A 55864-nucleotide genomic window follows, 5' to 3' on the forward strand; every position below is an offset into this window, starting at 1 on the left:
TCCCCTCTAACCCGTGCCCGAGTATCTAAGGGGCCCGCCCCGCACTTGGCTCGGCTGGAGTACTCCAGCCGAGCGTCTGCGTGATCTACTCACCACCTAGAACCAGGCGGTGTTGCGACGACCCCTTGAACCCAAGAAACCGGCCGGGGCCTTCTGCGTTCACCATGGCTGAGTCTCGGCCCTGGCTCCGCATCAGCTGTCCTCACTCGGCACACGGCCGAGTTCACAGACCGGGCAGCCCAGCGCAGCGGAGGCAGCGGCGCGCTCGATCGGAGTGATCAGCAGAGGGCTCTTGGCCCGCTGCGCCGGCATCCAGGCCGGAGTGAAGCCTCCGGTCGGCTGTCCGAGGTCGCGGATGTCTCGCACGCTGCCCTGGCCCTCGCGCTCCCAGCGCCAGCGGCCCCACTCCTGACCTCGGCGGGGTTCAGCGGCACAAGGCGGTGTCCACGGCGCGCTCGAGATTCCTCCGGCCCGCCTCGTCGGTGAGCTGCATGGTGAGCGCGACGCTGGTGGCGCGGCCGTCGTCGGTGGCGCCGCCCCGGGACTCGTACCCCGGGAAGCTGCCGCCGTGGCCCCAGGAGAGGCCGCCGCACGGCAGCGGTCTGCTGACGAGTCCAAGTCCGTAGCGGGCGCCGGGGCCGAAGGTCGCTTCGGCGGGGACGGTGGAGCGCATCTGGGCGAGCTGGGCCGAGGGCAGGAGGCGGCCGGCCAGGAGTGCGCTGAAGAAGCGGTTGAGGTCGGAGGCGGTGGAGACCATCTGGCCTGCCGCCCAGCCCCAGGAGGGGTCGATCTCCGTGATGTCGCGCAGCGGCGCGTCCGCCGATTCCCGGTAGTAGCCGTGGGGGTGAGGCTCCCGGATGCTCGCGTCACCGGGGGCGGGGAAGTAGGTGTGGCGCAACCCGGCGCGTCGGACGACGCGCCGGTCGATCTCGTCGGCCAAGGGGCGGCCGGTGACCCTCTGGATGAGCAGGCCGACGAGCACGTAGTTGGTGTTGCTGTACTTCCAGCTCGTCCCGGGGGCGAAGTCGGCCGGGTGCCGGAGGGCTGTGGCGAGCAGTTCACGGGGGGCGTAGTACCGGACGTCGTCCCCGAGGTGGTTGCTGTAGTTGGGGAGTCCGCTGGTCTGCTGGAGGAGCTGGCGGACGGTGATGCGCCGTCCGTCGATCCCCTCCCCGCGGACGAGGCCGGGCAGGTAGGTGTCGACGGAGGCGTCCAGGTGCACCCTCCGCTCCGCGACGAGCTGGAGGACGACGACCGCGACGAAGGTCTTGGTGTTGCTGCCGATCCGCACCTGCCCGTCGACGGGTACCGGTGCACCGGTGGCCAGGTCGCCAATCCCTGCGGTGTAGGTCCGGATGCGGCCGTCACGGTCCTTGACACTCGCCAGCGCGGCGGGCATCCCGCCGTCGCGCACCAGCGCGTTCAGGCTCTGCTGGACGGCGTCCGGACTGGCGGCTGAGGTGGCGGGCGGGGCCAGGGCTCCCAGCGCCATGACACCGATGGCCACCGCGGCCGCGGCGGGCAGGGCCCGTCGCCGCGTGCCCTGCTGCCGGCTCGGCGAGCGAAACACTTGGCGTGTCAGTCCACGCATGAGTCAACTCCTGAGGAATCGTTGGATCGTCGTTCGGGTTGCCGGGCTGCCGGGTGCGTGATTCAGCCGCACAGGGCCCTGGCCACGGCGTTCTTCACGTGCTGCGTGGCCGCCTCGTCCGTCGGGATGCTGGTGACCGCGACGTTGGCGGCGCGGCCGTCGTCGGTGACACCGCCCCGGGTCTCGTACCCCGCGATGTCGCCGCCGTGGCCCCAGTAGACGCCGCCGCACGACAGCGGCCTGCTCGTGAGCCCCAGCCCGTAGCGGAGGCCGGAGGTCCCGGCGGGGACGGTCGTGCGCATCTCGGCGAGCTGGGCCGCCGGGAGGAGGCGGACGGCGAGGAGCGCGGTGAAGAAGCGGTTGACGTCGGAGTTGGTGGAGATCAACTGGCCTGCGGCCCAGCCTGCGGAGGGGTCCATCTCCGTGAAGTCGCGCAGCGGTCCGTCCGCCGGGTTGCGGTGGTAGCCCCGGGGGTGCGGCTCTCGGATGGTCATCTCGCCGGGGGCGGGGAAGTAGGTGTGGCGCAGCCCGATGCGCTTGATGATGCGCCGGTCCATCTCCTCGGCGAGGGGGCGGCCGGTGACCTTCTGGACGATCAGGCCGGCCAGGACGTAGTTGGTGTTGCTGTACCCCCACGTCGTCCCCGGAGCCGCGTCGGCCTTGTACCGGAGGGCGATGTCGAGCAGCTCGCGGGGCTCGAAGTACCGGTTCCTGATCTCGTCGTCGTCGACGTGGATGCCGTACTCGGGGAGTCCGCTGGTGTGCTGGAGGAGCTGGCGGACGGTGATGCGGCGCCCGTCGATCCCCTCTCCGCGGACGAGGCCGGGCAGGTAGGTGTCGACGGTGGCGTCGAGGCCGATCTTCCCTTCGCCGACCAGCTGCAGGACCACGACCGCCGTGAACGCCTTGGTGTTGCTGCCAATCCGTACCTGGCCGTCCCTGGGCACCTTCGAGCCGGTGGTCAGGTCGCCGACTCCTGCGGTGTAGGTGCGGGTGCGGCCGTTCCGGTCCTGGACGCTCGCCAGCGCGGCGGGCATGCCATCGTCGCGCACCAGCGTGTTCAGGGCCTGCTGGACGGCGTCCGGCCTGGCGGCGGCAGCAGCGGAGGCGGCGGAATCGGAGGCGGCGGGCGGGGCGAGGGCGCCCAGCGTCATGACACCGATGGCCACCGCGGCCGCGGCCGACACGGCTCGTCGCCGCCTGCCGCCCTGCTGCCGGGTCGAGGAACGAAGGCCCTGCCGGGTCTGAGCACGCATAAGTCAACTCCTGGGAATCGTTTGGTCGGGGCACGATCCTTGTTTCCAGGGCCCTCTGACCGCATCGCGGGAAGGCGGGAGAAATCGCTCCCCCGATCGGGGGAGGCTGCCGGTGGGCTGCCCGGCGATACTGGCGACCATGATCAGGGGAATTCGGCTGCTGCTGCTGCGCGGCTCCACGTACTCAGGTGTGCTGTTCGCCTATTGCGGCGCGTTGGCGAGCCTTCCGCTGCTGCCTTTCGCCCTGTTGCCGGCGCTGTCGTGGCGATCCGCACCTGAGAGCGTGCAGATCGTCCTGGTCCTGCTGGTCTGGGCGGTACTGGTCGGCGTGGTCGGACTGGCGCGCCCCGTACGGCGAGCGCTGGTCGTGTCCGCCCGCCGGCTGCTGCGGGTGCCGCTGCCGAATCCGGTGGCCGGTCGCCGGACCTCCGGTTCACTCGGCCTCGACCGCTGGCGGACCCCGCTCTGGCTGGTGCTGCACGTGGCCGTCGGGTGGACGGGGGCACTGGCGAGCGGGGTGCTGTTCATCATGGGCCTCTCCCTGCCGGTGAACTGGCTCGGCGGCGAGGTGCGGGCGAGCCTGTTCGGCACGTCGGTCCGGGTGTCGGGCGGGTGGAGCTGGGTGGTGGCGGCCGTGTGCATCCTGCTGGCGGTCGCCGTCTGCGTACTGGCGACGAAGGCCCTGCAGTGGTCGGCGCCACGGCTGCTGGGGCCGTCGGCGGCCGAACGGCTCGCGCTGGCTGCCGAGCGGGAACTGCTGCTGGCCGAACGTAACCGGATTGCCCACGAGTTGCACGACTCGATCGGGCACACGCTGACGGCGGCCACCATCCAGGCGGCGGTGGCGGGCGAGGTGCTCTCCGCCGACCCGGCGGCGGCGCGGGCCGCCATGCGCAGCATCGAGGAGTCGACGCGGGCCGCGCTGGAGGACCTGGACTACGTGCTCGGAGTGCTGCGCGAGGAACAGTCGGGGACGGCACCGACCCGGACCCTGGCCGACCTCCCCGAGCTGCTGGACCGCCTGCGGCACGCGGGGACGGTGGTGGAACCGGAGCTGTCGGGCGAGCTGGCGCAGGTACAGGGGACGCTCTCCCGGGCGGCGTACCGGATCCTCCAGGAGGGGCTGACGAACGCGCTGCGCCACGGGGCGGGCGGCCCGATCGAGGTCCGGGTGGCGGCCAGGCCGAACGGACTGGACCTCACGGTGGTCAACCGGACCGGGGCACGGACGGGGCCGGACACGGGAGCCTTCCCGACCTCCGGCCACGGTCTGCCCGGACTGGCCGAGCGCGTCCGGCTGCTGCACGGTGACTTCCAGTCCGGCCCGGACGGGACGCAGCACTGGCGGCTGGCCGTCCGGTTGCCGGTACGGGTGTCGGCGTGAGTGGATCCGACGCGGGCGAAGGCATGGCCCTCCCCGCAGTCGCCGGCCCCTCCGTCACCCTCCTGATCGCGGACGACGACGACGTGACCCGCAGCGGCCTGGGCATGCTGCTCACCGCACAGCCGGGGATCACGGTGGTCGGCGAGGCCGCCGACGGCGTCGAGGCGGTCGACCGGGCGCGGAGCCTGCGGCCGGACGTGGTCCTGATGGACGTCCGAATGCCGCGTCGCAACGGGATCGAGGCCACCCGCCAACTGCTGGCCGAAGCGGCCGACCCGCCGAAGATCGTGGTGATCACCACCTTCGAGAACGACGGCTACGTCACCGCCGCCCTCAGCGCGGGCGCCAGCGGCTTCGTCCTCAAACGCCTCCCGGTCCGCCAGATCGCCGAGGCGGTCCGGGTAGTGGCGGCGGGCGAAGCGGTCCTCTTCCCGGCCGCACTGGGCCGCATGGTCGCCGCCCGCCCGCTGGGCTCCGCCGAGGCCCTGCCGCAGGCTGCCCTGACTGGTCGGGAGGAGGAGGTACTGCGCCTGATGGCCACTGGGCTCTCCAATCCGGAGATCGCGGAGTCCCTCACGGTGAGCCTGGAGACGATCAAGACCCACGTCGGAAACGTGCTGACCAAGCTCGGCGCGCAGAACCGAACCCATGCTGTGGTGATCGCGTACGAGTCCGGCCTGGTGGTCCCGGGCTTCGCCGGCTGACCGGCTTCCGCTCCTCTTCACGGTCGCCCGCACGGATCTCCGGTCTCAGTCCTGGTCTCATTCAGCCCCGTCCGGAGCTGTTCGGACGAGGCCATCTCAGACCCTCCGCCGCAGGTCAGGACAAGTACGGCCCTCGCCGAACCCCCCAGCGAACACCAGTTCCCAGGCCGGGCAGCCCAGTGCCGCAGAGGCGGCAGCCCGCTCGACGGAAAGGATCAGCGTGGGGTGGCGTGACCGCTGTGCCGGCATACGAGGCAAGGTGAAGCCTCCGGTCGGCTGCCCCAGCGAGACCGTCGACCCGCCAACCTTCGCTGCCGCTGGCCTGGTCACTGGGAGTATGGGCGGGTGAGTGCTGACGTGTTGGGACGCTGGGTGCCGGATCGTCCCGAGGATGTGGCCGCGGTCTTCACCAAGGCGGACTTCCCGTGGTGGATCGCCGGTGGCTACGCGATCGAACTCGCGGTCGGCCGCGTGCTGCGCGCACACGGCGATCTCGACGTGCTCGTCCTCCGGCGTGACCAGGCTCTCGTACGTCAACTGTTGGCCGACTGGGACCTGTACGTGGCGGACCCGCCCGGCCAGGGGGAGCTTCGGCCGTGGCGTCCTGGAGAGGTCCTGCATCCGCCCCCCCATTACCTTTTTGGTGGCCCCGCAATGGGGCTCCCGGCCTCCGGGCCCGGCATGACTTCCCCCTTGTTAACCATGATCCGAGGGATGGTGTCACCGAGCCCGGAGGCACTGACTGACCGCTGATTAGGGGCATGACCACCGACTCTTTCGCAAGTCGGGAGGCTCTTCGTAATGTGGATGTGGCGATCGGTGCCGTGGACGAGGCCGGGCAGAAGCACGACCGGAGGATGCACGTGATCGACACCGGCGACATCGACGTCTTCCTCGGCCTGGACGTCTGCAGTTGTCCGGACCGCAGGTGCGCTCGAGGGTCTGGACCACCTTGCGCGGGTTGTCGTAGGGGCCGGAGAGGTAGAACGGCTTGCCGTCCCGGCCGAAGCCGATGACGGGCCGGTCGCCGGGCGGGGCACCCAGGTGCACTGCGACGTCGGCGAAGCCGCCCGCGGGCTCGAAGCCAAGACCGCGGGCGTAGGCGACCGCATCGTGCACGATCGTCTGCGCCTGCTCTACGCCGATCGGCACCGGCCGATGATCGAAGGCCGAGTAGAACATCGGTACGTAGGTGGTCAGGGATCCGGGCCCCATCACCTCGGGCTCGGTGACGTTCTTGACTCCCAGGCAGTAGACATCCACCAGGATCCCGGTGACGGTCACCCGGCTGGCACGTTCCTGGCGGGCCAGGAGAATCTGGGCGAAGCCGCCCGTGCCCGGGTCGGGCTCCTGGCCGAGAGGGCCGGCCGCCGCCCACTCCGGGGCCTTGGCCATGTGCAGTCCCGTGCTCCAGCCCGCGTTGACCCAGCAGCCCACCACCGGCCGCTCATCCGGCGCGATGTTCGCCAGTGCCACCTCGGCGGCCCGTCTGACCAGCGCGGTGGCCTGGGCCGGGCGCAGCCCCAGCGCCTTCGCAATCTGCTTCGGCGCGCCGCCGCGCTCCTTCATCTCCCGGACCCGGGCCAGCACTTCCTCGTCGCGCGTTGCCACCGTCACAGACTGCCACTTCCGTGTCGCCCCATGCGAAGCACAGGGTGCGTCGGCGGTGCTGCCATCCTGGGTTCGGGTGATACGGGACACGAACCGGAACGGGCAGGTCGGCATGGGTGAGACAGTGGGCAGGACCGTCGAGCAGGTGCGAGCGCTGGTCGGCTGGGTCGGCACGGGCCGCAAGTTGACCCAGACCGGCCGTGTGACGCTTGCCGACGCGCGAGCACTGGTGGAGGTTCTGGGCACCGGCGACCGGATGGACCCGGTGATCGGGGACCGTACATTCAGGACGAAGTCCAGCGAGGAGCTGTACCACCTCACCCTGCTGGTCGAGTGGGCGAAGGCGGCACGACTGCTGCGGACGGCGGGCGGGCGCCTGCTGCCGGTGAAGAAGAACGCCAAACTGCTGGACCACCCCGACGAACTGCGTGGCGCCCTGTTCTCCGCGCTGCCGCACATCGGCCCGGCCGTGACGGTCTCCGGTTGGCTGGAATCTCTGCTCTCGCACGAGTACGACCGGGGTCTGCGGGCGTTGCTGCACCGGCTGTACGCGGCCACAGCCCCGGTGCCGCTCAGTGACCTGTACGAAGTGGTGTGGCACGCGGTCAGCCCGCTGTACGTGCTCGACGACCTGTCCCCCGACCGTCTGGGGCATCTGTGCACCGCCAACGACCACGACGTCCAACGGGTCTTGAAGGCCCTCGCCTCCCTAGGCGCTGTCCACCTCACGGAGGACACCGCCGAGTTGACGGCGGACGGTCGCATCGAGACGGCCTGGATGCGCGGCGAGCCGGAGCCCGGCGACGCGGTGTTGCGGATTTTCGTCGAGCTCGCCGATGTGGACGACCCCCGGGTTTGGCGGCAGCTGCTGGTGCCCGCCTCGATCCGCCTGGACCGGCTTCACTCCGTGATCCAGGAGGCAATGGGCTGGCAGAACTGCCACATGCACGCGTTCACCATCGGCGGCGTCCGGTACGGCCGTCCCGACGGCGAACTCGGATTCCGCGACGAGCGCACCGCCACACTGGGCGCCCTGCTCAAGTCGGGTGCCCACTTCGTGTACACGTACGACTTCGGGGACTCCTGGGAGCACCTCGTCACCGTGGAGCAGTTCCAGACAGCCACAGCCGGGCTTCACTATCCGCACTGCGTGGACGGTGCCGGGGCGTGCCCGCCCGAGGACTGCGGCGGCGCCCCCGGCTACAGCGATCTCAAAGTGATCCTCGCCGACCCTGCGCATGAGGAACACCACGCCATGCTGGTGTGGCTCGGCCTGCGGTCCGCCAGGGAATTCACCCCTGACCGTTTCGCGCCGGACGAGGCCAACACGCGGCTGCCGCACCTCGCGGCACCGTGATAGACGAGGCGTCCGGCCACGCAGCCGTTCACGGCCCTGGTGCTGCCGACCGGTCCACCGGCCCCGCCGCGCTCGGACAAGGACGTACGGGCCGACCTTCCGTCCCCGGCGTTCGGGTCTTGGGCGTCGACTACACGGCGACGAGGCGCACTCTGTCGCCGCAGAGCTTCGTCATGTCGTCGATGTCCGAAGTGAGTATGACGACCGGGCGGCGCTGACGCAGCGCCGTCTCGGCCACGGCAGCGTCGATGGCGTATTTGTGACCATGCAGCCCAGCGTTGATCAGCATGGCTGAGGCGGCCTTGGCCTCCTCGTCGCCGATGTGCACGATCCGCACGCCGGACAGGACCCAGGCGAGCCGCGCCTTGTCGGTCCGGCGATGCACCGCTTCGATGATGGTGAGTGCGCTGATGACCACCTCCATGCCCCGCTTGCGGGCTTCGGCGATGAGGGCGACGACGGGCTCGTGATCACTGACGAACTTCGACAGGCCCTCGCAGCCGAGAACGAGGGTGCCTTCGTGGCTCAGCTTGCGGCGGGCCACTGCCCCTCCTCGGCGAACACCTCGTCGAAGACCCTGCGTGCCCGCTCCTGCTCATGCTCGGAGATCGGCCCCTGCCGGCGTTCGTAGTCGGCCAGGTACTCATCCAAGATCTGACCGCGCAGCTCGCGCTCCACCGCTTCGGTGATGAACGCGGAGAACTCACGCTTGCCGACCCGTCGGCGGATCGCCTCCGCCGTCCCCTCGGGGAGGGAGAGGCTGACCCTGGTGGCCGGCCCTTCGCCGACGCTGTACGGAATCTCGCCCATGGGACCGACATTATCAAACAAGTAGGAATTTGACCTGAGGGCTGCGGCACCCGCCGAACGACGCGAGCCGCGCACCCGTCACCTCGTGGTCTCAGTTCTGGTCCCGTCCACCTCTGCACGACGCCATCCGAGTGGGTGGTCCACACAGGTAGTCCGCTCGGTCATGCGCTTCACTCCGTAGCTCTAGCCGGCAAGTCAACCTGATCATTGCGGCCGTGCGAGACCTTGGGAGGGGAAAATCGGGAAAGGAGTCCTGGGCGCGGTCGGCCAACTTCCCGTAAAGGAGGATGCATTCAGGCAGTGTCGGACCCGTATCGACGAGCCCCACTACGATCGCCGACCATGGACTGGGTCGAGCGCACCGCACAGTTGAGGCAGTGGACGAGGAGCGGGGCGCGGGCTCCGCACAAGCCGTTGCTGTTCCTGTACGCGCTCAGCCGGTTCCAGCAGGACGCCGACGACGTGCTGCGGTACAGCGCGGTGGAGGAGGACCTGCAGCGACTGCTCGCCGAGTACGGTCCCGGCAACCGGACGACGCCCGCCTATCCCTTCCACCATCTGGTGAGTGACGGCGTGTGGGAGGTACGCACCGAGCGCGGGCCTGGCAGCCCCGGGACCGGGGTCAGGGAACTGCGTAGCTCCGGCGCCGCCGGGCGGCTGACGCCGGAGCTACGGGCGGCGCTCCGGCGGGAGCCGTCCCTGCTCGGCCGGATGACGCGGGTGCTGCTCGATCTGAACTTCCCGCCCTCCCTCCACGGAGAGCTGTGCGAAGCCGTCGGCCTGGAGCTGGAGGAGGCCGAGACCCGACCGCTCTCGGCCGCGCGCAGGCAACGGGACCGCCGGATGCGGGAGTTGGTCCTCACGGCGTACGAGTACCAGTGCGCCTTCTGCGGGTACGACGGCAGGATCGGCGCGGTGCCGGTCGGGCTCGAGGCCGCCCATGTGCGCTGGTGGGCGTTCGACGGACCGGACGACGTCGAGAACGGGCTGTGCCTGTGCTCGCTGCACCACAAGCTGTTCGACAAGGGCGTACTCGGTCTCGGCGAGGACCGTGGCGAGGGCCGTGGCAAGGGCCACCGCATCCTCGTCTCACAGAGTTTCGTCGGCCACAGCACCGCCGCCCGCGACGGCGTCATCACGCTCGCCGGCCGTCCGGTCATCGGCCCCCAGCCGGGCGTCCCGCCCATCGCCGCCGCCCACCGTTCCTGGCACACCGGCCAGGTCTTCCACGGCAACCCACGTCCCGCCGGCGCCCGAACGGGTGTGAACAGCTCCGGCCCTGACGCCGGGCCACAGCCTCCGGCTTCTCCACCCGGTCAGGGAACCGGTCCGCGAAGGTGACCCTGCGGGAGCCTGCCGAGGAGGGAGCGTCTCGCCGTCCCACGGGCACTCGTCCAGCCACACGCTGCCGCGGTCCGGTCCCTGGACGACGCGTCAGAGGCAGTAGCCGCGTCCCTCGTGGCTGACGCCGATCGCCCCGGACGTCCGCCAGATCGATGAGCTCGTCGTCCTGCTCCCACCGGGCACGGTGTGCCGTTCCGGCTCCGACGACGATGCGGCCTTCCTGGCGGCTGGGCCCCGCCTCCGGCTCAGTGCGGCCGGCGGAGCCCTTCGATGAGGAGCTCGACCAGTCGGCGTGGATCGTAGCGGGGGTCACGGTCGTCGCCGATACAGAGGTTCCCGACGCCGCGCATGAGCTCGTACGCCTTCAGGCCGGACCGGATCTCACCGGCCTCGGCCGCGGCGTCCAGCAGTTGGGTGCACACGGGCACGAGGCGGTCGAGGAAGTACGCGTGCAGTGTGTCGAAGCCCGCGTCGTCGGACTGCAGCACGGCGGCGAGTCCGTGCTTGGTGACCAGGAAATCGACGAAGAGGCCGATCCATCGCCCCAGTGCGGCGTGCGGAGTCGCGCTGGTCGCCAGCAGGGCGGGGCCTGCCTCGGCGCAGGCCTCGATCTGGTGGCGGTACACGGCGATGATGAGATCCGCCCGCGTCGGGAAGTGGCGGTAGATCGTGCCCATCCCGACACCGGCCTCGGCCGCGATGTCGCGTACCGGTGCTTCCACGCCCGATGCGACGAAGACCGCGGCGGCCGCGTCGAGCAGGGTCTCCTTGTTACGCCGGGCGTCCGCCCGTGTGGCACGGGTCGCGCGCCCTGCGCCCTCGTCGCTGTCGTTCACCGCGCCGCTTCCTCCACTACCGGGCCGCCCAGACGGAACAACGTCCCGAACCGTTGGCGGAGCAAGGTTCCGTTTGCTCATCATGCCGGAGCAGGGGACCCGCGACCAGTCCAGGTGTTGCTACCGCCTCCGCCCGGAACGGAGGAACACGGTCCTGCGTACCGCACCTCGGACCGCACCGGCGCGCAGGTCGGCTTCCTCGTGCTCGGCGCGTCGGACTTCGGCGCCGTCGGGCGCACCACCCGGGCCGTGGCCACGCTCCCGTCGACGCCGCCCTCGACGGCGGCACCCCCGTCGTCGTCGACCGATGCCGCACCCGGAGCGGCCCCGGGCAGGGGCCGCCCGGCCGCCCGCTCAGTCCTCGCCCTCCAGGTCGCCTTCCGTCTCCAGGAAGACCTGCCGCAGCGCGTCGAGCACCGCCGGGTCGGGCTTCGCCCACATGCCGCGGGACTCGGCCTCCAGGAGGCGCTCCGCGATGCCGTGGAGCGCCCAGGGGTTGGCCTGCTGGAGGAACTCGCGGTTCGTCGGGTCCAGGACGTACGTCTCGGTGAGCTTGTCGTACATCCAGTCCGCGACCACGCCGGTCGTCGCGTCGTACCCGAACAGGTAGTCGACGGTCGCGGCGAGCTCGAAGGCGCCCTTGTAGCCGTGGCGGCGCATCGCCTCGATCCACTTCGGGTTGACCACGCGGGCGCGGAAGACCCGGGACGTCTCCTCGACCAGGGTGCGGGTGCGGACGGTCTCGGGGCGGGTCGAGTCGCCGATGTACGCCTCCGGGGCGGTGCCCTTCAGCGCGCGTACGGTCGCGACCATGCCGCCGTGGTACTGGAAGTAGTCGTCCGAGTCCGCGATGTCGTGCTCACGGGTGTCGGTGTTCTTCGCCGCCACCGCGATCCGCTTGTACGCGGTCTCCATCTCGTCCCGGGCCGGGCGTCCGTCCAGCTCCCGGCCGTAGGCGTAGCCGCCCCACACCGTGTACACCTCGGCGAGGTCGGCGTCCGTACGCCAGTCGCGGGAGTCGATCAGCTGGAGCAGCCCGGCACCGTACGTCCCCGGCCGGGAGCCGAAGATGCGGGTGGTGGCGCGCCGCTCGTCGCCGTGTTCGGCGAGGTCCGCCTGCGTGTGGGCCCGTACGAAGTTGCGCTCGGCGGGCTCGTCGAGGGAGGCGGCCAGGCGCACGGCGTCGTCGAGGAGGCCGATGGTGTGCGGGAAGGCGTCCCGGAAGAACCCCGAGATGCGCAGCGTGACGTCGACGCGGGGGCGTCCGAGCTCCTCGTACGGGATCGCCTCCAGGCCCGTGACGCGGCGCGAGGCGTCGTCCCAGACGGGGCGTACGCCGAGCAGGGCGAACGCCTCGGCGATGTCGTCGCCGGCGGTACGCATCGCGCTCGTGCCCCACAGGGACAGGCCGACGGAGGTGGGCCAGTCACCGTTGTCGGCGCGGTAGCGCTCCAGGAGCGAGTCCGCGAGCGCCTGGCCGGTCTCCCAGGCGAGGCGGGACGGGACGGCCTTCGGGTCGACGGAGTAGAAGTTACGGCCGGTCGGCAGGACGTTCACCAGACCGCGGAGCGGGGAGCCGGACGGTCCCGCGGGGACGAAACCGCCGTTCAGCGCGTGGACCGCGTGGTCCAGCTCACCGGTCGTCGCGGCGAGGCGGGGCACGACCTCGCGGGCGGCGAAGCCGAGGACGTCGGCGACGGCCCGCGGGTGCCCGGCGGCCACGCCGGCGACGGCGGCCGGGTCCCAGCCGGCGTCCTCCATCGCCTGGACGAGCGCGCGGGCCCGCTCCTCGGTCTCGTCGGCGGCGGTGCGGGTGGCCGCGGACTCGTCCAGGCCGAGCGCCTCGCGCAGGCCCGGCAGCGACGCCGTCCCGCCCCAGATCTGGCGGGCGCGCAGGATGGCGAGGACCAGGTTGACCCGGTCCTTGCCGGCCGGTGCGCCGCCCAGGACGTGCAGCCCGTCGCGAATCTGGACGTCCTTGATCTCACAGAGCCAGCCGTCGAGATGCATGATGAACTCGTCGAAGCCCTCGTCCTCGGGCCGGTCTTCGAGACCGAGGTCGTGGTCGAGCTTCGCGGCCTGGATCAGCGTCCAGATCTGGGCGCGGATCGCGGGCAGTTTCGCGGGGTCCATCGCGGCGATCTGCGCGTGCTCGTCCAGGAGTTGTTCGAGGCGGGCGATGTCGCCGTAGCTGTCGGCGCGGGCCATGGGCGGCACGAGGTGGTCGACCAGGGTGGCGTGCACACGGCGCTTGGCCTGGGTGCCCTCGCCCGGGTCGTTGACCAGGAACGGGTAGACCAGCGGCAGGTCGCCCAGAGCGGCGTCGGGGCCGCAGGCGGCGGACAGGCCGGCGTTCTTGCCGGGCAGCCACTCCAGATTGCCGTGCTTGCCGAGGTGGATCATCGCGTCGGCGCCGAAGCCGTTGTCGTCGGCGGACGCGGCGATCCAGCGGTACGCGGCCAGGTAGTGGTGCGAGGGCGGCAGATCGGGGTCGTGGTAGATCGCGATCGGATTCTCACCGAAGCCGCGCGGCGGCTGGATCAGGATCAGCAGATTGCCCCGGCGCAGGGCCGCGAGCACGATGTCGCCCTCGGGGTTGCGCGACCGGTCGAGGAACATCTCACCGGGGGCCGGACCCCAGTGCCGCTCGACGGCCTCACGGAGGTCGGCGGGCAGCGTGGCGAACCAGCGGCGGTAGTCGGCGGCGGGAATCCGGACCGGATTGCGGGCCAGCTGCTCCTCGGTGAGCCACTCCTGGTCGTGGCCGCCGGCCTCGATCAGCGCGTAGATCAGCTCGTCGCCGTCGCCGGAGACCAGCCCCGGGATCTCTTCCTCGGGCCCGAAGTCGTAGCCCTCGGCCCGGAGCCTGCGCAGCAGGGCGACGGCACTGGCGGGGGTGTCGAGGCCGACCGCGTTGCCGATGCGCGAGTGCTTGGTCGGGTACGCGGACAGGACGAGCGCGATCCGCTTCTCGGCGGCCGGGATGTGGCGGAGCCGGGCGTGCCGTACGGCGATACCGGCGACCCGTGCCGCGCGCTCGGTGTCGGCGACGTAGGCGGGCAGGCCGTCCTCGTCGATCTCCTTGAAGGAGAACGGCACCGTGATCAGGCGGCCGTCGAACTCCGGCACAGCGATCTGGGTGGCGGCGTCCAGCGGGGAGACGCCCTCGTCGTTCTCCTCCCAGGCGGCTCGCGGGCTGGTGAGGCAGAGCGCCTGGAGGACCGGGACGTCGAGGCCGGTGAGGGCGCCCGCGTCCCAGGACTCGTCGTCGCCCCCCGCGGACGCGGTGGCGGGCTTGGTGCCGCCCGCGGCGAGGACGGTGGTCACGATGGCGTCGGCGGCCCGGAGTTCGTCGATGAGCTCGGGCTCGGGGGTACGGAGCGAGGCGACGTACAGCGGGAGGGGGCGGGCCCCCGCGTCCTCCACGGCGGTGCAGAGCGCTTCGATGAACGCGGTGTTCCCGCTCATGTGGTGGGCGCGGTAGTAGAGCACCGCGATGGTGGGCCCGGTGACGTCCGCACGGGCCGTCCGCTCCAGCGGGCCCCAGGCGGGGGCGGGGGCGGGCGGCTCGAAGCCGTGGCCGGTGAGCAGCACGGTGTCGGAGAGGAACCGGGCCAGCTGTCCGAGGTTGGCGGGGCCGCCGTGCGCGAGGTAGGCGTGCGCCTCGGCGGCGATGCCGATGGGGACGGTGGACGCGGCCATCAACTGGGCGTCGGGGGCTTGTTCACCGGTCAGCACGACGACGGGCCGGCCGGTCGCCAGCACCTGGTCGAGCCCGTCCTGCCAGGCGCGTACGCCACCGAGGAGGCGTACGACGACGAGGTCGGCGCCGTCCAGCAGCGCGGGAAGTTCCTGGAGCGGGAGCCGCGACGGATTGGCGTACCGGAAGCTGACCGGTCCGCCGGAGGCACGGGCGCTCAGCAGGTCGGTGTCGGACGTCGACAGGAGCAGGATCATGCGGCGTCAGGCCTTCCTCGGGGTGTCCACGCCCCGGGCAGTGTCGGAATGAGGTCTCCCCTGCTCGGGCGGAGCCGGGCGTTGGGGGAAAGGAGTTCCTGACTCGCCCGGTGGTGGACCGGGCTCACAGTGGCGGGACCGCGCCGGAATCTCACCGGGCTTCCTCCCATGTCGCCGTCTGGCGTCGGCGGGCCGTACGGACCGCCGCTAGGCATAGTAGGCGGCAGGTGGGGGGGCGTGACCAGACGGCCCCTCACGGAGCGCGGACCTCCGGCGCCGGGCGGCCGGGTGTCCTGCGGCTCACAGTGACCGCACGGGTGCGCCGTAGTCACGGTGGGTATGCTCGCCGCCATGTCCGCATCCCCCATTTCGCCCCGGTCCCCGGGCGATTCGTGTGCCCGGAGCAGTCCTGACGCCTGCCCCGGAACACTGCGTCTGCACCAGGCGGACGACGGTGCGCTGGCACGGGTCCGCATACCCGGCGGGGTGCTGACGGCGGCTCGGGCGGAGGCTCTCCTGGAGGCCGCCCTGCGGCTGGGCGACGGTGAGTTGCATCTCACCTCGCGCGGCAACGTGCAGCTGCGCGGCCTCGACCCGGACTGCGGTGCGGAGTTGGCCCGGCTGCTGGGCGGGGCCGGGCTGCTGCCCTCCGAACGCCATGAGCGGGTGCGCAACGTCGTCGCCTCCCCCCTCTCGGGTCTCGACGCCCTCGGGTCCGCGGACATCGGACCGTGGCTGGCCGAACTGGACCGCCTCGTCTGCGCCAGCGACCGCACCACCGCTCTCTCCGGCCGGTTCCTGTTCGCGCTCGACGACGGCCGCGGCGATGTCGACGCGCTCGGCGCCGACCTCGCCCTGCTGGCCCGTGCCGACGGCAGCGCGATGCTGCGCGTCGGGGACACGGACACCGTCCTCCGCGTCCCGGCCGCCGACGGGCCGCGCGCCGTCCTTCTCGCCGCCGGAGCCTTCCTGGACGCGGCCCGTGACTCCGGCGCCTGGCGGGTGAAGGACCTGCCCGCCGACGCGGCGGCCACCCTGGCCGGCGAGGTCTCCCGACGGCTGCGGAACGCCGGGATCACCGTCGCACCGGCCTCCCTCCCCCGCCCGCCCGAAGCCTGTCCCCCGGCCCCGGGGCCCGTGCGGGGCAACCGCCGTGAGGTCGCGCTGTCGGTCGGCGTACCGCTGGGACGCCTGGACCGGGAGCAGTGGCGGCTCCTGTCGGGCGCCGGCGAGCTGAGGCTCACCCCGTGGCGCGGCGCCGTCGTCACCGGCGCCGCACCCGACCGCGTGGACGGCCTCCTCCGCAGCCTCTCCGAGGCAGGTCTGATCGTCGGTCCCGGCTCGCCGTGGGCCGGAGTGGGAGCCTGCGTCGGACAGCCCGGCTGCGCGAAGTCGCTGGCCGATGTGCGGGCCCAGGCGGGGGCCGCCGTCGGACCGGCCGGACGCCTCCCTGTGTACTGGTCCGGGTGCGAACGCCGGTGCGGCCATCCGCACGGGGAGTGGATCGACGTGGTCGCCACCCCGGAAGGACACCGGATCTCCCACGTACGGGGGGACCGGACCACCGCCGCGGCGACGATCCGGGACAACCCGGCCGCGCTCGCCGCCGCGGTGGCGGCGGCGCGGAACGCCCGTACCGCCTGACCGTCCAGAACCCGTTGCAGCCCTGAAGAAAGAAAGCGACAGCACTGTGCATCAGTACGAGAAGGACGGACCGGCGATCTACCGCCAGTCCTTCGCCACCATCCGCGCGGAGGCGGATCTGGCCGGGCTGCCCGCCGACGTGAGCCAGGTCGCCGTCCGCATGATCCACGCCTGCGGCATGGTCGATCTCGTACGCGATCTCGCCTTCTCGCCGAGCGCCGTGGCCGACGCCCGCGCGGCACTGCGCTCCGGTGCGCCGATCCTGTGCGACGTGGCCATGGTCGCCAGCGGTGTCACCCGTAAGCGCCTGCCCGCGGACAACGACGTGATCTGCACCCTGTCCGACCCGGCCGTCCCCGGGCTGGCCGCGAAGCTCGGCACCACCCGCAGCGCCGCCGCCCTGGAGCTGTGGCGCGACCGGATGGAGGGAGCCGTCGTCGCCGTCGGCAACGCGCCCACCGCGCTCTTCCGGCTGCTGGAGATGATCGAGGAGGGCGCTCCCCGCCCGGCGGCCGTCATCGGCGTACCGGTCGGCTTCATCGGGGCCGCCGAGTCCAAGGAGGCCCTGGCCGTCCACCCGTCCGGTCTGGAGCACCTGATCGTGCGCGGCCGGCGCGGCGGCAGTGCCCTGGCGGCCGCCGCCCTCAACGCGATCGCCAGCGAGGAGGAGTGAGCGTGAGCGAGCAGCAGACCTCCGGCGGCACCGGGCGGCTGTACGGCGTCGGGCTCGGCCCCGGCGACCCGGCCCTGATGACCGTGCGGGCCGTCCAGATCATCGCCGAGGCCGATGTCGTGGCGTACCACTCCGCCCGCCACGGCCGCTCCATCGCCCGCTCGATCGCGGCGCAGCACATCCGCGCCGACCACATCGAGGAGGCGCTGGTCTACCCCCTCACGACGGAGACCACGGACCACCCCGGCGGCTACCGGGGCGCACTGGACGAGTTCTACGCCGAGGCAGCGGCCCGGCTCGCCGTGCACCTCGACGCCGGACGCACCGTCGCCGTGCTCGCCGAGGGCGACCCGCTCTTCTACGGCTCGTACCAGCACATGCACAAGCGGCTCGCACACCGTTACACCACCGAGGTCATCCCCGGTGTCACCTCGGTCAGCGCCGCCGCCGCCCGGCTCGGCACCCCGCTCGTCGAGGGCGAGGAGGTGCTGACGATCCTGCCCGGCACGCTGCCGGAGGAGGAGCTGACGGCACGTCTGGCGGCCACGGACTCCGCGGTGGTGATGAAGCTGGGCCGTACGTTCCCCGCCGTGCGCCGCGCGTTCGAGGCGTCCGGGCGGCTGCCCGAGGCGCGGTACGTCGAGCGGGCCACGATGGCCGGTGAGCGCACCGGGGACCTGGCGGACACGGACGCCGGCTCGGTGCCGTACTTCGCGGTCGCGGTGCTGCCCAGCAGGATCGACGCGCCCCGCCCCTCACCGGCAGCGGGCCCGGGCACCGGCGAGGTGGTCGTCGTGGGCACCGGCCCCGCCGGACCGCTGTGGCTGACGCCCGAGACGCGCGGGGCGCTCGCCGCCGCCGACGACCTCGTCGGCTACACAACGTACCTGGACCGGGTCCCGGTGCGCCCGGGGCAGCGGCGCCACGGCTCCGACAACAAGGTCGAGTCGGAGCGCGCCGAATTCGCCCTGGACCTGGCACGCCGGGGACGCCGCGTGGCCGTCGTGTCCGGTGGTGACCCGGGAGTCTTCGCCATGGCGACGGCCGTGCTGGAAGTGGCCTCGCAGGAGGCGTACACGGACATAGCGGTACGGGTGCTGCCCGGGGTGACCGCGGCCAACGCCGCGGCCGCCCGTGCGGGTGCTCCGCTGGGCCACGACTACGCCACCCTCTCGCTCTCGGACCGGCTCAAGCCCTGGGAGGTCGTCGCCGAACGGCTGCGCGCGGCGGCGGCGGCCGACCTGGTGATGGCGCTGTACAACCCCGGCTCCCGCAGCCGGACCTGGCAGGTCGGCAAGGCCCGCGACCTGCTGCTGGAGCACCGCTCCCCGGACACACCCGTGGTGCTCGGGCGCGATGTCGGCGGGCCTGCGGAGAGCGTGCGTACGGTGCGGCTCGCCGATCTCGACCCGGCGGAGGTCGACATGCGGACGATCCTGATCGTGGGTTCCTCACAGACCCGTTGGGTGCGGCGGGGCGACGGCCGGCAGATCGTCTGGACACCGCGCCGCTACCCGGAGGGCTGACCCGCAGCTCGGGCGCCCGGGGCCGCCCGAGCGGTAGCGGAGCGACGGGCACCGGTCGGGGACCCGGCCGGTGCCCGGACGGACGGTCCCCGCTCAGCGGTCGCGGACCCACTCGGCCAGCCTGCCGACGGACCCGGACGCTTCGGCCGGACTGCGGGCCGCCCGCTCCAGCTCCGCCGTGAGACGGGCCGTCCGCTCGCGCTCCGCGGAGTCGTCCGCGGTGACGACGGCCGTGCCCCGGTATCCGATGGGGCCCTCGTCGTACCGCTGGTAGTAACCGCTGAAATCGTCCGAGGCTACTCCGGCGAACCGCACGCCGGAGAGCTGTACCTCGCCCACGCCCCCGTTGGCGGTGATCTCGAGGCGGCCGGGGCGGCGCCGATCCGGAACGTCCTGCTCTCGAAGCGCTCGGGGAAGCTCTGCCCGGTCCGGGAGTCCAGCTCCGTCCACCGGCTGCCGTCCCGCGAGCCCGACAGGGTCCACTCCCGGGGGTCACGGTCCGGGAAGTCGTTGGCGGACGTCAGCGTGTAGCCGGTGAGGGCGGTGGGACGGTCGAACTCGAATTCCACGGTGGCCTCGCACTCGCCTGCCAGCCACTTCGCCCGGGAATCCCGCAGCAGATTCCCCGCGACCTCCCCCGCCGCCACGTACTCGTCGCTGACCTCGACTACGAGGAGGCACTGCCCGTGTGGCAGGCCGAGATCGACCGGGCCCGGGAGAACTGCGCGTCCCGCGCACTCGACGACACCAGTCCCTTCATGGGCGGCCAGGTCACCCTGCGCCGGCTCTCCACGCACATGATCGGCGAGTACGCCCGTCACTGCGGCCACGCCGACCTCGTCCGTGAACGGATCGACGGCCGCACAGGCGTCTAGGACCCGCCGCTGGAGGACCGGGCTGCCGGTCCTGCGAGGTCCCGCAGCCAGGCGAGGGCCTCCTCCGGGGTCCCGGCCACCGGTACGCCGCCGGGGACCGGCGGGCGGCGCACCACGACGACCGGGATCCCGGCCTCGCGGGCGGCGGTGAGTTTGGGGGCGGTCGCGTCGCCGCCGCTGTCCTTCGTCACGAGGACGTCGATGCCGTACCGCCGGATGAGCTCCCGCTCCCCGGCCAGGGCGAACGGTCCCCGGTCCAGCAGGACCTCCATCCGTGCCGGGTGCGGGGCTTCGGGGGCGTCCACCGAGCGCATCAGGAACCACAGCGAGTCCAGCCCCGCGAACGCGGCCAGGCCCATGCGCCCCGTCGTGAGGAAGACACGCCGCCCCAGCCCCGGCAGGAGCTCCGCCGCCCCCGCCAGGGAGCCGGCCATGTGCCACCGGTCGCCGTCCGAGGGCACCCAGCCGGGCCGGCGCAGCGCCAGCAGGGGAACATGGACCGAGGAGGCGGCCGAGGCCGCGTGGAAACTGATCGTCCCGGCGAAAGGATGGGTGGCGTCGATGACCGCATCCACTCGGTGTGCGCGGAGCCATTCCGCCATGCCGTCGGCTCCGCCGAAACCGCCGACGCGCGTCTCGCCCGGCGGGAGTTTCGGACGGGCCACCCGGCCCGCGAGCGAACTGGTCACCCGTGTCGCGGGCAGTCCGTCCGCGGCCACCAGGCACTCGGCGAGGCGGCGGGCCTCCGTCGTGCCACCGAGAACGAGTACGTGCAAGGGCATGGGACCGGTCCATCCATGAGCAGTGAGGCGCAGGGCGGGCGCAACGCCCAACTCAAGCACACCGGTCTGCGGCCGGGATGGACGACCGGTGCCTGTGCGACGGCCGCGACCACGGCCGCGTACACCGCGCTGCTGACCGGCGAGTTCCCCGACCCGGTGACGATCACGCTGCCCAGGGGCCAGACCCCTGCCTTCGCCCTCGCGGTGGAGGAGCTCGCCGAGGGGCGGGCCACGGCGGGCGTGGTCAAGGACGCCGGCGACGACCCGGACGTCACGCACGGCGCGCTCGTACGCTCCACCGTACGGCTGCTCCCGCCGGGGTCCGGGGTGGTGTTCCGGGCCGGGCCCGGCGTGGGCACGGTGACGCTCCCGGGCCTGCCGCTCGACGTCGGGGAGCCCGCGGTCAACCCCGTACCCCGCCAGATGATGCGGGACCACGTGGCACGGGTGGCGGCGGAACACGGGGACGCCGGAGACGTCGAGATCACGATCTCGGTGGACAACGGCGAGGAGATCGCACGTTTCACGTGGAACATTCGCCTGGGCATCCTGGGCGGGCTCTCGATCCTGGGCACGACGGGCGTCGTGGTGCCGTACTCCTGCTCTGCCTGGATCGACTCGATCCGCCGGGGCGTGGACGTGGCGCTGGCGGCCGGGCACACCCATGTGGCGGGGTGCACGGGCTCGACCTCGGAGAAGACGGTGGTGGCCGAGTACGGGCTGCCGGAGATCGCCCTGCTGGACATGGGTGACTTCGCGGGTGCGGTGCTGAAGTACGTACGCCGTCATCCGGTGGACCGGCTGACGGTCTGCGGCGGGTTCGCCAAGCTGTCCAAGCTCGCCGCCGGTCACCTGGACCTGCACTCCGGCCGTTCCCAGGTCGACAAGCCGTTCCTGGCGCGGCTGGCGCGGCAGGGCGGGGCGAGCGAGGCCCTGGCCGCCGAGATCGAGGTGGCCAACACCGGTCTCGCGGCGCTGCAGCTGTGCAGGGCGGCCGGGGTGCCCCTGGGCGACCTGGTGGCGGTGGCGGCCCGGGACCAGGCGCTGTCGGTGCTGCGCGGGGCGCCGGTGGCGGTGGACGTGATCTGCGTCGACCGGGCGGGCACGGTGGTGGGCCGGAGCGAGGTGCGCTGACGGTGCCGCGGGGCGGGTTCCCCCGGCCGGTCGCGACGCCGCGACCCGGCCGGGGGGCCGGTGACCCGCAGTCCGGGAGTGCGCTCAGCAGGTGTGGCGGTCCCTGGTCGGGGAGTACAGGTGACTGTCCCGGAACTGCTCCGCGCCCAGCGTCCGGCCCACCATGATCACCGCGGTCCGGACCACGCCGGCCGCCTTCATCTGCTCCGCGATGGAGTCCAGCGGTCCGCGCAGGATGATCTCGTCCGGACGCGACGCCATGGCCACCACCGCGGCCGGGCAGTCGGCCCCGTAGTGCGGCAGCAGTTCCTCGACGACCCGGTCCACGTACTGCGCGGCCAGGTGCAGCACGATCAGCGCACCGCTGCGGCCCAGCGTGGCCAGGTCCTCGCCCTCGGGCATCGCGGTCGCGCGCTGGGCGATGCGCGTGAGGATCACCGTCTGCCCGACCGTCGGCACCGTCAGCTCACGCTTCAGCGCGGCCGCCGCCGCGGCGAACGCGGGTACCCCCGGCACGACCTCGTACGGCACGCCCGCCTCGTCCAGCCGTCGCATCTGCTCGTTGACCGCGCTGAAGACCGAGGGATCGCCCGAGTGCAGCCGGGCGACGTCGTGCCCGCCCTCGTGCGCCCGGACCAGCTCGGCGGTGATCCGGTCGATGTCGAGCTGCGCGGTGTCCACGAGCAGGGCGTCCGGCGGGCACTGCGCGAGCAGCTCGCGCGGGACCAGACTGCCCGCGTACAGGCAGACCGGACTGGCGGCGAGGATCCGGGCGCCGCGCACGGTGATCAGGTCGGCGGCGCCGGGGCCCGCGCCGATGAAGTACACGGTCATCAGTTGTCTCCTGAGGGGGTCGGATGGGCCTTGCGTACGGACCACTGCGTGACGGGCATGGCCTGCCGCCACCCCGTGAACCCGCCGACCGGCACCGCGTGGGCCACCGCGAGCCGCACCAGGTCGCCCCCGAACCGCCGGTACCGGTCCGCGAGCAGCGCCTCGGACTCCAGCGTGACGGTGTTGGCGACCAGCCGGCCGCCCGCGGGCAGGGCGTCCCAGCAGGCGTCGAGCAGGCCGGGGACGGTGAGTCCGCCGCCGATGAACACGGCGTCGGGCACGGGCAGTCCGGCCAGGGCCTCCGGCGCCCGGCCGCTGACCACACGCAGCGCGGGGACACCGAGCCGGTCCGCGTTGCGGAGGATGCGCCGCGCACGCTCCGGGTCGCGCTCCACGGTGACCGCGCGGCAGGACGGATGGGTCCGCAGCCACTCCACCGCGATCGAGCCGGAGCCGCCGCCGACGTCCCACAGGAGCTCGCCGGGCGCGGGCGCGAGCACGCCCAGAGTGGCCGCCCGCACATGCCGCTTGGTGAGCTGTCCGTCGTGCTCGTACGCCTCGTCCGGCAGACCCGGTACGGCGCCGAGGCGCAGGGCGTCCGGGGTGGCCCGGCAGTCCACCGCGATGACGTTGAGCGGGTCGCCGGACGGATGGGTCCAGGTGTCCGCGGTGCCGTCCAGGCAGTCCTCGTCCGTGCCGCCCAGCTGTTCGAGCACCCGCATCCGGCTCGGCCCGAAGCCGTGGTCCCGCAGCAGGGCCGCCACCGCGGCGGGGGTCGCGGAGTCGGCGCTGAGGACCAGCAGCCGGCGCCCGTCGTGCAGCGCGGCGGCCAGCCGGGCCGTGGGACGCCCGACGAGCGTGACGGTCTCCGTGTCCTCCACGGGCCAGCCGAGCCGTGCGCAGGCGTACGACACCGAGGAGGGGTGCGGCAGGACGTGCAGCGCCCCGGCCCCCAGCTCCTCGGTGAGGGCCCGCCCGATGCCGTAGAACATGGGGTCCCCGCTGGCCAGGACGGCGATCCGGCTGCCCGCGTGAGCGGCGAGCAGGCCGCGCACGGCGGGCCGCAAGGGGGAGGGCCAGGGCACGCGCCGCCCCGCGCACACCGGCGGGAGCAGCCCCAGCTGGCGTTCACCGCCGATCAGGACCTCGGCGTCCAGGAGCGCGGAGCGCGCCGCGTCCGGCAGACCCGCCCATCCGTCGGCGCCGAGTCCCACGACGGTCACGACGGAAACGGGCAGGGGGGCTGGGGGTACGGATGACGCGGGGGGCACAGCCTGCACCTCGGTGTTTCGGTGGATGACGCAGCCGAACTCTACTGGGACGTGGTCGCGGGCCTGCGCGGCGGAGTGATTTCGGGAAACCCCCGCGTGGTGCCGAGAACCCGCCCCGGGCTCCGGCGTCCCCTGTGAGAGCATCCGGCTGACCCGTTGCGTACGCGGGCTCCTGCCCAGGGAGGGCCGGGTCACCGGCCTGCCGGCGCTCATGCCGCTCACCGAGGCCCGCAGTGCTGCCCGCGGCGGACCGCACGGAGAGCTGATCCCGCTCTACGAGCAGGCCCGCACCCGCTGGGACCACGAGGCGGCACGCTCAGCGCACCCTATGGCCCGCTGTCTGCGCGCGCGGCCCGGCTGGTCCCCTGACACGGCGGAGCCGTACGCACCGCCGGGAATGCGGAACCCCGCCGCTCTCGCGATCATCGAAGACATGACCAAGAGCGACGACGGCGAGGCCCGAACCGTACGGATCGCCCAGCAGCCGGAGGCGGACGAGCTCCTGGGACGCAGTCCGCTGGCCGCCCTCGTCGGCATGCTGCTGGACCAGCAGGTGCCGATGGAATGGGCGTTCACCGGACCCTTCACCCTGGCCGGACGCATGGGATCGGACGATCTGGACGCCCAGGAGATCGCCGCGTACGACCCGGAGGCGTTCACCGGACTCTTCACCGCGAAGCCCGCGCTGCACCGCTATCCCGGCTCCATGGCCACACGGGTGCAGCAACTCTGCCAGTACCTGGTGGCGGAGTACGGCGGGGAGGCGAGCGCGGTCTGGGCGGACGCCGCGACCGGTGCCGAGCTGCTGGAACGGCTCCACGCGCTGCCCGGCTTCGGCACCCAGAAGGCGCAGATCTTCCTGGCACTGCTCGGCAAGCAGTTCGGTGTACGCCCCACGGGGTGGCGGGAGGCCGCCGGGCCGTACGGCGAGGCGGGCTCGCACCGCTCGGTGGCCGACATCACCGGGCCCGACTCGCTCGCCGAGGTGCGGGCGTACAAGCAGCGGGCGAAAGCGGCGGCCAGGGCGGGCCGGTCCAAGTGATCACGAACGGGCCACACAGCGGTCCGCGACCGGTCCCGGGGTTCACAGGGCCCGGCCCACTCGCTAGCTTTCCTGCACATCCGTTCACACCGGAAGGACTCCTGTGCACGCAACTCGTCGCAGAGCCATGGCTGTCGTGGCCGCCACCGCCCTGGCCACACCGCTCCTCCTCGCCGCGTCCCCGAACCCGGGACCCGCGTCGCACGACCCGGCCAAGGCCGCCGCGAAGCTGTCGCGGCAGCTCGTGCGCGACGCGTCCGCCGAGGACGCGTACCGGCATCTGCAGCGCTTCCAGGCGATAGCCGACTCGGCTCAGGGCCACCGCGCGGCCGGCTCGCTCGGCCACGACGCCTCCGCCGCCTACGTCTACCGGCTGCTGCAGAAGGCCGGCTACGAGGTCGACTACCAGTCGTTCGACTTCGTCTACACCGAGACCCTCGCCGAGAAGCTCTCCGTGGTCTCCCCCACGCCACGTGACGTCGACATCAAGGCGATGACGTACACGAGGTCCACCGAGGCCGGCGGCATCCGGGCGGCCCTCGTCGCCGTCCCCGTCGACGGCACCACCGGCTGCGAGGCGGCCGACTACTCCTCCGCGGCCTTCACCGGGAAGATCGCGCTGATCAAGCGCGGCGGCTGCTCCTTCGCCGTGAAACAGGCCGCCGCCGGCACCGCGGGTGCGGCCGGTGCGGTGATCTACAACAACACCGAAGGGGTGCTCTCCGGCACCCTCGGGGACGTCACGTCGGGGAAGATACCCACCGGCGGGGTCACCCAGGCGGAGGGCGAGAAGCTCGTCGCCGACCTGGCCGCGGGCGAGGTGACGGTCTCCTTCGAGATCCGCGAGCTCCAGGAGGAGCGCACCACCCGCAACGTCGTCGCGGAGACCCGCCGCGGGGACGCGGCGAAGACGGTCATGCTCGGCGCGCACCTGGACTCGGTCACCGAGGGCCCCGGGATCAACGACAACGGGTCCGGCTCGGCCGGTCTCCTCGAAGTCGCGCTGGAACTGGCCGAATCCCGCAAGCAGCCCGCCAACAAGGTGCGGTTCGCCTGGTGGTCGGCGGAGGAGAACGGGCTGCTCGGCTCGGAGGCGTACGTCGCGAAGCTCTCCGAGGTGCAGCGCGAGCAGGTCGCGCTCTACCTCAACTTCGACATGATCGCCTCGCCGAACGGCGCGCAGTTCGTCTTCGACGGCGACGACTCCGACGGCGTGGGCGAGGGCCCCGGCCCCGAGGGATCCGCCCAGCTGGAGCGTGACATCACCGACTTCCTGGACCGGAAGGGCGAGCCGCACACCGGCACGGACTTCACCGGCCGCTCCGACTACGGGCCGTTCATCGAGGTCGGCATCCCGTCCGGCGGGACGGACACGGGCGCCGAGGGCATCAAGACGGCCGAGCAGGCCGAGACGTTCGGCGGCACGGCCGGCGTCGCGTACGACCCGTGCTACCACGCGGCCTGCGACGACCTGGACAACGTCGACATGGCGCACTTCGACACGAACATCGACGTGATCGCGAACGCCGTGGGCACCTATGCCTTCGACCTCCGCTCCCTGACCCGTCCGGTCCCCACCGCTCCCACCACCGGTGAGCCGGGCAGCGGCGGGGGGCTGCGCGAGGGCCACGCGCACGGCGTCACCGAGTAACGCGATCCCGTGCGTCACGCCCCGCGCGGCAAGTCCCGCTCACCGCCCGGGGCGTGACACCGGAGACCGACCGCGACGCCTCCCGTCCCGGTCGCGCCCGACGGACCGGACCGGGGACCGCAGGCCCCTCGACCGCCTGCCGCACCGGCGAGTGACCCCGCCGCCACGGCCCCGTCGAGCGCCAGGCGGTCCGCCACGTCCCGGCTCCCGCTCCCGCCCACGCCGAGACCTGTCCGTTTTGCATCGTTCGGTAGCGCTTTGACCGTCGGCACGGTCCCATCCTGTGGCTGCGCCCGGAGGCCCTTGCCCGGTAGGCTTTCCGTGTGATCTTCAAGCGCATCGGAAATGGGCGGCCATATCCCGACCACGGCCGGGAAAGCACCCGGCAGTGGGCGGATGTCGCGCCGCGCCCGGTCCGCCTCGACCAACTGGTGACCACCAAGGGCCAGCTGGACCTCGAGACCCTCCTCGCCGAGGACTCCACGTTCTACGGCGACCTGTTCGCCCACGTCGTGAAGTGGCAGGGCGACCTCTACCTCGAGGACGGCCTGCACCGTGCCGTGCGCGCCGCCCTGCAGCAGCGTCAGGTGCTGCACGCGCGCGTCCTCGAACTCGGCTGACCCCCGCACCACTCCCACCCATGGGCCATTTCGGGCCTTTCGGGTGCTTTTATGCTCGTATGGGTGCCATCCGTTGATCGTTTAGTAGGCATCATCACCAGGTCGCACTACGCTGCGCCCATGAGCATGCTGACCCCTCCCGGCATGGGCGGAAAGTACCGCATCACGGGGAACACCTATCCCCGCATGCGCCGCCCGCGTCACCGCCTCGCGCTGGCCCTCTCGGCGGTCGCCGCGGTGGCGGCCCTCGGCCTCGCCGGATGGGGCACGCTCCAGCTCATCGACGTCTTCACCGGGGGCGACAAGCAGGCCAACGCCGCCGACCGCGCGAAGACCTGCCCCTCACCGAAGGCGTCGGCCCCCGTCAAGGCGCTCCCCAGGCCGGCGACGATCAAGGTCAACATCTACAACGCGACGCCGCGCAGCGGGCTCGCCAAGGCCGCCGCGGACGAGCTGAAGAAGCGCGGCTTCGTCATCGGCAAGGTGGACAACGCCCCGGCCGCGTACGACAAGAAGGTGCCCGGGACCGGACTGCTGATCGGCGCCCCGGCAGCCGCGAACGGCTCGTTCCCGGTGCTGACCACCCAGCTTCCCGGGGCCGTGCACAGGACCGACGCACGCAGGACGGCGGACGTCGATCTGATCATCGGAGCGAAGTTCAAGACGTTCAGCACGCCCGCGGCGGCGGCCTCGGCGCTCACGGCGCTGACGAAGCCGGCCCCGGCGCCGTCCTCCTGCTGAGCCGGCCGGCCGGGAACGTCAGTCGACGGTGCCGTACATCCGGTCACCGGCGTCGCCGAGCCCCGGCACGATGTAGCCGCTCTCGTTGAGCCGCTCGTCGACCGAGGCGGTGACCACGGTGACCGGCGTGCCGGCGAGCTCGCGCTCCATCACCTCGACGCCCTCCGGCGCCGCGAGCAGCACGACCGCGGTGACATCGTCGGCCCCGCGCTTGATCAGCTCCCGGATGGCCGCGACGAGCGTGCCGCCGGTGGCCAGCATCGGGTCCAGGACGTAGACCTGACGGCCGGAGAGGTCCTCGGGCATGCGCGTCGCATACGTCTCCGCCTGAAGGGTCTCCTCGTTGCGGATCATGCCCAGGAAGCCGACCTCGGCGGTCGGCAGCAGCCGCACCATGCCGTCCAGCATGCCGAGACCGGCGCGCAGGATCGGGACGACGAGCGGCCGGGGATGCGACAGCTTCACACCGGTCGTGGGCGTCACCGGGGTCTCGATGTCGACCTGCTCGGTCCGCACATCCCTGGTGGCCTCGTACGCGAGGAGGGTGACCAGCTCGTCGGCGAGCCGCCGGAAGGTCGGGGAATCGGTGCGCTTGTCGCGCAGCGTGGTGAGTTTGTGCGCCACCAGCGGGTGGTCGACGACGTGGATCCGCATGACGTCCACAGTAGCCGGGCCCCAGGCAGGGTTCCCGCCGGCCTGCGCTGGCATCAACCGCCTGTTCGGAGGGAAGGTGGTGGCATACGGACCCAGGCTTGGGGTGGTGTGTCGATTGCCCGACGGGGAACAGCGGAACCAGCGGCAGGCCGCACGCGACGCGCGCGACCTGCCCGACGCGCGGGAGAACGCGCCGGACGCGCAGGAGAGTGACGCGGCGCGCCGGAGACGCCGGGCGCAGTTCCTCCGCGAGCTCCACGAGGCGAAGCAGCTCCGTGACCGGGTCCAGCCACGACGCGCCCGCGCGGCCCGTATGCGCCAACAGATGCGGATGCGCACATTCCGCTGGTGACCGCGCCCTCCGGGACCGCCGGACCGGCCCCGCACGAGCGCGGCGGAAGCACCGGCGAGAAGGCGCTCGGGGAACTGATGGCCGACGCAACGGCCGAAGAGGTCTCGCATCGCGCTCGTTTCTGCCACGATGCCGATTGGGCGGGGCCCAGAGCAGCCGGATCACCGGCTGCCCTCCCGTCGGACCGATTCACCTATGACCAGTGGGAGAGTCACGGTGTACTTCGCCGCACTGCTCGCGCGCACCGAAGACGGGTGGGAAGCGAGCGATACAGAGCTCGACGATGTGGAAACCCTGTCCGACCTGACGGATCTGGCCCGTGAGGCCTCGACGGACGAGGACACCGTCCTGGTCTACATCGAGCAGGAGGACGCCTGGTTCGGCGTCATCCGGGTGGACGGTGAGGAGGACCCCCGAATCTACGTCTCGGACGCGTCCGCCGCCGCCCGCTCCTCGTACGGGGAGATCCTGCTCACCGACGAACTGCTCGGCCGCGAACCAGGGGCCGGGGACGAGATCGCCGCACTGGAGGAGCTCGTCGACCTCGACGGTACGGAGGACGGCGACGACGAGGGCGGCGCCGACGGCCGGGCCGCTCCCGCTGTGACCGACCTCGACCTGGACCACGACCCCGACGCCGTACCGGCGGGGCCGCTCGGCGAACTCGGGATCCTCGCCGACCTCGGGCTGTCCGAGAAGGAGTTGCTGACCCTGCGCACCGACGCGCTGGTGGAGATCGCGGACGCGCTGGGCGCGGCCGAGGTCCTGGAGTCCGTCCGTTAGGGTCCGCGGGTGAACGCACCACCACCCCCACCCTCCTCACCGCCCTTCCCCGATCCCGTACGGGACCCGTGGCGGGCACCCATGCGGCACGCCCTGGACGAGGCCGCGCAGGCGGCGTCGGCCGGCGATGTGCCGGTCGGCGCCGTCGTCCTCGGCCCGGACGGCGCCCTGCTCGCGGCCGCCCACAACGAGCGCGAGGCGACCGGCGACCCGACGGCGCACGCGGAGGTGCTCGCCCTGCGCCGCGCCGCCGCCGCGCTCGGCGCCTGGCGGCTGACCGGCTGCACACTCGTGGTCACCCTGGAGCCCTGCACGATGTGCGCGGGCGCTCTCGTGCAGTCCCGGATCGGCCGGGTGGTCTACGGGGCACGGGACGAGAAGGCCGGCGCCGCGGGCTCGCTCTGGGACGTCGTACGGGACCGTAGGCTCAACCATCGCCCCGAGGTGATCCACGGTGTCCTGGAGGACGCCTGTGCGGCCCAGCTGACGGCGTTCTTCCGCGAGCTCTGAACGCCTCCGGGCGGGCAGGGGCCGGCCGTCGGGAAACGGATTTCGAACCTGGGCCCGGAATGGTCTAAGCTCTCTCTCGGTAGCGTGTCCGAGCGGCCGAAGGAGCTCGCCTCGAAAGCGAGTGTGGGGAAACTCACCGAGGGTTCAAATCCCTCCGCTACCGCCAGCAAAGCCGCCTCTGACCTGTGAAGACAGGTCAGAGGCGGTTTTCGTTCGCCCGTGCGCCACACCTCTTGCCCCGCACCCTTCGACGGCGCCGGACCGCTGGTCCGTGCCGGCTCCGAACGGTTCGCTGCGGCCGTCGGCGGTGCTGTTACCGCGCCTGGGTGCGAAGGCTCTCCATGGGCGTCGGCCCGAGGCTCCGTCACCCGGCCCCGCCGCCGGGGGCCCGGGCGCACGCCTCAGGGACGTCCGCCCCCGCCCCGAGCCGTGCCGGACAGGTCCCGGCCCGGTCGGACGCGGTCGGTGACGAGCGCGGCCTGCCGTTCGGTGCCGATTCCGCTCGGGCGACAGGACGCTGAACGAGAGGCGTATCCGGTGGAACCCGCCGTCACCCGCGTAGAAGTGGCCGAGGTCGGGGGAAGCGGCATCGGGGGGACGAGCCGCTCCCCCCGGTGAGAACGGGACCAGGGGTCCTCGCCGCCGTCAGGGGGGAAGTCCCGCGGCGCGGACCTTGGAGAGGCCCTGTCCCTCGGCCCGCGCATTTCTGCCACATCCGCGGGCTCGCCTCCCATCCTCCTCCTCGACAGAAGCCGCACCCGGGGGCAAAGGGCCCGGATCGATGGGCCCTTGGTCCCTAAAAGCCACATCAGTGATCGAAAACAGCCCCCGGATACGGCCATACGTGCGGCTAGAATCACCCGACTGCACAGGTGATCGAAAGGGAAGGGCGAGGCTGTGGTGCAAGCGAAGAAGATCGCGCTCTACTTGGTTGTGGTCTTCGTGCTGTACACGATCATCACGTCCCCCGCCCGGGCCGCCGATCTCGTCCAAGTGGCGTTCGAAGGCATTTCGAGCGCCGCCCAGGGCGTCGGAGACTTCATGTCCGAACTCGTGAAGTAGGAGAGCCCCCATGATCCGCCACCTGGTCCTGTTCAAGCTGAACGACGGTGTCGAACGGGACGACCCGCGGGTCGTCGCAGGGGTGGAGGCCTTCCGGGGGCTCGGCGGGAGGATTCCCGAGCTGGAGTTCTGGGAGTGTGCCTGGAACATCACCGACCGGCCGATCGCATACGACTTCGCCATCAACTCGGCGGTCGCGGACGAGGACTCCCTGAAGCGCTACATCGAGCACCCGGCTCACCAGGCCGCGGCCGACCGGTGGCGCGCGTTCGCCACTTGGGTGATTGCCGACTACCCCTTCTGACGCGTTCCGGCACTCCGGCCCCCTCGGCCCCTCCCGTTCAGGAGAGGGTGCTCAACAGCATGTTTAAACCGAATTGCGCTCAACACGACCCTATACGGTGCTTGCACATAGTGGACATGTCTTGTGATGCTATGACCGCTTTTGACGGATGAGTTGACCGTAGTTGACCGCAAAGGGGTGGCGACACCGTGCCGGCCAGTACAGCGCCTCAAGTCCCGCCCCAGAACGTCCAGACCGACGACATCCAGACCGAGACCCCCGACCCCGCCACGCCCGCCAGGACCCGGGGCGCGGACACCAGGGCGCTCACCCAGGTGCTGTTCGGGCGGCTCAAGGGCCTCGAACCGGGCACTCCGGAACACCACAGGGTGCGCACCGCCCTCATCGAGGCGAACCTGCCTCTCGTGCGGTACGCCGCGGCCCGTTTCCGCAGCCGCAACGAGCCGATGGAGGACGTCGTCCAGGTCGGCACCATCGGCCTGATCAACGCCATCGACCGCTTCGACCCGGAGCGCGGCGTCCAGTTCCCGACCTTCGCCATGCCCACCGTGGTCGGCGAGATCAAGCGTTACTTCCGGGACAACGTACGGACCGTGCACGTGCCTCGGAGGCTGCACGAACTCTGGGTCCAGGTCACCGGTGCCACCGAGGATCTGACGACCGCTCACGGGCGCTCACCGACCACCGGCGAGATCGCCGAGCGGCTGAGGATCTCCGAGGACGAGGTCCTCGCCTGCATCGAGGCGGGCCGCTCGTACCACGCCACCTCCCTGGAGGCGGCCCAGGAGGGCGACGGGCTCCCCGGACTCCTGGACCGGCTCGGCTACGAGGACCCGGCCCTGGCCGGGGTCGAACACCGCGACCTCGTACGGCACCTGCTCGTCCAGCTGCCCGAGCGCGAGCAGCGGATCCTGCTGCTGCGCTACTACAACAACCTGACGCAGTCCCAGATCAGTGCCGAACTGGGCGTCTCCCAGATGCACGTGTCAAGGCTGCTGGCCAGAAGTTTCGCCCGTCTGCGATCCGCAAACAGGATCGAGGCGTAACCGGAACGGGTAGACCCCGTACAGACAGGTTCCGGAGGCGTAAAAGCCGCACACCCCCTGTTTCCTGCACGGTTCCGATGCTTACTTGTCGACATGTCACTACAGCGTGTTGCCGACATGTGACATTCTGCTGGAACCGCGTTTGCCGCAGCCCTACCTCCGGTATTCAGGTGGAGGCTGCGTTCCTCCGATGGTCGTGGCCACCGCGACCGTCCGCGACCTCAAGGGGGTGGCATGTCCGCAGAACAGGGCAGCTCGAAGGTGCTCACGCTCACGAAGAGCGCACCAGCACCTGCCATGCTCACCAGCTCGTCGGAAGTCATCGACACCCGCACGCTGTCCCGCTCCCTGTTCCTGCGGCTCGCCGCGCTGGGTCCCGCACCGGGCCCCGACGGAACGGACAGCCCCGAGCGGGCCTACGTGCGGGACACACTCATCGAGCTCAACCTCCCGCTCGTGCGGTACGCGGCGGCGCGGTTCCGGAGCCGTAACGAACCGATGGAGGACATCGTCCAGGTCGGGACGATCGGCCTGATCAAGGCGATCGACCGCTTCGACTGCGAACGGGGCGTGGAATTCCCCACGTTCGCGATGCCGACCGTCGTCGGGGAGATCAAGCGCTTCTTCCGCGACACCTCGTGGTCGGTACGGGTGCCTCGCCGGCTGCAGGAGCTGCGGCTGGCCCTCACCCGGACGAGCGACGAGCTCGCCCAGAAGCTCGACCGGTCACCGACCGTGCCGGAGCTGGCCAAGGCGCTCGGGGTCTCCGAGGAGGACGTGGTCGACGGCCTGGCCGTCGGCAACGCCTACACGGCTTCCTCGCTGGACTCCCCGTCCCCCGAGGACGACGGCGGCGAGGGCTCGCTGGCGGACCGCCTGGGGTACGAGGACGCGGCACTGGAAGGCGTCGAGTACCGCGAGTCCCTGAAGCCGCTGCTGGCCAGGCTCGCCCCGCGCGAGCGTCAGATCATCATGCTGCGCTTCTTCGCGAACATGACCCAGTCGCAGATCGGCGAGGAGGTCGGCATCTCCCAGATGCACGTCTCACGGCTGCTGACGCGCACACTCACCCAGCTCAGGGAAGGGCTCATCGCCGACTGACGCGGCCGAGGCCGCCGATGACCTCCCCACGCCGGCCGGGGGTGGCGGCGGCCGGCCGCACGGCTCCACCGGCCGCCGGGCACGTCGGTCACCGCCCGGCGGCCGCGCCGTGCGCGGCGGACCCACGTCGGCAGGCCCGGACGCAGTCGTGGCCGGGGGCCTCTGGAGCCCACGCAGCCGCTCCACGCCGGAAACCGGTGCGGAGCGGCTGCGGAGGACGGCGTGCGCCGCGCGGACGGACGCCTGGCGGGTTCCGGGGCCGCTGACGCGCGGGCCCGGGGCGTGACCGCCGTAGGAGTGGGAGTGACGGGGACGTGACCTGGGTCAGCCGAGCGCGAGCCAGGCGACCGCGCCGAGGACGACGATGACCGCGACGACGGCCACGATCACCCCGGTCTTCGGTCCGGACGAGGTCGCGGCCGGCTGCTGCCTGCGCTGCGGCTCGCCGTCGTCGACGAACGCGCGGAACATCTGCGTGCTGCCGGCCGGGTCGTGAGTGCCCTCGGGGCCCGGCTGAGGGGCGTGGGGGTTGTGTGCCATGGCCCGGACCCTAGCGAACTCGGCGGAACGGCCCAACCCCCGGGTCCGCGGCGGGCGATGTCCGTCCGAGGCGTCCCCGGGCTCCTCACCCGTCCGCGGAAGCCCTCCGCGCCGTCTCCATGCGCCCCGCCCCACGCGCCCCTGCCTGTGCCCGGGAACACATACGGCGCAGGTCACCCCCCGTGCGCTGCACGCTTGACCGGGAGCCTACGGAGGCTTTTGGCTTCCTTTACTTCTGCAAGGCGCATTTCGTTTGCCTGTAGCAACCAACGGCTTCTATCGTTGCCCTAAGCAACAAGATGACCCGGAAATGAGCCTGGAGGTCCGGTGGCCGCACGGAGCCAGTACGAAGAACTGGCCCGGCAGCTCAGCGCCGTCGGAGCCGTCAGAAGGGGCCTCGCCCGCGTCCTGCCCGCCGCGTGCCCCGGGGGTTCGGCCACGGTGCTGACACTGCTGGCCAAGTACGGCGAGATGCGGATCACCCGGCTTGCCGAGCTCCTGGCCGTGGACATGTCGGTGACCAGCCGTCATGTGGCACACGCGGTGGAGAACGGCTGGATCGAGAGGTTCCCGGACCCGGCGGACAAGCGGTCCCGCATCCTGCGAGTGACCCCCGCGGGCGACGAACTGCTCCACGACCTGACCCGGCGGACCACCGAGATGTTCGCCCACAACCTCATCGACTGGTCCGACGAGGAAGTCGGACAGCTCAGCACGTTGCTGTCCCGGCTGCGCGACAGCTTCTCCTGCCGCGGCTCCGGTGGATGCGCCCCCGGAAAGCTCGACGGCGACCACCGCGCCGGGCACTCCGACGACTCGTACACCCGTACACCCGAGTAACAGAAGCAAAGACAAGGAACTCCATGGCTACGACCACACCGACCGGTGTGCGGGGCGGCCACGCCAAGCACGGGGCGTCCGAAGCCCCCGACGGCACGCCGATGACACACCGGCAGATCATGGAAGCGCTGGCCGGGCTGCTGCTCGGCATGTTCGTCGCGATCCTCTCGTCGACGGTCGTCTCCAACGCCCTGCCGGAGATCATTTCCGACCTCGGCGGCGGCCAGAGCGCCTACACCTGGGTCGTCACGGCCTCGCTGCTGGCCATGACCGCCACCACTCCCCTGTGGGGCAAGCTCTCGGACCTGTTCAGCAAGAAGCTGCTGGTCCAGATAGCCCTGATCATCTACGTGCTCGGCTCGGTCGTGGCCGGTCTGTCGACCAGCAGCGGCATGCTCATCGCCTGCCGGGTCGTGCAGGGCGTCGGCGTCGGCGGTCTCTCCGCCCTCGCCCAGATCGTGATGGCCGCGATGATCTCCCCGCGCGAGCGCGGGCGCTACAGCGGCTACCTCGGCGCGGTCTTCGCCGTCGCCACCGTGGGCGGCCCGCTCCTCGGCGGTGTCATCACCGACACCAGCTGGATGGGCTGGCGTTGGTGCTTCTACGTGGGTGTGCCCTTCGCGGTCATCGCCCTGGTCGTGCTCCAGAAGACCCTGAAGCTCCCGGTCGTCAAGCGCCAGGTCAAGGTCGACTGGTGGGGCGCGTTCTTCATCAGCGCCGCCGTCTCGCTGCTGCTGCTCTGGGTGACCTTCGCGGGCGACAAGTACGACTGGCTCTCGTGGCAGACCTGCACGATGCTGGGCGGCACCGTCGTCCTCATCGCGCTCTTCCTGCTCATCGAGTCCAGGGCCAGTGAGCCGATCATCCCGCTGCGCCTGTTCCGGAACCGCACCATCACCCTGGCCTCGGTCGCCTCGCTGTTCGTCGGCGTCGCGATGTTCGCGGGCACCGTCTTCTTCAGCCAGTACTTCCAGCTGGCGCGCGACAAGTCGCCCACGATGTCGGGCGTCATGACGATCCCGATGATCACGGGTCTGTTCCTCTCCTCGACCGTCTCCGGCCAGGTCATCACCAGGACCGGCCGCTGGAAGGCCTGGCTCGTCAGCGGTGGCTTCCTGGTCACGGCGGGTCTCGGAATGCTGGGCACCATCCGCTACGACACCGAGTACTGGCACATCGCGGTCTTCATGTTCGTGATGGGGCTCGGGATCGGCATGATGATGCAGAACCTGGTCCTGGCCACGCAGAACCAGGTCGCTCCCGCCGACCTCGGCGCGGCCAGCTCCGTCGTCACCTTCTTCCGTTCGCTCGGTGGTGCCATCGGCGTCTCGGCCCTGGGCGCCGTCATGGCCAACCGCGTCACCCACTACGTCGAGGACGGCCTCGCCGACCTGGGCCCCGAAGGCGCCGCGTTCGGCCACGGCGGTACCGGCGGCGGGGGCATCCCGGACCTGGACAAGCTCCCCGCTCCGTTCCGCACCGTCGTGGAGGCCGCCTACGGCCACGGTGTCGCCGACGTCTTCCTCTACGCCGCACCGGCCGCGCTCGTCGCCTTCATCGTGACGATCTTCATCAAGGAGGTCGCCCTGAAGACGAACGCCGGCAGTGACAGGGCCACCGCCGAGGCACCCGCCCCGGAGATCACCGAGGCTGCCGCGGGCACCGCCGCACCCGTGGCCGGGAACACGGCCGGGGTCACCTCGGCCGGCGCCCCCGAGGCCGCGGACGCCCCCGGTACCGGCACGCCCGTACGCGGTGTGGTGCGCGGCGCCGAGGGCGCGCCCCTCGCCCGGGCCGCCGTCACGCTGATCTCGCTCGGCGGCCGACAGCTGGGGCGCTCCGTCGCCCGGGCCGACGGCGGCTACGTACTGGACGCGCCGGGCTCCGGCTCATACGTCCTGATCGCCTCCGCGGACGGCTTCCAGCCGCAGGCGTCCACCGTGGTCGTCGGCGAGGAGCCGCTGGCGTACGACATCCTGCTCGCCGGTACGAGCGGTCTCGCGGGGACCGTGCGGACCGCCGGGGGCGGCAGCCCGGTCGAGGGCGCGACGGTCGTCGTGACCGATGTGCGCGGCGACGTACTCGCCACCGGTGCCTCCGGGGCCACGGGCGAGTTCAGCTTCGGTGAGCTCGTCCCCGGCGCGGTGACCGTCGCCGTGACGGCCGCCGGCTACCGTCCGCTGGCCCTGCCGGTGGAGATCGGCGGCCAGGGTGTCACCCGGGTCGACGCGGCTCTGGAGTCCGGTGCGCTGGTGAAGGGCGTCGTCCGGGCCGGCTCCGGCCGGGCCCCGCTGGCCGAGGCCCGCGTCACGCTGATCGACGCGGCCGGCAACGTGGTCGCCACGTCGACGACGGGGGAGGACGGCGTGTACGCCTTCACCGACCTGGACGCGGGCGAGTACGCGGTCGTCGCGACCGGCTATCCGCCGGTGGCAGGCTCACTGACCGTGTCGGGTGCCGGAGTCGACGGCCATGACATCGAACTCGCCCACCCGGGCGTGTAGACACACGGAAGATCCACAAAGACCCCTGGCGGAACAGCGCTCCGAGCGGAGAGGCTGTGCCCGTCGGCGGAAATGGGCCCCGCGTGGGGACGGCAGGCAGGGGACGGCCTGCCGTTCCCGCCCGGGGCCCGACTCATCGGGTCACTGCGCCACCGGGTGATGGAGCAAGGAGAGAACACGGATGGGACTTCGCGCACACGTACGCACGCGGGACGGCTGGGCGGTCCAGCACGCCGTCGTGACCGTGACCGATATGACGGGCACGCAGATGCTGCGGGCCTCCGCCGACGAGAACGGCGCCGTACGCACCGGCGATCTCCTGCCGGCCGGCGCGTACACGGTGATCGTCACGGCGGTCGGGTACGCCCCCTCCGCCTCCACCGCGCTCGTCACGGCGAGCGGCCGGATCGAGGCAGGCACCGTGGTGCTGGCCCGGCAGGGCGGTGTGCAACTGCCGCCTCCGGGCACCTGGTCGCTGGACCCGGTGCACTCCTCGGTGGCCGCGGTCGCGCAGCACCTGGGGATCTCCAGCGTGCACGGCCGGTTCACCGAGTTCGGCGGCCGGATCGAGATCGCTCAGGACGTCCAGCGCTCCCGGGTGGAGGCCTTCATCACCCCGGCCAGCATCGACACCGGCAACGGCATGCGGGACAAGCACCTGCGCTCGGCCGACTTCCTGGACGTCGAACGCTTCCCGGAGATCACCTACCGCTCCCGGGCGCTGGTCCCCGCCGGGCCCGACCGCTGGACCGTGCACGGCGTGCTGATGATGCACGGCGTCTCCCGGGACGTCGACCTGGACCTCAGCTACCTGGGCACCGGACCGGACCCGTGGGGCGGGGTGCGGGCGGCCTTCCACGCCACCACGGAGCTGCGCCGCGCCGATTTCGCCATGCACTACAACCAGGTGGTGCAGGCAGGCATCGCCGCGATCGGCACGACGCTGCGCGTGGAGCTCGACATCCAGGCCGTGCAGGGGGATTACGCCGAGGCATAGGGTTGGCCGCATGGCACACATCGCGACCAACACCACGGTGGAGCTCGGGGAACTGCTGGACTTCGTGCGGCCCAGGCACCGGGCGATCCTGCTGACCACCCGGTCCGACGGCCGCCCGCAGGGGTCCCCGCTCACCTGCGGTGTCGACGACGCGGGACGGATCGTCGTCTCGACCTACCCCGAACGGGCCAAGACCCGTAACGCCAAGCGGGACGAGCGGGTGAGCGTGATCGTCCTGTCCGACGACTGGAACGGCCCATGGGTCCAGATCGACGGTTCGGCCGAGGTGATCGACGCACCGGACTCGGTCGAGCCGCTCGTCGAGTACTTCCGGAACATCTCCGGCGAGCACCCTGACTGGGACGAGTACCGGGAGGCCATGGTCAAGCAGGGCAAGTCCATCATCCGGATCACCCCGGAGCGCTGGGGTCCGGTCGCCACCGGAGGCTTCCCCGCCCGCACGGCCGCCGACGGCTGACCGTCCGCATGGTGCCCCACGAGGTGCTCGCGCGGGCCCGGCTGCTGGCCGCCCCCCAGGTCGACGGACCCATGGCCCGCGCCCTGGAGCGGATCACGGGACGTCCGGTGGAACACGTGTCCGACAGCGCGCCGGACGGCCCCTTCCTGTACGTCGGGGACACGCTGCCCGGCGCGCTGCGGAGCCGCCGGCTGGTGTGGTTCCACAGCGTCAACGCCGGTACGGACGCGGTGCTCGCCGCCGGACCGTGGCCGCGGGGCGCCCTGCTGACCCGGACCGTGGGCCGGATGGGTGAGCGCATCGCCCAGTACGTGCTGGCCTGGGTCCTCGCCGAATGCCAGTCCGTCCCGGAGCACACCGCGCAGCACGCCCGCGCACAGTGGCACCGCCTCCCGTCCACGCTCGCCGCCGGGCAGACCGTCGTCGTCCATGGCACCGGACGCATCGGCTCCGCCGTCGCGGCCCTGCTGCGGGCCTGCTCCCTGCACACGGTGGGTGTCTGCCGCACTCCTCGTGACGTGCCACCGGGCTTCGACCGGGTGGTACGGGCCGGCGGTGACGAGGAGTCGGCTGCGCTGGCCGGTGCCCGGTGGGTGGTGTCCACGCTTCCGCTGACCGCCGCCACGGCAGGGTTCTTCGACGGCCCCCGGTTCACCGCGATGCGGGGCGCCTCCTTCCTCAGCGTGGGTCGCGGCGCGTGCGTGGACATGGCGGCGCTGGAGACGGCCCTGCGCTCCGGGACCGTACGGCGGGCCGTCCTCGACGTGCTGCCCGAGGAGCCTCCGGCGGCCGACGACCGTGTCTGGCGGCTGCCGCGCACGGTGCTCACGTCGCACTCCGCCGGCATCACGGCCGACGAGGACGTCGTCACGGACTTCGAGGCCTGCTGGGAGGCGGTCACCGGAGGGCGGGTGCCCGCGCTGGCCGTGGACACCGGGCGCGGCTACTGACGACGGCGCGCGGGCTACGGCCGGTGGGCCGCTCGTGCGCGCATCGCTTCGATGCCGGCGATCAGGAGGTCCAGCGCGAACGCGAAGTCCCGCTCGCGCATCTCCTCGACGGTCCCCCCGCCGCGCGCCTTCATGAGGGCCTCCGAGGTGCGCACGATCTGCTGGTGTTCCGGATGGGAGCGGATCGTGCCCATCGCCCGCTGGTAGTAGGCGTCCTGGCTCAGTCCGGCCTCGGCCGAGCGCTGCACGAAGTGCCCCTCGATCGTGCCGAACCCGTAGACGAACTGGAACACGGCCGAGATGGCGCCCGTCCGGTGCTCCAGGGGCAGTCCGGTGGCCCGGACGACGTCCTGGACGGCGTACGAGAACAGCATGGAGTGCGGGCCGATGTTCAGGAAGCGCCCGGCGAAGGCGGAGGCCCAGGGGTGCCGGACCAGCATCTCCCGGTAGCTGGTGGCCAGTTCGCGGAGCCGGTCGCGCCAGTCGGCGTCCTCCCGCGAGGCCGGGATCTCCGCGAAGGCCGTGTCCAGGGCCAGTTCCAGCAGGTCGTCCTTGGTGTCGACGTACCAGTAGAGGGACATCGCCGTGACGTCGAGCTCGGCCGCGAGTCGGCGCATGGAGAACTTCGCGTGACCCTCGGCGTCCAGCAGCCGCACCGTGGCCGCGGTGATCCTGTCCCGGTCGAGCGCCGGGTGGTCGGCCCTGCGGGTGCGCGAGGGTGTACGCCGGTCCAGCCACACACTGACCCGCGCAGCGTTCTTCACCCGGTCAGCCGCGGACCCCATGGCGCACTCTCCTCGTCCTGCCGACGGTACGGACGCGTCCGGCGGGTCCGTTCCCACGGAGGCCGTACGGAGCGGATGACACCCCTGCGTACGGCACCCCGTCCGATGCTATGCCCGCCGCTCAGGAGGATTCCGCCGGAGCGGAGTCCCGCTCGGCCGCCGCCGCGTCGGTACGCTCCGCCCTCCGCAGCAGTACGGCGGCGAGCAGGCCTCCCGCCAGGACCGCCCCCGCGCCGACCAGCTGGCTGGCCTCCAGCCCGGAGGCGAACGCGTCCGTGACGCGCTGCCGCTCCTCCTCGCCGTCCGCCGCGGCGAGCGCGACGGGCAGCGAGGCGGCCCCGACGGCCGCAGGTACGAGCGCGGCGAACCGTGAGTTGAGCACGGCTCCCAGCACGGCGACCCCGAGCCCGTTGCCGAACTCGGCGAGCGTGCCGTTGATCCCCGCACCGACGCCCGCCTTCTCCGGCGGGATCGCGCTCATGATCGCGTTGGCCATGGCGGGCATGGCGAGTGCGATACCGGCCCCCATGACGACCAGGCCGAGCAGCATGCCGCCGTATCCCTCGCGGCCGAGCAGCGCGACGGCACCGAGCCCGGCGGCCAGCAGGCTCATCCCGAGGGCGATGGTGGCGGGCGTGCCCGTCCTCGGGACGAGGCGGGCGCCGAGGCCCGTGAGGTTGAGGGCGACCACGGTGAGCGCGAGCGGTGCCGTGCGCAGACCGGCCTCCAGCGGCCCGTACCCGAGCACGAACTGCAGGTGCTGGGTGAGCAGGAAGAGCGAGCCGCCCATCCCGAAGGCGACCAGGATCGCGCCCGCGACGGCGCCGATGAACTTCTGGTCACGGAAGAAGTGCATGTCCAGCATCGGATACGGGATGTGGAGCTCCCACAGGACGAACCCGGTGAGGACGGCGATCGCGGTGAAGGCGGTCAGCAGGACCCGGCCGGAGCTCCAGCCGTGTTCCGGGCCGGAGATGATCGCGTACACGAGGGCGGCCATGCCGATGGTGGAGAGCAGCGCCCCGAACAGGTCCGGGCGGTCTCCCCGGCGGTTCCTGGACTCGGGGACGAGCCGGACGACGGCGATCACACCGATCAGTGCCACGGGGATGTTGATGAGGAAGATCGCGCCCCACCAGAAGTGGTCGAGCACGACGCCGCCGACGAGGGGACCGACGGCGAATCCGAGGGAGTTGACGGTGGACCAGATGCCGATGGCCTTGACGCGCTCGGTGTCGTCGAAGATCTGGACCACGACGGCGAGGGTGGTGGTGATCAGCAGCGCGCCGCCGACGCCCATCCCGGCGCGGGCGGCGATCAGCTGCCCGGAGGACTGCGCGAGCCCGGCCGCCAGTGAGCCGATCCCGAACAGCACGAGGCCCGCGACCAGCATCTTCCGGCGGCCGTAGCGGTCGGAGGCGCTTCCCGCGGTGAGCAGCAGACCCGACTGCACGAGCGAGTAGGCGTTGATCATCCACTGCACGTCGGCGGTGGAGGCGTGCAACTCCGTGGTGAGGGACGGGATCGCGACGTTCAGAACGGTGTTGTCGAGCAGCACGGTGAGCTGGGCGAGGCAGATGACACCGAGGATCAGCCAGCGCTGCGGATGGCCGCCCCGGGGGGCGCGGTCGTTCTGTTCGGCTGCGGTCGCCGTCATGCGGGCTCCTGGTTCCGGTGCACTCATACGGTGTAAGGGAATTTGCCATACACCGTATGGCAGCCCTGTACGCCGTACCACTCGTTTGCGTACGGTGCCGGCGCGGGTAGCCCTCCGGACGTCGGCACCCCGGTCGCTTGTGAGCCGTTCAGCAACGGATGAGTGGAGTGGCATGTCACTGCGTCGTCGTACGGTGGGCGTTCTGATCGCCGCGGGTCTGGCGGTGACGGCGCTCGCGCCGCCCGCGGGGGCCACCGACCGGGGGCGCACGGTGCCGCTCCGCGTCGTGACGTACAACATCCATGCCGGGGCGGGCGCGGACGGCGTGTTCGACCTGGACCGCCAGACGGCCGATCTGCGAGCGCTGGACGCCGATGTGATCGGCCTTCAGGAGGTGGACGTCCACTGGGGTGCGCGCAGCGAGTGGCGCGATCTCGCGGGTGAGCTGGCCGAACGGCTGGGGATGCGGGTGTCGTTCGCGCCGGTCTACAGCCTCGACCCGGTGGTGCCGGGGGAGCCCCGGCGCGAGTTCGGGGTGGCGGTCCTGTCCCGGTTCCCGGTCGTGAGCGCGGAGAACCACGAGATCACGCGGCTCTCGACCCAGGACCCCGACCCCGTGCCGGCGCCGGCGCCGGGCTTCGCCGAGGTGGTGCTGCGGGTGCGGGGGCTGCCCGTGCACGTGTACGTGACGCATCTGGACTACCGGCCGGATCCGGCCGTGCGGGTCGCTCAGGTCGCCGACACCCTGCGGATCATGGGCGAGGACCGCGGCCGGAAGATCCTGCTGGGCGACTTCAACGCGGAACCGGGGGCACCCGAACTGGCCCCGTTGTGGGCGGAGCTGACGGACGCCGATCCGGGGGCGCCGACCTTCCCCGCCCTGGATCCGGTGAAACGGATCGACTTCGTGGCGGTGTCGAAGGCCGGCGAGGGCGCCGTGCGGGTACGCGACGTGGCGGTGGCCGAGACGCTCGCCTCGGACCACCGCCCGGTTGTCGCCGATCTCGAACTACGGCGTCAGCCCGCGCTGTCGCCCCCGGGCCGGGTGAGGTCGTAGAAGGTCGCGCCGCCCGCGGTGACCTCCTCGAAGTTCTCCTCCACCCAGGCCGAGATCTGGGACGAGGTGCCCGCGCCGCCCATACCGCCGCCCATGCCGCCCGGGACGAAGTAGTGGATCTTCCCGTCGGCGACGTACTTCTTGAACCGGGCGAGAGTCGGGGACGGGTCGCTGCCGTTGAAGCCGCCGATCGCCATCACCGGGTCACCGGTGGCGAGCTGGTAACTCGCGGCGTTCTGCGAGCCGATGGCCGCCGCCGACCAGGTGTAGTCGTCGGCGTCCCGCTCCAGGAGCTCCTTGGCCTCGGCGGCGACGGACGCGCCGTTGAGCAGACCGCCCATGCCGCCGCCCGGGCCGCCTTCGCCCGTGGCGGCGCCGGGCACGCCGCCCGGCCGGCCGCCGGGGGCCTGGCCCGCCTGCCCCTGGCCCCGGCCGGGCCGGCCGCCGCCCGGGAAGCCGCCGCCCTGGGCGTTGCCCGGAGCCCGGGCGCCCTGCTGCGTGCCCTGACCGGGCGGCGTGCCGCCACCGGGACCGCCACGGTCCCCGCCCCCGGGGCCGCCACCCGTGCTCGCCCCCGCCGGTCCGGCGGTGACGATCGAGCCCTGGTGCCCGGTGTTCAGCGTGCTGACCGTGTACGCGGCCGGCCCGGCCAGCGACGCGGCGAGCCCCATGGCCCCCGCGGCGAGGGCGAGGGCGCGCCCCGTCCGTGCGGCGGGCAGCAGCCCCACCGCGCCCACGACGCCGCAGGTCAGGACGGCCCAGCGCAGCCAGGGGTAGGAGTCGGGAGTGCGCCCCAGCAGGACGTACGCCCAGACGGCCGTCACCGCGACGGTTCCGCCGAGCGCGGCGCCCGCCCACCACCTGGCCCGCTCCTCCCACAGGATCGTGGCGCCCATGCCGACCAGCGCCGCGATGTGGGGCGCCAGGGCGACGGTGTAGTACTGGTGGAAGATCCCTGCCATGAAGCTGAAGACGAAGGCCGTCATCAGCAGCGAGCCGCCCCAGGCGAGGAAGGCCGCACGGGCCGTGTCCGTCCGCTTCGCCCGCCAGGTCAGCCGGACGCCCGCGACCAGCAGGAGCAGCGCGGCAGGCAGCAGCCAGGAGATCTGGCCGCCGATCTCGGAGTCGAACATCCGGCCGATGCCGGTGTCGCCCCAGCCGCCGCCCTGGCCCCCTCCGCCGCCGACGCTGCCGGTCTCCTCGCCGTTGATCCGGCCGAGTCCGTTGTAGCCGAGGGTGAGTTCCAGGAAGGAGTTGTTCTGCGAGCCGCCGACGTAGGGGCGCGAGGCCGCGGGCCACAGCTCGACGATCGCCACCCACCATCCGCCGGCGACGACCGTCGCGAGGGCCGACAGTCCGAGCTGACCGAACCGCTTCCGTACGGGCACGGGTGCGAACACCGTGTACAGCACGGCCAGCGGCGGCAGGACCAGGAACGCCTGCAAGGTCTTCGACAGGAACGCGAGGCCCACCGCGACGCCCGCCCACACCAGCCACTTCGTCCGGCCTGCCTCCATGGCACGCAGCACGCAGTAGACGGTCACGGTCATGAGCAGGGCGAGCAGCGCGTCGGGGTTGTTGAACCGGAACATCAGCGCGGCGACGGGCGTCAGCGCGAACACGGCCATGGTGATCAGCCCGGCCGCGGCGCTGAAGCGGCGGCGTACACCGGCGTACAGGACCCCGGCCGTGGCGACGCCCATCAGCACCTGCGGGGCGAGGATCGCCCAGGAGTTCAGGCCGAGGACCCGGACCGACAGGGCCATCGGCCAGAGGGCGGCCGGGGGCTTGTCGACGGTGATGGCGTTCGCGGAGTCCAGCGAGCCGAAGAAGAACGCCTTCCAGTTCTGGCTGCCGGCCTGCACGGCCGCGGAGTAGAAGGAGTTGGCGTATCCGGAGGCGCCGAGGTTCCAGAAGTACGCGAGCGCGATCACCAGCAGCATGCCGAGGAAGGCGGGCCGCGCCCAGCGCGGGTCCTCGGGCCTGCCCTGCCAGGTGCGGCGCAGCGGCGGCGTCCTCGGGCGGCCGTGTCCCCGCCCTTCGGCAGCCCCGGCCGGCGGGGCCGGGAGGTGGTCGGGACGGGTGGTGGCGGTCATCGGACGTTCCTCAGTTCGTGTGCGGAACCCTTGCGGGCGTCCTGGTGGTCGGCGCGCCGGTCCGGGAACACCCAGGCGCGGAAGAGCAGAAACCGCAGCACCGTCGCCGCGAGGTTGGCCGCGACCAGCACGGCGAGCTCCGTGCCGTGCGAGGGCGATCCGGAAGCCGCGCCGAGCGCGGCGAGCGAACCGCTGGTGAGCGCGAGTCCGATGGCGAGGACGACGAGCCCCTGCGCCTGGTGGCGTACGGCTCCGCCCGTGCCGCGTACGCCGAAGGTGAACCTGCGGTTGGCGGCCGTGTTGGCGACGGCGGAGACCAGGAGAGCGGCGCCGTTGGCGGTCTGCGGTCCGGCACCCAGGCGGAAGAGGGAGTACAGGGCGAGGTAGACCAGTGTGGAGAGCACGCCCACCACGCAGAAGCCGACCAGCTGCCGGGCGAGTCCGTGCGGCACCCCGGGCACGGCCCGGTCGCGGGGATCGTCCCCGAAGGGCCGGGCCAGCCGGTCCAGCGGCAGGGCGCCGGTGGCCAGCGCCCTGCCCACCCGCCAGACGCCCTTCAGGTCCTCGGTCGCCGTCCGCACGATGTGCACGGTGGAGTCCGGGTCGTCGACCCAGTCGACCGGCACCTCGTGGATGCGCAGCCCGGCCCGCTCGGCGAGCACCAGCATCTCGGTGTCGAAGAACCAGCCGGTGTCCTCGACCATCGGCAGCAGCCGCTGCGCGACCTCGCGCCGTATCGCCTTGAACCCGCACTGGGCGTCGCTGAACCGGGCGGCCAGCGAGGAGCGCAGGATGAGGTTGTAGGCACGCGAGATGAACTCCCGCTTCGAGCCGCGCACCACACGCGAACTGCGGGCGAGGCGCGAGCCGATGGCCAGGTCGGAGTGACCGGAGATCAGCGGGGCGACCAGCGGCAGGAGGGCGTTGAGGTCGGTCGAGAGGTCCACGTCCATGTAGGCGAGGACCGGGGAGTCGGAGCGGGACCAGACGGTGCGCAGCGCACGCCCCCGGCCCTTCTCCTCCAGCCGGAACGACCGCACCTGCGGGATCACGGCCGCGAGCCGCGCCGCCACCCGGGGCGTGCGGTCGGTGCTCGCGTTGTCCGCGACCGTGATGCGGAAGGGGTACGGGAAGGTCCGCGCCAGATGGTCGTGCAGGCGCAGCACACAGGTTTCGAGGTCCTTCTCCTCGTTGTGGACGGGGACGACCACGTCGAGTACGGGAGCACCGGCCGCGTCGACCGCTGCGGCCAGGAGGTGTTCCCGGGCCGGCAAGGTGCTCCAAGGGGTGTCGGTTCGCATGACGACGACACTCGCCAACCGCGCTGTCACGCCCGTGTGCTGCGCCTGTGGTCCGGCTGTGAGTGCGCCGGGAGGGCGGGCGCGGAGGGGCGGGAGGGGCGGCCCGCGGGGGTCCCGGGAAGGTCCCCGGGACCCCCGCCGCCCTCGTACACCGGGTCCGCGGGGAGACGGACGGCGAACACCGTCCTCCCCGGCACCGAGCGCACCTCGGCCAGCCCGCCGTGCGCGGCCACGACGGCCTGCACGATGGCGAGGCCCAGCCCCGTCGACCCGGCGTGCCGGGAGCGCGAGGCGTCCCCGCGCGCAAACCGTTCGAAGACGTGCGGCACCAACGCGGCGGGGATCCCGGGCCCGTCGTCCTGGACCTCCAGGGTCACCCACGGCAGGTCCCCGCGCGCCTCCCGCACCCGGACGGTGACGGTGGTCCCGGGCGGGGTGTGCGTGCGGGCGTTGGCCAGCAGGTTGACCAGCACCTGCTGGATCCTCGTCGGGTCGGCCCGCACGGCGGCGGGCACCTCGGGCAGCTCCAGCCGCCAGTGGTGCGTGGGCCCGGCCCCCGCCGCGTCCGCCGTGCGCCCAGCGACCCGTACGTCGCTCACCGCGTCGATGACGAGCGGTGACAGATCGGTGCTCTCGTACGAGAGCGGCCGTCCGGCGTCGAGCCGGGCCAGGAGCAGGAGGTCCTCGACCATGCCCGTCATCCGTTCCGCCTCGGACTCGATCCGCCCCAGCGCGTGCCGGGTGTCCGGACCGGCCTCCTCCCGGCCGCGCCGGGTCAGTTCGGCGTACCCGCGGATCGAGGCGAGCGGGGTCCGCAGCTCATGGCTCGCGTCCGCGACGAACTGCCGTACCCGCGTCTCGCTCTTCTGGCGCGCCTCCAGGGCCGAACCGACGTGGCCCAGCATCCGGTTGAGCGCCGCACCGACCTGGCCGACCTCGGTACGCGGATCGGCCTCGGCGTCGGGGACCCGTTCGAACAGGGAGACCTCGCCGCTGTGCAGCGGGAGTTCGGAGACCCGGGTCGCGGTGGCGGCCACCCTGCGCAGGGGGCGCAGGGCGACACCGACCATCGCCGCGCCCGCGATTCCGGCGGCGACGAGACCGGCCCCGGTGACACAGACCTCGACGACGATCAGGGTGGTGAGGGCACCGCTCACCTCGGCGGTGGGAATGCCGACGAGGACGGTCGGACCGTCGCTCCTGGGGACGGCCTGCACGCGGTATCCGCCGAGCCCGGGCAGCTCGACGTCGTGCGCCGCGGCGTCCGCGGGTACGCCGGCCGCCTCCAGGGCGCCCTCCTGCGCGGTGGTCAACGGCTCCACGTTCCGCTGCGCGTCGAGCCCGCTGACCGGCTCCGGAGAGATCTGCGAACCGGTGACGGAGCCGTCCACGAGGACGGCACCGAACGTCTCGAAGGGCTGACCGCCCATGCCGACGAAGCCGAGCGGATCCTCGTTCTGCAGCCCGCCCGGAGCGGGCACCCCGCCGGAGGGCGGCCGGTCGTCGGCCCGCCTCGCGATGTCGGTCAGCTGGGAGTCCAGTTTCCCGTACATGTAGCTGTGGAAGGCGATTGCGGTGACCGAACCGATCACGGCCGCGACGACGGCGATGAGTGCCACCGCGTACACGACGAGCCGGGTCCGTAGCGTCCACGGCCGTGCCCTCTCGCGCTTCCTGCTCACCGGCACGCTCCCGGGTCGGTCGCCGGGCTACTCACCGGGCTTGATCAGGTATCCCGCCCCGCGCCGGGTGTGGATCATCGGGGTGCGCCCCGCGTCGATCTTCTTGCGCAGGTACGAGACGTACAGCTCGACGACGTTCGCCTGGCCGCCGAAGTCGTAGTTCCACACCCGGTCCAGGATCTGTGCCTTGCTGAGCACCCGGCGCGGATTGCGCATCAGGAAGCGCAGCAGCTCGAACTCGGTCGCCGTGAGGTGGATCGAGTCGTCGCCCCGGCACACCTCGTGGCTGTCCTCGTCCAGCACCAGGTCACCGACGACGAGCGTCGACTCGCCGCGTACCGCGACCGTGCCCGAGCGGCGGATCAGCCCACGCAGCCGCGCCACGACCTCCTCCAGGCTGAACGGCTTGGTGACGTAGTCGTCGCCGCCCGCCGTGAGCCCGGCGATCCGGTCCTCCACCGAGTCCCGCGCCGTCAGGAACAGCACCGGTACGTCGGACAGCTCCCGCCGCAGCCGGCCGAGCACGGCGAGCCCGTCCATGTCGGGCAGCATCACGTCGAGGACCACCGCGTCGGGGCGGAAGTCACGGGCCGTACGCACCGCACCGGCCCCGTCGCCCGCGCTGCGCACGTCCCAGCCCTCGTACCGCAGGGCCATGGAGAGCAGCTCGGCAAGCGGAGCCTCGTCGTCCACGACCAGTACGCGGACGGGACCGCGGTCCGGCCTGAGCAGTTCGGTACGCCCCTGGGGCGAGGTCGTCGTCATGGCTCCCAGCCTGTGGGACCGCCGTGAGAGAGGCCTTTCCCCTCCCTGTGAATTACCTGAGAAACGCGGGAGACGACCGTGCTCGGCGCAACGGGGCGCGCGTGCACCCCCGGCTCACCGGAACAGCGCGCTCGCGTTCCCGTGGCAGACGGCCCGCAGCCACGCGTCGCCCAGCCCCAGCCGCTCCAGGGCGTGCAACTGATGGGCGTACGGGTACGGGATGTTCGGGAAGTCCGTACCGAGCAGGATCCGGTCACCCAGGTCCGCGAGCCGTCCGCGCTGCCCCGCCACCGGGAACGGCGTGAGGTCCTCGGTGAAGTCCGTGAACGCCATCGTCGTGTCGAGCCGCACCTCGGGGTACGCCGCCGCCAGTGCCAGGAATTCCGCGTACTCCGGCATTCCCATGTGTGCCACCACCAGCCGCAGCCGTGGATGGCGGGAGAGCAGCCGCCCGACCGGCTCCGGCCCGGTGTACGCGCCGGGGGCGGGCCCGGACCCGCAGTGGATCACCACCGGGACCCTGGCCTCCGCCAGCAGCCCCCAGACGGGCTCCAGCAGGGGATCGTTCGGGTCGTAGGCCCCGACCTGGAGGTGCGACTTGAAGACCCGGGCCCCCGACTCGACCGCCTCGCGCACGTAGTCCTCCACGCCCTCCTCCGGGAAGAAGGTCGCCGTGTGCAGACAGTCCGGGACGCGGGCCGCGAAGCCGGCCGCCCAGCCGTTCAGCCAGGCCGCCATCCCGGCCTTGTGCGGGTAGAGCATCGAGGTGAAGCGGAGGACGCCGAAGGAGCGCAGCAGAGCGAGGCGTCCGTCCTCGTCGTGGCGGTAGGTGATCGGCCACTCCAGGCCGGTCAGCGGTCCGGCCGAGTCGAAGTAGGCCCATACCTTGCGGAGCACCCGCTCCGGCATGAAGTGCGTATGGACATCGATGATCCCCGGCAGTCCGAGCCGCTGCCAGAACCGCACGACCTCGTCACGGCCACCGTCGCCGTCACTCACGCGCCCCACCCGCCTCATCCGTCTCCCGACCTGCCCGCCCTGGGACTCCCGCCTCCCCGGAGCCTTCCCGGGACGATCTCAGAAGAGCCCGTCCTGCACCCCGGCGCCCCCGGTGACGAGGACCGGCACGCTCAGCGCGGCCCGCGTGTCGGCACCCGCCAGATCCCAGCCGGTGATCAGCCGTGTGTCCAGCACGACGACGCCGTCGGCCGCGGTCTCCAGATGCAGATCGGGCCCGGCCGCCGCCACCAGTCGCCCGCCCACCGCACCGCCGTCCGCCAGCCCCGTCACCACCCCCGCCGTCACACCCGCCGCGTCGAGCCCGAACGTCCCGCCATGGTCGACGGCCTCGAACGGCAGCCGCTCCAGCGTCTCGGGCCACCCGGCCCCCTCCAGCGCCACGGCGCGCCGGTACAGTCCCTCGACCTCGGCGGCACGCCCGGCAACCCCCGGCAGCTCGCCCCGCACGGCGCGCTTGCGTGCGTACGGGATCCGGTCGGGCACCCCGAGCGCCGAACGCAGCACCTCCTCCGTACGCCGCGCGGCCATCAACGGCCCGCGCCCCAGCCAGGTGAACACCACGGCCCCCTGCTCCCGCAGCCGCGCCGACTCCCGGGACTCGCGGGTGATCCCGACCTTGACCATGCCCGGCCCGAACCAGGCGAGATACACCCGGTACGGCCGTGGGTCGTCGGCGACGGTGTCGGCGGCCACCGAGTGCGCCCGGTCCAGCCGCGCACACTCCGGGCAGCGCGCCCCCGTACTCCGCACCGGCACCACGGCCGGGACGGGACACGGATTGCCCCGCGCCCCCACACAGCGCCGCTCGCCCTCCGCCCGGAACCCGAGCTCCCTCCCGTACGCCAGGACGCTCACCCGCCCCCGCCCGGCCCCGTCGCTCCGCCGCCACCCCAGCACGGGCCCGTCGTGGGGCCAGCTCAGCCCGGTGCACTGCCAGCCCATACGCCCACTCCCGGTTCCGCGTCAGCTCGGCGGCCCTGCGGGGTGCGGCCGCTCGCCGGAGGCGGCCGACTCCCGGACGGCCGCCGGCTTCATTGTCGTCGACGGGCCGCGGCGGGCGGCCGGTTCGCCGGACCGGGGCGGCGCGGCGGCCGCGGCGTCGGCGTAACGGCGCGCCAGGTGCGCGAAGGCGTCCCTGAGCTCGGCCGGCCCGACGACCTCGATGTCCGCGTCGTACCTGCCGATGGCGGCGGCCAGGCCGGGCCATGACCATGAGCTCAGGACGAGGCGGCAGCGGTCCGGGCCGACCTCCTCGACGACCGCCTCGCCGGTGTGGCGGGACACCTCGGCGGCCGGCAGGCCGAGGATCACCTCACCGCGGCAGGGCCAGTCGCCCGAGCCGTCGGATCCCCTGAACCTGCTGACGACGAAGGCGGCCACGTCACCGCCGCCGGGCAGCTCGCGCGGGGTGAAGCGGGGCCCCGTCGGGGTGCGCGGGGTGATCCGGTCCACGCGGAACGTACGCCAGTCCTCGCGGTCCAGGTCCCAGGAGACGAGGTACCAGCGCCCGCCCCAGGTGACGAGGTGATGCGGCTCGACCCTGCGCGGTGGGACCACGGCGCGCTCGTCACCGGCGGCTTCCGGCCAGGACGTGGCGGGATAGTCGAAGCGCAGCACTTCGCGGGCGTGGACGACTGCGCTGAGCGTCATGAGCACGCCGCTGTCGACCTGCGGCTCCGGCCGGACCGCGGGACGCTCGACGGCGGTGACCTGGAGGGTGTCGATACGGCGGCGCAACCGGGCGGGCATGACCTGCCGGACGGTGTGCAGGGCGCGCGCCGCGGCCTCCTCGATGCCGGCACCGGTGGTGACGGCACTCTGCAGCGCGACGGCGAGGGCGACGGCCTGCTCGTCGTCGAAGAGCAGCGGGGGCAGCCGCGCACCCGCGTCGAGCCGGTACCCGCCGTCGGGCCCTTTGGCGGCCACGACGGGGTACCCGAGCTCGCGCAGGCGGCCCACATCGCGGCGCACGGTCCGTGGGCTGACGTCCAGTCGATCGGCCAGGAGCGCCCCGGGCCAGTCCCGGCGAGCCTGGAGCAGCGAGAGCAGGGACAGCAGCCGGGCCGAGGTCTTCAGCATGACTCCAGGATGCCCGGGGAAGCGGACACGACCTGACCGCTTCCCTTGCGAGTGTTGATCCGTGCCGACCGACAGCAACGACCGGAAGAGCCCGATGACCATGACCACGAACACGCTCCCCCCGACCCATGACGCCGAGCGGGCCGACCTGCTCGACGGGCTCGCGACCGCGCGACGCGCCCTGACCGGCACGACGAGCGGACTCAGCGACGAGCAGGCCGGTGCGCGTCCGACGGCCGGCACGCTCTGCCTGGGCGGGCTGATCAAGCACGTCACGTCCATGGAGGAGGCGAATATGCGCTTCGCGGTCGAGGGCCCGTCGGCGATGCGGTACGACCTGCCCGACGGTGTCACCTGGGACGACCTCGCGGCCGGCACCGCCCGCGATTACCCGCAGTGGGCGATCGACCACCAGAACGACTTCCGGATGCTGCCCGGCGAGACGCTGGCCGGGATCATCGCGCGATACGAGCAGGTCGCCGCCCGCAGTGCGGAGATCATCGCCTCCCTGCCGGACCTGTCGGCGACGCACCCGCTGCCGGAGACGCCCTGGAACGAGCCGGGTGCGGTGCGCAGCGTGCGCCGGGTGCTGACGCACCTCATCGCCGAGACCGCCCAGCACGCCGGGCACGCGGACCTCCTGCGAGAGACGCTCGACGGCCGGAAATCGACCTGACCGGTGACGGGACGCGCCGGACCGGTTCGCCGCCCTGACCTGTCCTCGTCCTGAACTCTCCCTCGTCCTGACCGGTTTCGCCCCGGTCCCGCGCATTGCCGGATGACGGGCCCCGGGTTTCACCACCCACCCTGGGGCCCACGGAACGGAAAGGAAAGGCGTCACCATGACGACGCGAGAGCCGAGGCCGACGGGAACGCGGTCCGGCACCCACCGCCTGGGCACCAGGCTGTCCGGACGGGCGGGCGGCACCGGCCGCGACGAGCGCGGCGCGGCATGACGCGGGCGACCGTACTCGGCACCCGGGCGCTCAACCGCGCGACGCTCGCCCGGCAGTTGCTGCTCGACCGGGCGGACGTACCGGTCCTCGACGCCGTGGCGCACCTGTGCGGTCTGCAGGCGCAGGAACCGCAGGAGCCGTTCACCGGACTCTGGTCACGGCTGCGCGCCTTCGATCCGCTGGTCCTGTCCGACCTGCTGGTCCGGCGGAGCCTGGTGCGGACCCACCTCATGCGCCGCACCGTCCACCTCGTCACCGCCGACGACGCTCTGGCCTGGCGTGCCCGCCACGAGGCCATGCTGCGCCGGCGGGTACTCGGGACCTACCGCCGCGAGCTCGAAGGGGTGGACCTCGCCGAACTGGCCGCGGCGGGCCGGGCGGTCATGTCCGACGGCGAACCACGCACGATGACCGAGCTCGCCCGGGCGGTCGCCGAACGCTGGCCGGATCCCGGACCGCGTCCCCTCGGGGAGATGCTGATCGCCGCGCTCGTCCCGATGGCGCAGATGCCTCCGCGCGGGCTCTGGCGGTCGAAGGCGGGGGTGCGCAACGTTCCGCTCGCGTCCTGGCTGGGCCGCGAGCTCGAACCGCCGCCCCCGGACGGCTCCGATCCCGTGGGCCAGGTGCTGGTGCGGCGCTATCTGACCGCGTTCGGCCCCGCTGCCACCGCCGATCTGCGCGCCTGGTGCGGGGTCACGGGACTGCCGGCCGCGGTGGCCGCGGTGCGGGAGGAGCTGGTCGCCTTCCGCGACGATCGCGGCCGGGAACTGCTGGACCTCCCCGACGCGCCGCGTCCCGACCCCGGCACCCCCGCGCCGGTACGGTTCCTGCCGGCGTTCGACAACGTGATCCTCGGCTACGACGACCGCACCCGGATCATCGACGACGCCCACCGCGGCCTGTCCGTCGCCGGTGCCCGCGTCGTCCTGGTCGACGGCCGGGTCGCCGCCACCTGGACCGTCACGGCCGGCACCGTGATCGTCACCCCCCTGGGCCGCCTCTCCCCGGCCGACCGCGCCTCCGTCGCCGAGGAGGGGGAGGCGCTGGCGTCGTTCCTGTCCGGCCACGAGAGCCACCGCGTGCGGATCGACGCCCTGTGACCCACTGCGGCAGGCCGACGTTGCCTGCCGCGGCGCTAGGATCCGGGCCATGGCTCTGACCATGAACGACATGGACCGGTTCCAGGCCTCCATGCCCCGGCTCGAGGCCATCGCCTACCGTCTCCTCGGCTCCGCGAGCGATGCCGAGGACGCCGTGCAGGACACGTTCCTGCGCTGGCAGGCCGCCGACACCGGCCGCATCGAGGTCCCCGAGGCCTGGCTGACGAAGGTCCTCACCAACCTGTGTCTCAACCAGCTCACGTCGGCCCGTGCCCGGCGCGAGACCTACGTGGGCCAATGGCTGCCCGAGCCGCTGCTCGCCGGTGACCCGATGCTCGGCCCGGCCGACACCGTCGAGCAGCGCGAATCGGTGTCGTACGCGGTCCTCGCCCTCATGGAGCGCCTCTCACCCGACGAGCGGGTGGTGTACATGCTGCGGGAGGCCTTCGACTACCCGCACCGGAAGATCGCGGAGATCCTCGACATCACCGAGGCCGCCAGCCAGCAGCTCTACCACCGCGCCAAGAAGCACGTCGCGGACGGCAGGGCCCGCACCGAGATCGACGAGGCCGCCGCCCGGCGGATCGTCGAGGAGTTCCTCGCGGCAGCCACCAGCGGCCGGACCGAACCGCTCGTGCGGCTGCTCACCGAGGACGCCGTCTCGATCGGCGACGGCGGCGGGAAGGTCCCGGCCCGCGCCAAGGCGTTCGAGGGTGCCCTCGCGGTCGCCAAGTTCATGCGGGGGCTGTTCAGGCCCAGCAAGGCCAAGCGCGCCCTCGCGGGCGGCTCCCCAGCGCTCTACGCCACGACCGCCAACGGCGCCCCCGCCGTCGTGGCGGTCGTCGACGGCCGGGTCATCGGCGTCATGTGCCTGGAGGTCACCGCCGAGGGCATCGCCGCGCTCCGCAACCAGGCCAACCCCGACAAGCTCGAACGCGCGAACCGGCGGTGGGCGGCCACCGACCACGGGGAACCCCTGCTCCACGCCTTCTGAGCCCGATGTGAGCCGCTTCACATCGGGATCCTGTCAGGAAACGGCGGGCTGTCCGGTTCAAGTGGCGAACCCGCACGAGACAGGAGCAGGAAAATGCCGCACCGCATCATCGTTCTCGGAGCCGGATACGCCGGAGCCGTCACCGCCGGTCGCCTCGCCAAGCGGCTGCGCCGCGAGGACGTCGCCCTCACCCTCGTCAACGCCGAGCCCGACTTCGTCGAGCGTGTCCGGCTGCACCAGCTGGCCATCGGCCAGGACCTCAGGCCCCGGCCCCTCAGCGAGATGTTCGCGGGCACCGGTGTCGAGTTGAGGCTCGCGAAGGTCACCGGCATCGACGTCGACCGCAGGACCGTCGCCGTCATCGACGCGAACGGCGCCGAAGAGCTGGAGTACGACACCCTCGTGTACGCCCTCGGTAGCGGCTGGAACACCCAGGGTGTCCCCGGCGCCGCCGAGCACGCCCACGAGATCGCCGGCCGCCCCGGAGCGCTCCGGCTGCGCGAGCGCCTGGCCGGCCTGGCCGCCGGACAGTCCGTGGTCGTCGTCGGCGGCGGCCTCACCGGCCTGGAGGCCGCGACGGAGATCGCCGAGGCCCGCCCGGATCTCGA

Annotated in this window: 54 protein-coding genes, 1 tRNA gene, 2 pseudogenes and 1 riboswitch (1 of these 58 cut by a window edge); of the genes and pseudogenes, 33 read left to right on the top strand and 24 right to left on the bottom strand. The window is 72.3% G+C overall.

All coding sequences use genetic code 11. From position 1 onward, the window contains the following. Nucleotides 1-192: 192 nt before the first annotated feature. The 3 genes from AB0F38_RS25310 to AB0F38_RS25320 form a co-directional block, all read right to left on the bottom strand. Nucleotides 193-366, bottom strand: coding sequence for a hypothetical protein (locus tag AB0F38_RS25310; protein ID WP_361897654.1), 174 nt, complete (start codon nt 364-366; stop codon nt 193-195). A gap of 58 nt (nt 367-424) precedes the next feature. Continuing rightward, complete coding sequence (locus AB0F38_RS25315; RefSeq protein WP_361897657.1) at nt 425-1591, bottom strand: serine hydrolase domain-containing protein; 1167 nt, start codon at nt 1589-1591, stop codon at nt 425-427. 62 nt (nt 1592-1653) lie between these two features. After that, complete coding sequence (locus AB0F38_RS25320; protein WP_361897660.1) at nt 1654-2847, bottom strand: serine hydrolase domain-containing protein; 1194 nt, start codon at nt 2845-2847, stop codon at nt 1654-1656. A 139-nt stretch (nt 2848-2986) separates the two neighbouring features. Between AB0F38_RS25320 and AB0F38_RS25325 the strand changes: the two genes are divergently transcribed. The 3 genes from AB0F38_RS25325 to AB0F38_RS25335 all read left to right on the top strand — a co-directional run bounded on the left by AB0F38_RS25325 (nt 2987) and on the right by AB0F38_RS25335 (nt 5688). Then, a complete protein-coding gene (locus AB0F38_RS25325) occupies nt 2987-4231 on the top strand; it encodes a histidine kinase (RefSeq protein WP_361897663.1) in 1245 nt (414 codons plus the stop codon). A gap of 23 nt (nt 4232-4254) precedes the next feature. Next, nucleotides 4255-4935 carry a response regulator transcription factor gene (locus AB0F38_RS25330; protein ID WP_361897963.1) on the top strand — a complete coding sequence of 227 codons (681 nt, stop codon included), beginning with the start codon at nt 4255-4257 and terminating at the stop codon, nt 4933-4935. A gap of 345 nt (nt 4936-5280) precedes the next feature. Beyond that, complete coding sequence (locus AB0F38_RS25335; protein ID WP_361897666.1) at nt 5281-5688, top strand: hypothetical protein; 408 nt, start codon at nt 5281-5283, stop codon at nt 5686-5688. Here AB0F38_RS25335 and AB0F38_RS25340 read toward each other — a convergent pair whose 3' ends face one another. After that, on the bottom strand, nt 5689-6546 hold the full coding sequence (locus AB0F38_RS25340; RefSeq protein ID WP_361897669.1) for a hypothetical protein: 858 nt from the start codon (nt 6544-6546) through the stop codon (nt 5689-5691). It abuts the gene before it with no gap. Nucleotides 6547-6658: 112 nt separating this feature from the next. Between AB0F38_RS25340 and AB0F38_RS25345 the strand changes: the two genes are divergently transcribed. Next, nucleotides 6659-7903 carry a plasmid pRiA4b ORF-3 family protein gene (locus AB0F38_RS25345; protein ID WP_361897672.1) on the top strand — a complete coding sequence of 415 codons (1245 nt, stop codon included), beginning with the start codon at nt 6659-6661 and terminating at the stop codon, nt 7901-7903. 130 nt (nt 7904-8033) lie between these two features. On the opposite strand, the gene AB0F38_RS25350 is transcribed toward AB0F38_RS25345, so the two are convergent. Further along, a complete protein-coding gene (locus AB0F38_RS25350) occupies nt 8034-8447 on the bottom strand; it encodes a DNA-binding protein (protein WP_361897675.1) in 414 nt (137 codons plus the stop codon). Further along, nucleotides 8429-8713: a hypothetical protein gene (locus AB0F38_RS25355; protein WP_093847112.1), complete on the bottom strand. Its 285-nt coding sequence runs from the start codon at nt 8711-8713 to the stop codon at nt 8429-8431. Before AB0F38_RS25355 ends, AB0F38_RS25350 begins: the two co-directional genes overlap by 19 nt. Nucleotides 8714-9055: 342 nt before the next feature. Between AB0F38_RS25355 and AB0F38_RS25360 the strand changes: the two genes are divergently transcribed. Next, nucleotides 9056-10054 carry a phosphorothioated DNA-binding restriction endonuclease gene (locus AB0F38_RS25360; protein WP_361897678.1) on the top strand — a complete coding sequence of 333 codons (999 nt, stop codon included), beginning with the start codon at nt 9056-9058 and terminating at the stop codon, nt 10052-10054. A gap of 248 nt (nt 10055-10302) precedes the next feature. Here AB0F38_RS25360 and AB0F38_RS25365 read toward each other — a convergent pair whose 3' ends face one another. Together AB0F38_RS25365 and cobN are read right to left on the bottom strand one after the other, a co-directional pair. Next, complete coding sequence (locus AB0F38_RS25365; RefSeq protein WP_361897681.1) at nt 10303-10893, bottom strand: helix-turn-helix domain-containing protein; 591 nt, start codon at nt 10891-10893, stop codon at nt 10303-10305. 354 nt (nt 10894-11247) lie between these two features. After that, complete coding sequence (cobN, locus tag AB0F38_RS25370) at nt 11248-14850, bottom strand: cobaltochelatase subunit CobN (RefSeq protein ID WP_361897683.1); 3603 nt, start codon at nt 14848-14850, stop codon at nt 11248-11250. Nucleotides 14851-14942: 92 nt separating this feature from the next. Beyond that, a riboswitch (cobalamin riboswitch) is annotated at nt 14943-15016 on the bottom strand. A 173-nt stretch (nt 15017-15189) separates the two neighbouring features. On the opposite strand from cobN, the gene AB0F38_RS25375 reads away from it, so the two are divergent. Genes AB0F38_RS25375 through cobJ form a run of 3 tightly spaced genes read left to right on the top strand, consistent with a single transcriptional unit; the run spans nt 15190 to nt 18693 of the window. Continuing rightward, the gene (locus AB0F38_RS25375; protein ID WP_361897686.1) at nt 15190-16494 is read left to right on the top strand and encodes a cobalamin biosynthesis protein CobG; all 1305 of its coding nucleotides are present in this window, start codon (nt 15190-15192) and stop codon (nt 16492-16494) included. A 46-nt stretch (nt 16495-16540) separates the two neighbouring features. Beyond that, complete coding sequence (locus AB0F38_RS25380) at nt 16541-17167, top strand: precorrin-8X methylmutase (protein WP_361897689.1); 627 nt, start codon at nt 16541-16543, stop codon at nt 17165-17167. Beyond that, on the top strand, nt 17164-18693 hold the full coding sequence (cobJ, locus tag AB0F38_RS25385; protein ID WP_361897692.1) for a precorrin-3B C(17)-methyltransferase: 1530 nt from the start codon (nt 17164-17166) through the stop codon (nt 18691-18693). The genes AB0F38_RS25380 and cobJ overlap by 4 nt, the downstream gene beginning before the upstream one ends. Nucleotides 18694-18786: 93 nt before the next feature. On the opposite strand, the gene AB0F38_RS25390 is transcribed toward cobJ, so the two are convergent. Both AB0F38_RS25390 and AB0F38_RS25395 read right to left on the bottom strand, forming a co-directional pair. Then, nucleotides 18787-19008, bottom strand: coding sequence for a hypothetical protein (locus tag AB0F38_RS25390; protein WP_361897695.1), 222 nt, complete (start codon nt 19006-19008; stop codon nt 18787-18789). Next, complete coding sequence (locus AB0F38_RS25395; protein ID WP_361897697.1) at nt 18990-19340, bottom strand: hypothetical protein; 351 nt, start codon at nt 19338-19340, stop codon at nt 18990-18992. Before AB0F38_RS25395 ends, AB0F38_RS25390 begins: the two co-directional genes overlap by 19 nt. Nucleotides 19341-19361: 21 nt before the next feature. Here AB0F38_RS25395 and AB0F38_RS25400 point away from each other — a divergent pair. Then, a pseudogene (locus tag AB0F38_RS25400) lies at nt 19362-19568 on the top strand (DUF664 domain-containing protein); the annotation flags it as partial. Here the strand turns inward: AB0F38_RS25400 and AB0F38_RS25405 are convergent. Continuing rightward, nucleotides 19565-20344 (bottom strand): cobalt-precorrin-6A reductase, encoded by a 780-nt coding sequence (locus AB0F38_RS25405; RefSeq protein ID WP_361897966.1) that lies wholly within the window; start codon nt 20342-20344, stop codon nt 19565-19567. The pseudogene AB0F38_RS25400 and the gene AB0F38_RS25405 overlap by 4 nt on opposite strands. A 21-nt stretch (nt 20345-20365) precedes the next feature. On the opposite strand from AB0F38_RS25405, the gene AB0F38_RS25410 reads away from it, so the two are divergent. Next, nucleotides 20366-21484, top strand: a complete 1119-nt coding sequence (locus AB0F38_RS25410) for a cobalt-precorrin-5B (C(1))-methyltransferase (RefSeq protein WP_361897700.1) — start codon at nt 20366-20368, stop codon at nt 21482-21484. Between the two features lie 84 nt (nt 21485-21568). Here AB0F38_RS25410 and cobM read toward each other — a convergent pair whose 3' ends face one another. Continuing rightward, entirely contained in the window at nt 21569-22318 is a 750-nt protein-coding gene (cobM, locus tag AB0F38_RS25415; protein WP_361897703.1) for a precorrin-4 C(11)-methyltransferase, read from the bottom strand. Next, nucleotides 22318-23589, bottom strand: a complete 1272-nt coding sequence (cbiE, locus tag AB0F38_RS25420) for a precorrin-6y C5,15-methyltransferase (decarboxylating) subunit CbiE (protein ID WP_361897706.1) — start codon at nt 23587-23589, stop codon at nt 22318-22320. Before cbiE ends, cobM begins: the two co-directional genes overlap by 1 nt. A gap of 148 nt (nt 23590-23737) precedes the next feature. On the opposite strand from cbiE, the pseudogene AB0F38_RS25425 reads away from it, so the two are divergent. From AB0F38_RS25425 to AB0F38_RS25445, 5 genes and pseudogenes are all read left to right on the top strand, one after another. After that, a pseudogene (locus AB0F38_RS25425) lies at nt 23738-23908 on the top strand (DUF6596 domain-containing protein); the annotation flags it as partial. Between the two features lie 114 nt (nt 23909-24022). After that, nucleotides 24023-24631: an HhH-GPD-type base excision DNA repair protein gene (locus tag AB0F38_RS25430; protein WP_361897969.1), complete on the top strand. Its 609-nt coding sequence runs from the start codon at nt 24023-24025 to the stop codon at nt 24629-24631. 127 nt (nt 24632-24758) lie between these two features. After that, nucleotides 24759-26282, top strand: a complete 1524-nt coding sequence (locus AB0F38_RS25435; protein ID WP_361897972.1) for a M28 family metallopeptidase — start codon at nt 24759-24761, stop codon at nt 26280-26282. A gap of 323 nt (nt 26283-26605) precedes the next feature. Continuing rightward, nucleotides 26606-26902: a type II toxin-antitoxin system VapB family antitoxin gene (locus AB0F38_RS25440; RefSeq protein ID WP_003955420.1), complete on the top strand. Its 297-nt coding sequence runs from the start codon at nt 26606-26608 to the stop codon at nt 26900-26902. A 144-nt stretch (nt 26903-27046) separates the two neighbouring features. Beyond that, nucleotides 27047-27643 (top strand): LytR C-terminal domain-containing protein, encoded by a 597-nt coding sequence (locus AB0F38_RS25445; protein WP_361897975.1) that lies wholly within the window; start codon nt 27047-27049, stop codon nt 27641-27643. 18 nt (nt 27644-27661) lie between these two features. Here AB0F38_RS25445 and upp read toward each other — a convergent pair whose 3' ends face one another. Further along, nucleotides 27662-28297: a uracil phosphoribosyltransferase gene (gene upp / locus AB0F38_RS25450; RefSeq protein WP_361897709.1), complete on the bottom strand. Its 636-nt coding sequence runs from the start codon at nt 28295-28297 to the stop codon at nt 27662-27664. Between the two features lie 115 nt (nt 28298-28412). On the opposite strand from upp, the gene AB0F38_RS25455 reads away from it, so the two are divergent. From AB0F38_RS25455 to AB0F38_RS25490, 8 genes are all read left to right on the top strand, one after another. Next, nucleotides 28413-28649, top strand: a complete 237-nt coding sequence (locus tag AB0F38_RS25455) for a hypothetical protein (RefSeq protein WP_361897711.1) — start codon at nt 28413-28415, stop codon at nt 28647-28649. A 216-nt stretch (nt 28650-28865) separates the two neighbouring features. Further along, nucleotides 28866-29432, top strand: a complete 567-nt coding sequence (locus AB0F38_RS25460) for a hypothetical protein (RefSeq protein WP_361897978.1) — start codon at nt 28866-28868, stop codon at nt 29430-29432. A gap of 81 nt (nt 29433-29513) precedes the next feature. Beyond that, nucleotides 29514-29942, top strand: coding sequence for a tRNA adenosine(34) deaminase TadA (tadA, locus tag AB0F38_RS25465; RefSeq protein WP_361897981.1), 429 nt, complete (start codon nt 29514-29516; stop codon nt 29940-29942). Between the two features lie 78 nt (nt 29943-30020). Next, nucleotides 30021-30108, top strand: a tRNA-Ser gene (locus AB0F38_RS25470). Between the two features lie 734 nt (nt 30109-30842). Continuing rightward, on the top strand, nt 30843-31004 hold the full coding sequence (locus AB0F38_RS25475; RefSeq protein WP_361897993.1) for a hypothetical protein: 162 nt from the start codon (nt 30843-30845) through the stop codon (nt 31002-31004). Nucleotides 31005-31014: 10 nt separating this feature from the next. Further along, nucleotides 31015-31308, top strand: coding sequence for a Dabb family protein (locus tag AB0F38_RS25480; RefSeq protein WP_361897714.1), 294 nt, complete (start codon nt 31015-31017; stop codon nt 31306-31308). A 188-nt stretch (nt 31309-31496) separates the two neighbouring features. Continuing rightward, nucleotides 31497-32354: an RNA polymerase sigma factor SigF gene (locus AB0F38_RS25485; RefSeq protein WP_361897716.1), complete on the top strand. Its 858-nt coding sequence runs from the start codon at nt 31497-31499 to the stop codon at nt 32352-32354. A 234-nt stretch (nt 32355-32588) separates the two neighbouring features. After that, entirely contained in the window at nt 32589-33455 is an 867-nt protein-coding gene (locus AB0F38_RS25490; protein WP_361897719.1) for an RNA polymerase sigma factor SigF, read from the top strand. A 324-nt stretch (nt 33456-33779) separates the two neighbouring features. Here AB0F38_RS25490 and AB0F38_RS25495 read toward each other — a convergent pair whose 3' ends face one another. After that, the gene (locus AB0F38_RS25495) at nt 33780-33995 is read right to left on the bottom strand and encodes a hypothetical protein (RefSeq protein WP_361897722.1); all 216 of its coding nucleotides are present in this window, start codon (nt 33993-33995) and stop codon (nt 33780-33782) included. Nucleotides 33996-34322: 327 nt separating this feature from the next. On the opposite strand from AB0F38_RS25495, the gene AB0F38_RS25500 reads away from it, so the two are divergent. The 5 genes from AB0F38_RS25500 to AB0F38_RS25520 all read left to right on the top strand — a co-directional run bounded on the left by AB0F38_RS25500 (nt 34323) and on the right by AB0F38_RS25520 (nt 39764). Next, a complete protein-coding gene (locus AB0F38_RS25500; protein ID WP_361897725.1) occupies nt 34323-34835 on the top strand; it encodes a MarR family winged helix-turn-helix transcriptional regulator in 513 nt (170 codons plus the stop codon). Nucleotides 34836-34858: 23 nt separating this feature from the next. Continuing rightward, on the top strand, nt 34859-37339 hold the full coding sequence (locus AB0F38_RS25505; RefSeq protein ID WP_361897728.1) for a DHA2 family efflux MFS transporter permease subunit: 2481 nt from the start codon (nt 34859-34861) through the stop codon (nt 37337-37339). 181 nt (nt 37340-37520) lie between these two features. Beyond that, nucleotides 37521-38336 (top strand): YceI family protein, encoded by an 816-nt coding sequence (locus tag AB0F38_RS25510; protein ID WP_361897731.1) that lies wholly within the window; start codon nt 37521-37523, stop codon nt 38334-38336. 10 nt (nt 38337-38346) lie between these two features. Next, on the top strand, nt 38347-38814 hold the full coding sequence (locus AB0F38_RS25515; RefSeq protein ID WP_361897734.1) for a PPOX class F420-dependent oxidoreductase: 468 nt from the start codon (nt 38347-38349) through the stop codon (nt 38812-38814). Between the two features lie 8 nt (nt 38815-38822). Further along, the gene (locus tag AB0F38_RS25520; protein ID WP_361897737.1) at nt 38823-39764 is read left to right on the top strand and encodes an NAD(P)-dependent oxidoreductase; all 942 of its coding nucleotides are present in this window, start codon (nt 38823-38825) and stop codon (nt 39762-39764) included. 14 nt (nt 39765-39778) lie between these two features. On the opposite strand, the gene AB0F38_RS25525 is transcribed toward AB0F38_RS25520, so the two are convergent. Beyond that, nucleotides 39779-40549 carry a TetR/AcrR family transcriptional regulator gene (locus AB0F38_RS25525; protein ID WP_361897740.1) on the bottom strand — a complete coding sequence of 257 codons (771 nt, stop codon included), beginning with the start codon at nt 40547-40549 and terminating at the stop codon, nt 39779-39781. Between the two features lie 121 nt (nt 40550-40670). Beyond that, on the bottom strand, nt 40671-42206 hold the full coding sequence (locus AB0F38_RS25530) for an MFS transporter (RefSeq protein ID WP_361897743.1): 1536 nt from the start codon (nt 42204-42206) through the stop codon (nt 40671-40673). A 172-nt stretch (nt 42207-42378) separates the two neighbouring features. Here AB0F38_RS25530 and AB0F38_RS25535 point away from each other — a divergent pair, with 172 nt between their 5' ends. Next, entirely contained in the window at nt 42379-43263 is an 885-nt protein-coding gene (locus tag AB0F38_RS25535; RefSeq protein WP_361897746.1) for an endonuclease/exonuclease/phosphatase family protein, read from the top strand. Here the strand turns inward: AB0F38_RS25535 and AB0F38_RS25540 are convergent. From AB0F38_RS25540 to AB0F38_RS25570, 7 genes are all read right to left on the bottom strand, one after another. Continuing rightward, complete coding sequence (locus AB0F38_RS25540) at nt 43224-45359, bottom strand: glycosyltransferase family 39 protein (protein WP_361897748.1); 2136 nt, start codon at nt 45357-45359, stop codon at nt 43224-43226. The genes AB0F38_RS25535 and AB0F38_RS25540 overlap by 40 nt on opposite strands. Beyond that, complete coding sequence (locus tag AB0F38_RS25545) at nt 45356-46660, bottom strand: bifunctional glycosyltransferase family 2/GtrA family protein (protein ID WP_361897751.1); 1305 nt, start codon at nt 46658-46660, stop codon at nt 45356-45358. Before AB0F38_RS25545 ends, AB0F38_RS25540 begins: the two co-directional genes overlap by 4 nt. A 26-nt stretch (nt 46661-46686) precedes the next feature. Then, the gene (locus AB0F38_RS25550) at nt 46687-48342 is read right to left on the bottom strand and encodes a HAMP domain-containing sensor histidine kinase (RefSeq protein WP_361897753.1); all 1656 of its coding nucleotides are present in this window, start codon (nt 48340-48342) and stop codon (nt 46687-46689) included. Nucleotides 48343-48369: 27 nt separating this feature from the next. Next, nucleotides 48370-49107: a response regulator transcription factor gene (locus AB0F38_RS25555; protein ID WP_361897755.1), complete on the bottom strand. Its 738-nt coding sequence runs from the start codon at nt 49105-49107 to the stop codon at nt 48370-48372. A gap of 114 nt (nt 49108-49221) precedes the next feature. Further along, entirely contained in the window at nt 49222-50124 is a 903-nt protein-coding gene (locus AB0F38_RS25560) for an amidohydrolase family protein (protein ID WP_361897758.1), read from the bottom strand. Nucleotides 50125-50184: 60 nt separating this feature from the next. Beyond that, a complete protein-coding gene (locus AB0F38_RS25565) occupies nt 50185-51069 on the bottom strand; it encodes a DUF2797 domain-containing protein (RefSeq protein WP_361897761.1) in 885 nt (294 codons plus the stop codon). A gap of 21 nt (nt 51070-51090) precedes the next feature. Further along, nucleotides 51091-52206: a WYL domain-containing protein gene (locus tag AB0F38_RS25570; protein WP_361897764.1), complete on the bottom strand. Its 1116-nt coding sequence runs from the start codon at nt 52204-52206 to the stop codon at nt 51091-51093. Between the two features lie 100 nt (nt 52207-52306). Here AB0F38_RS25570 and AB0F38_RS25575 point away from each other — a divergent pair, with 100 nt between their 5' ends. The 4 genes from AB0F38_RS25575 to AB0F38_RS25590 all read left to right on the top strand — a co-directional run. Next, nucleotides 52307-52882, top strand: a complete 576-nt coding sequence (locus AB0F38_RS25575; RefSeq protein WP_361897768.1) for a DinB family protein — start codon at nt 52307-52309, stop codon at nt 52880-52882. 276 nt (nt 52883-53158) lie between these two features. Further along, nucleotides 53159-54262: a winged helix DNA-binding domain-containing protein gene (locus AB0F38_RS25580; RefSeq protein ID WP_361897770.1), complete on the top strand. Its 1104-nt coding sequence runs from the start codon at nt 53159-53161 to the stop codon at nt 54260-54262. A gap of 49 nt (nt 54263-54311) precedes the next feature. Then, nucleotides 54312-55256 (top strand): RNA polymerase sigma factor SigJ, encoded by a 945-nt coding sequence (gene sigJ / locus AB0F38_RS25585; protein WP_361897773.1) that lies wholly within the window; start codon nt 54312-54314, stop codon nt 55254-55256. Between the two features lie 93 nt (nt 55257-55349). Continuing rightward, nucleotides 55350-55864, top strand: partial view of an FAD-dependent oxidoreductase gene (locus AB0F38_RS25590; protein WP_361897776.1) — the 5' portion only. Its footprint extends 685 nt past the window's final position; only the first 515 of its 1200 coding nucleotides appear in the window; it begins with the start codon at nt 55350-55352; its stop codon lies off the right edge, out of view.

Source organism: Streptomyces sp. NPDC025273, assembly GCF_040638585.1.
In the GTDB taxonomy this organism is placed as follows: Bacteria; Actinomycetota; Actinomycetes; order Streptomycetales; family Streptomycetaceae; genus Streptomyces; species Streptomyces cinereorectus.

Bases quoted from the DNA above. Each gene is read 5' to 3' on its own strand.
- AB0F38_RS25315 (WP_361897657.1), bottom strand. From the start codon at position 1,591: ATGCGTGGACTGACACGCCAAGTGTTTCGCTCGCCGAGCCGGCAGCAG.
- AB0F38_RS25320 (WP_361897660.1), bottom strand. From the start codon at position 2,847: ATGCGTGCTCAGACCCGGCAGGGCCTTCGTTCCTCGACCCGGCAGCAG.
- AB0F38_RS25325 (WP_361897663.1), top strand. From the start codon at position 2,987: ATGATCAGGGGAATTCGGCTGCTGCTGCTGCGCGGCTCCACGTACTCA.
- AB0F38_RS25330 (WP_361897963.1), top strand. From the start codon at position 4,255: ATGGCCCTCCCCGCAGTCGCCGGCCCCTCCGTCACCCTCCTGATCGCG.
- AB0F38_RS25345 (WP_361897672.1), top strand. From the start codon at position 6,659: ATGGGTGAGACAGTGGGCAGGACCGTCGAGCAGGTGCGAGCGCTGGTC.
- AB0F38_RS25355 (WP_093847112.1), bottom strand. From the start codon at position 8,713: ATGGGCGAGATTCCGTACAGCGTCGGCGAAGGGCCGGCCACCAGGGTC.
- AB0F38_RS25360 (WP_361897678.1), top strand. From the start codon at position 9,056: ATGGACTGGGTCGAGCGCACCGCACAGTTGAGGCAGTGGACGAGGAGC.
- cobN (WP_361897683.1), bottom strand. From the start codon at position 14,850: ATGATCCTGCTCCTGTCGACGTCCGACACCGACCTGCTGAGCGCCCGT.
- AB0F38_RS25375 (WP_361897686.1), top strand. From the start codon at position 15,190: ATGCTCGCCGCCATGTCCGCATCCCCCATTTCGCCCCGGTCCCCGGGC.
- AB0F38_RS25410 (WP_361897700.1), top strand. From the start codon at position 20,366: ATGAGCAGTGAGGCGCAGGGCGGGCGCAACGCCCAACTCAAGCACACC.
- cobM (WP_361897703.1), bottom strand. From the start codon at position 22,318: ATGACCGTGTACTTCATCGGCGCGGGCCCCGGCGCCGCCGACCTGATC.
- AB0F38_RS25430 (WP_361897969.1), top strand. From the start codon at position 24,023: ATGACCAAGAGCGACGACGGCGAGGCCCGAACCGTACGGATCGCCCAG.
- AB0F38_RS25435 (WP_361897972.1), top strand. From the start codon at position 24,759: ATGGCTGTCGTGGCCGCCACCGCCCTGGCCACACCGCTCCTCCTCGCC.
- AB0F38_RS25445 (WP_361897975.1), top strand. From the start codon at position 27,047: ATGGGCGGAAAGTACCGCATCACGGGGAACACCTATCCCCGCATGCGC.
- upp (WP_361897709.1), bottom strand. From the start codon at position 28,297: ATGCGGATCCACGTCGTCGACCACCCGCTGGTGGCGCACAAACTCACC.
- tadA (WP_361897981.1), top strand. From the start codon at position 29,514: ATGCGGCACGCCCTGGACGAGGCCGCGCAGGCGGCGTCGGCCGGCGAT.
- AB0F38_RS25480 (WP_361897714.1), top strand. From the start codon at position 31,015: ATGATCCGCCACCTGGTCCTGTTCAAGCTGAACGACGGTGTCGAACGG.
- AB0F38_RS25490 (WP_361897719.1), top strand. From the start codon at position 32,589: ATGTCCGCAGAACAGGGCAGCTCGAAGGTGCTCACGCTCACGAAGAGC.
- AB0F38_RS25495 (WP_361897722.1), bottom strand. From the start codon at position 33,995: ATGGCACACAACCCCCACGCCCCTCAGCCGGGCCCCGAGGGCACTCAC.
- AB0F38_RS25505 (WP_361897728.1), top strand. From the start codon at position 34,859: ATGGCTACGACCACACCGACCGGTGTGCGGGGCGGCCACGCCAAGCAC.
- AB0F38_RS25510 (WP_361897731.1), top strand. From the start codon at position 37,521: ATGGGACTTCGCGCACACGTACGCACGCGGGACGGCTGGGCGGTCCAG.
- AB0F38_RS25515 (WP_361897734.1), top strand. From the start codon at position 38,347: ATGGCACACATCGCGACCAACACCACGGTGGAGCTCGGGGAACTGCTG.
- AB0F38_RS25520 (WP_361897737.1), top strand. From the start codon at position 38,823: ATGGTGCCCCACGAGGTGCTCGCGCGGGCCCGGCTGCTGGCCGCCCCC.
- AB0F38_RS25525 (WP_361897740.1), bottom strand. From the start codon at position 40,549: ATGGGGTCCGCGGCTGACCGGGTGAAGAACGCTGCGCGGGTCAGTGTG.
- AB0F38_RS25530 (WP_361897743.1), bottom strand. From the start codon at position 42,206: ATGACGGCGACCGCAGCCGAACAGAACGACCGCGCCCCCCGGGGCGGC.
- AB0F38_RS25535 (WP_361897746.1), top strand. From the start codon at position 42,379: ATGTCACTGCGTCGTCGTACGGTGGGCGTTCTGATCGCCGCGGGTCTG.
- AB0F38_RS25540 (WP_361897748.1), bottom strand. From the start codon at position 45,359: ATGACCGCCACCACCCGTCCCGACCACCTCCCGGCCCCGCCGGCCGGG.
- AB0F38_RS25545 (WP_361897751.1), bottom strand. From the start codon at position 46,660: ATGCGAACCGACACCCCTTGGAGCACCTTGCCGGCCCGGGAACACCTC.
- AB0F38_RS25555 (WP_361897755.1), bottom strand. From the start codon at position 49,107: ATGACGACGACCTCGCCCCAGGGGCGTACCGAACTGCTCAGGCCGGAC.
- AB0F38_RS25560 (WP_361897758.1), bottom strand. From the start codon at position 50,124: ATGAGGCGGGTGGGGCGCGTGAGTGACGGCGACGGTGGCCGTGACGAG.
- AB0F38_RS25565 (WP_361897761.1), bottom strand. From the start codon at position 51,069: ATGGGCTGGCAGTGCACCGGGCTGAGCTGGCCCCACGACGGGCCCGTG.
- AB0F38_RS25570 (WP_361897764.1), bottom strand. From the start codon at position 52,206: ATGCTGAAGACCTCGGCCCGGCTGCTGTCCCTGCTCTCGCTGCTCCAG.
- AB0F38_RS25575 (WP_361897768.1), top strand. From the start codon at position 52,307: ATGACCACGAACACGCTCCCCCCGACCCATGACGCCGAGCGGGCCGAC.
- AB0F38_RS25580 (WP_361897770.1), top strand. From the start codon at position 53,159: ATGACGCGGGCGACCGTACTCGGCACCCGGGCGCTCAACCGCGCGACG.
- sigJ (WP_361897773.1), top strand. From the start codon at position 54,312: ATGGCTCTGACCATGAACGACATGGACCGGTTCCAGGCCTCCATGCCC.